At 42.2% G+C, this 57,671-nt stretch carries 53 protein-coding genes, 1 tRNA gene and 1 rRNA gene (1 of these 55 running past the window's edge); 8 read left to right on the top strand and 47 right to left on the bottom strand.

The features are described from left to right. The 11 genes from pknB to OCV88_RS00225 all read right to left on the bottom strand — a co-directional run. Positions 1–293: the start of a Stk1 family PASTA domain-containing Ser/Thr kinase gene (pknB, locus tag OCV88_RS00275; protein WP_158423655.1), read on the bottom strand. The gene continues 1,762 nt to the left of window position 1, outside the view; the window shows 293 of its 2,055 coding nt (coding positions 1–293); its start codon is at positions 291–293; its stop codon lies off the left edge, out of view. Further along, positions 287–1,033, bottom strand: coding sequence for a Stp1/IreP family PP2C-type Ser/Thr phosphatase (locus tag OCV88_RS00270; protein ID WP_158423654.1), 747 nt, complete (start codon positions 1,031–1,033; stop codon positions 287–289). The genes pknB and OCV88_RS00270 overlap by 7 nt, the downstream gene beginning before the upstream one ends. A 12-nt stretch (positions 1,034–1,045) precedes the next feature. Further along, positions 1,046–2,080: a dual-specificity RNA methyltransferase RlmN gene (rlmN, locus tag OCV88_RS00265; protein ID WP_158423653.1), complete on the bottom strand. Its 1,035-nt coding sequence runs from the start codon at positions 2,078–2,080 to the stop codon at positions 1,046–1,048. Further along, positions 2,077–3,384, bottom strand: coding sequence for a 16S rRNA (cytosine(967)-C(5))-methyltransferase RsmB (gene rsmB / locus OCV88_RS00260; protein ID WP_158423652.1), 1,308 nt, complete (start codon positions 3,382–3,384; stop codon positions 2,077–2,079). The genes rlmN and rsmB overlap by 4 nt, the downstream gene beginning before the upstream one ends. After that, complete coding sequence (locus OCV88_RS00255; RefSeq protein ID WP_158423651.1) at positions 3,377–4,093, bottom strand: zinc metallopeptidase; 717 nt, start codon at positions 4,091–4,093, stop codon at positions 3,377–3,379. Before OCV88_RS00255 ends, rsmB begins: the two co-directional genes overlap by 8 nt. Before the next feature lie 2 nt (positions 4,094–4,095). Beyond that, positions 4,096–5,046, bottom strand: a complete 951-nt coding sequence (gene fmt, locus OCV88_RS00250; RefSeq protein ID WP_158423650.1) for a methionyl-tRNA formyltransferase — start codon at positions 5,044–5,046, stop codon at positions 4,096–4,098. A 1-nt stretch (position 5,047) separates the two neighbouring features. Continuing rightward, on the bottom strand, positions 5,048–5,548 hold the full coding sequence (def, locus tag OCV88_RS00245) for a peptide deformylase (protein ID WP_158423649.1): 501 nt from the start codon (positions 5,546–5,548) through the stop codon (positions 5,048–5,050). A 14-nt stretch (positions 5,549–5,562) separates the two neighbouring features. After that, on the bottom strand, positions 5,563–7,794 hold the full coding sequence (gene priA / locus OCV88_RS00240) for a replication restart helicase PriA (protein WP_158423648.1): 2,232 nt from the start codon (positions 7,792–7,794) through the stop codon (positions 5,563–5,565). A 170-nt stretch (positions 7,795–7,964) separates the two neighbouring features. Next, positions 7,965–8,924, bottom strand: coding sequence for an ABC transporter permease (locus tag OCV88_RS00235; RefSeq protein ID WP_158423647.1), 960 nt, complete (start codon positions 8,922–8,924; stop codon positions 7,965–7,967). A gap of 24 nt (positions 8,925–8,948) precedes the next feature. Next, complete coding sequence (locus OCV88_RS00230; protein WP_158423646.1) at positions 8,949–10,439, bottom strand: sugar ABC transporter ATP-binding protein; 1,491 nt, start codon at positions 10,437–10,439, stop codon at positions 8,949–8,951. 66 nt (positions 10,440–10,505) lie between these two features. Further along, a complete protein-coding gene (locus OCV88_RS00225; RefSeq protein ID WP_158423645.1) occupies positions 10,506–11,618 on the bottom strand; it encodes a sugar ABC transporter substrate-binding protein in 1,113 nt (370 codons plus the stop codon). Positions 11,619–11,950: 332 nt separating this feature from the next. Here OCV88_RS00225 and pyrB point away from each other — a divergent pair, with 332 nt between their 5' ends. Then, positions 11,951–12,874: an aspartate carbamoyltransferase gene (pyrB, locus tag OCV88_RS00220; RefSeq protein WP_158423644.1), complete on the top strand. Its 924-nt coding sequence runs from the start codon at positions 11,951–11,953 to the stop codon at positions 12,872–12,874. Then, positions 12,868–13,299 carry an aspartate carbamoyltransferase regulatory subunit gene (locus tag OCV88_RS00215; RefSeq protein ID WP_158423643.1) on the top strand — a complete coding sequence of 144 codons (432 nt, stop codon included), beginning with the start codon at positions 12,868–12,870 and terminating at the stop codon, positions 13,297–13,299. Before pyrB ends, OCV88_RS00215 begins: the two co-directional genes overlap by 7 nt. A 137-nt stretch (positions 13,300–13,436) precedes the next feature. Here the strand turns inward: OCV88_RS00215 and OCV88_RS00210 are convergent, their stop codons facing one another. Together OCV88_RS00210 and OCV88_RS00205 are read right to left on the bottom strand one after the other, a co-directional pair. After that, positions 13,437–15,305 carry an ABC transporter ATP-binding protein gene (locus OCV88_RS00210; RefSeq protein WP_262590542.1) on the bottom strand — a complete coding sequence of 623 codons (1,869 nt, stop codon included), beginning with the start codon at positions 15,303–15,305 and terminating at the stop codon, positions 13,437–13,439. Next, positions 15,295–17,088: an ABC transporter ATP-binding protein gene (locus OCV88_RS00205; RefSeq protein ID WP_262590541.1), complete on the bottom strand. Its 1,794-nt coding sequence runs from the start codon at positions 17,086–17,088 to the stop codon at positions 15,295–15,297. The genes OCV88_RS00210 and OCV88_RS00205 overlap by 11 nt, the downstream gene beginning before the upstream one ends. A gap of 287 nt (positions 17,089–17,375) precedes the next feature. Here OCV88_RS00205 and OCV88_RS00200 point away from each other — a divergent pair, with 287 nt between their 5' ends. Next, on the top strand, positions 17,376–18,248 hold the full coding sequence (locus tag OCV88_RS00200; RefSeq protein ID WP_262590540.1) for a LysR family transcriptional regulator: 873 nt from the start codon (positions 17,376–17,378) through the stop codon (positions 18,246–18,248). An 85-nt stretch (positions 18,249–18,333) separates the two neighbouring features. Here OCV88_RS00200 and OCV88_RS00195 read toward each other — a convergent pair whose 3' ends face one another. The 16 genes from OCV88_RS00195 to OCV88_RS00120 all read right to left on the bottom strand — a co-directional run bounded on the left by OCV88_RS00195 (position 18,334) and on the right by OCV88_RS00120 (position 36,132). Continuing rightward, positions 18,334–18,642 (bottom strand): metal-sensing transcriptional repressor, encoded by a 309-nt coding sequence (locus OCV88_RS00195; RefSeq protein ID WP_158423641.1) that lies wholly within the window; start codon positions 18,640–18,642, stop codon positions 18,334–18,336. An 11-nt stretch (positions 18,643–18,653) separates the two neighbouring features. Continuing rightward, positions 18,654–19,154 (bottom strand): transcription elongation factor GreA, encoded by a 501-nt coding sequence (gene greA, locus OCV88_RS00190; RefSeq protein WP_158423640.1) that lies wholly within the window; start codon positions 19,152–19,154, stop codon positions 18,654–18,656. A gap of 185 nt (positions 19,155–19,339) precedes the next feature. Beyond that, positions 19,340–20,464, bottom strand: coding sequence for an aldo/keto reductase (locus tag OCV88_RS00185; RefSeq protein WP_158423639.1), 1,125 nt, complete (start codon positions 20,462–20,464; stop codon positions 19,340–19,342). A 136-nt stretch (positions 20,465–20,600) separates the two neighbouring features. Then, entirely contained in the window at positions 20,601–21,977 is a 1,377-nt protein-coding gene (locus tag OCV88_RS00180) for a monomethylamine:corrinoid methyltransferase (protein ID WP_158423638.1), read from the bottom strand. 148 nt (positions 21,978–22,125) lie between these two features. After that, positions 22,126–23,265, bottom strand: a complete 1,140-nt coding sequence (locus OCV88_RS00175) for a BMP family lipoprotein (protein WP_158423637.1) — start codon at positions 23,263–23,265, stop codon at positions 22,126–22,128. 69 nt (positions 23,266–23,334) lie between these two features. Next, complete coding sequence (locus tag OCV88_RS00170) at positions 23,335–24,267, bottom strand: ABC transporter permease (RefSeq protein WP_158423636.1); 933 nt, start codon at positions 24,265–24,267, stop codon at positions 23,335–23,337. Beyond that, on the bottom strand, positions 24,260–25,369 hold the full coding sequence (locus OCV88_RS00165; RefSeq protein ID WP_158423635.1) for an ABC transporter permease: 1,110 nt from the start codon (positions 25,367–25,369) through the stop codon (positions 24,260–24,262). The genes OCV88_RS00170 and OCV88_RS00165 overlap by 8 nt, the downstream gene beginning before the upstream one ends. After that, positions 25,362–26,894, bottom strand: coding sequence for an ABC transporter ATP-binding protein (locus OCV88_RS00160; protein ID WP_158423634.1), 1,533 nt, complete (start codon positions 26,892–26,894; stop codon positions 25,362–25,364). Before OCV88_RS00160 ends, OCV88_RS00165 begins: the two co-directional genes overlap by 8 nt. A 177-nt stretch (positions 26,895–27,071) precedes the next feature. Further along, positions 27,072–27,596, bottom strand: coding sequence for an adenine phosphoribosyltransferase (locus OCV88_RS00155; protein WP_158423633.1), 525 nt, complete (start codon positions 27,594–27,596; stop codon positions 27,072–27,074). A gap of 166 nt (positions 27,597–27,762) precedes the next feature. Next, entirely contained in the window at positions 27,763–28,740 is a 978-nt protein-coding gene (locus OCV88_RS00150) for a branched-chain amino acid ABC transporter permease (protein WP_158423632.1), read from the bottom strand. 14 nt (positions 28,741–28,754) lie between these two features. Beyond that, positions 28,755–29,621: a branched-chain amino acid ABC transporter permease gene (locus tag OCV88_RS00145; protein WP_158423631.1), complete on the bottom strand. Its 867-nt coding sequence runs from the start codon at positions 29,619–29,621 to the stop codon at positions 28,755–28,757. A 25-nt stretch (positions 29,622–29,646) separates the two neighbouring features. Further along, a complete protein-coding gene (locus OCV88_RS00140; protein WP_158423630.1) occupies positions 29,647–30,366 on the bottom strand; it encodes an ABC transporter ATP-binding protein in 720 nt (239 codons plus the stop codon). Further along, a complete protein-coding gene (locus OCV88_RS00135) occupies positions 30,363–31,094 on the bottom strand; it encodes an ABC transporter ATP-binding protein (RefSeq protein WP_262590538.1) in 732 nt (243 codons plus the stop codon). The genes OCV88_RS00140 and OCV88_RS00135 overlap by 4 nt, the downstream gene beginning before the upstream one ends. A gap of 189 nt (positions 31,095–31,283) precedes the next feature. Further along, positions 31,284–32,570, bottom strand: a complete 1,287-nt coding sequence (locus OCV88_RS00130; RefSeq protein WP_158423628.1) for an ABC transporter substrate-binding protein — start codon at positions 32,568–32,570, stop codon at positions 31,284–31,286. Positions 32,571–33,114: 544 nt separating this feature from the next. Then, complete coding sequence (locus tag OCV88_RS00125; protein WP_158423627.1) at positions 33,115–34,542, bottom strand: SLC13 family permease; 1,428 nt, start codon at positions 34,540–34,542, stop codon at positions 33,115–33,117. 120 nt (positions 34,543–34,662) lie between these two features. Then, positions 34,663–36,132, bottom strand: a complete 1,470-nt coding sequence (locus OCV88_RS00120) for a UbiD family decarboxylase (RefSeq protein ID WP_158423626.1) — start codon at positions 36,130–36,132, stop codon at positions 34,663–34,665. 382 nt (positions 36,133–36,514) lie between these two features. Between OCV88_RS00120 and OCV88_RS00115 the strand changes: the two genes are divergently transcribed. The 4 genes from OCV88_RS00115 to OCV88_RS00100 all read left to right on the top strand — a co-directional run bounded on the left by OCV88_RS00115 (position 36,515) and on the right by OCV88_RS00100 (position 39,386). Further along, entirely contained in the window at positions 36,515–37,381 is an 867-nt protein-coding gene (locus OCV88_RS00115) for a MerR family transcriptional regulator (RefSeq protein ID WP_158423625.1), read from the top strand. Between the two features lie 75 nt (positions 37,382–37,456). Then, the gene (locus tag OCV88_RS00110; RefSeq protein ID WP_158423624.1) at positions 37,457–38,026 is read left to right on the top strand and encodes a UbiX family flavin prenyltransferase; all 570 of its coding nucleotides are present in this window, start codon (positions 37,457–37,459) and stop codon (positions 38,024–38,026) included. Positions 38,027–38,343: 317 nt separating this feature from the next. After that, on the top strand, positions 38,344–39,201 hold the full coding sequence (locus tag OCV88_RS00105; protein WP_158423623.1) for a MerR family transcriptional regulator: 858 nt from the start codon (positions 38,344–38,346) through the stop codon (positions 39,199–39,201). A 47-nt stretch (positions 39,202–39,248) separates the two neighbouring features. Then, complete coding sequence (locus OCV88_RS00100; RefSeq protein ID WP_262590537.1) at positions 39,249–39,386, top strand: hypothetical protein; 138 nt, start codon at positions 39,249–39,251, stop codon at positions 39,384–39,386. A 145-nt stretch (positions 39,387–39,531) separates the two neighbouring features. On the opposite strand, the gene OCV88_RS00095 is transcribed toward OCV88_RS00100, so the two are convergent. From OCV88_RS00095 to OCV88_RS00055, 9 genes are all read right to left on the bottom strand, one after another. Next, positions 39,532–39,948, bottom strand: coding sequence for a hypothetical protein (locus OCV88_RS00095; RefSeq protein WP_158423622.1), 417 nt, complete (start codon positions 39,946–39,948; stop codon positions 39,532–39,534). Positions 39,949–40,074: 126 nt separating this feature from the next. Continuing rightward, positions 40,075–40,206, bottom strand: coding sequence for a hypothetical protein (locus OCV88_RS00090; RefSeq protein ID WP_262590536.1), 132 nt, complete (start codon positions 40,204–40,206; stop codon positions 40,075–40,077). Next, a complete protein-coding gene (locus tag OCV88_RS00085) occupies positions 40,203–40,898 on the bottom strand; it encodes a GntR family transcriptional regulator (RefSeq protein WP_158423621.1) in 696 nt (231 codons plus the stop codon). Before OCV88_RS00085 ends, OCV88_RS00090 begins: the two co-directional genes overlap by 4 nt. Before the next feature lie 19 nt (positions 40,899–40,917). Continuing rightward, the gene (moaA, locus tag OCV88_RS00080) at positions 40,918–41,868 is read right to left on the bottom strand and encodes a GTP 3',8-cyclase MoaA (protein ID WP_158423620.1); all 951 of its coding nucleotides are present in this window, start codon (positions 41,866–41,868) and stop codon (positions 40,918–40,920) included. 25 nt (positions 41,869–41,893) lie between these two features. Then, entirely contained in the window at positions 41,894–43,111 is a 1,218-nt protein-coding gene (locus OCV88_RS00075) for a molybdopterin molybdotransferase MoeA (protein ID WP_158423619.1), read from the bottom strand. A 14-nt stretch (positions 43,112–43,125) separates the two neighbouring features. Next, positions 43,126–43,692 carry a flavodoxin family protein gene (locus tag OCV88_RS00070; protein WP_158423618.1) on the bottom strand — a complete coding sequence of 189 codons (567 nt, stop codon included), beginning with the start codon at positions 43,690–43,692 and terminating at the stop codon, positions 43,126–43,128. A gap of 154 nt (positions 43,693–43,846) precedes the next feature. Next, the gene (locus tag OCV88_RS00065) at positions 43,847–44,668 is read right to left on the bottom strand and encodes a 4Fe-4S dicluster domain-containing protein (protein WP_158423617.1); all 822 of its coding nucleotides are present in this window, start codon (positions 44,666–44,668) and stop codon (positions 43,847–43,849) included. Positions 44,669–44,702: 34 nt separating this feature from the next. Further along, positions 44,703–47,339 (bottom strand): molybdopterin-dependent oxidoreductase, encoded by a 2,637-nt coding sequence (locus OCV88_RS00060; protein ID WP_262590535.1) that lies wholly within the window; start codon positions 47,337–47,339, stop codon positions 44,703–44,705. A 193-nt stretch (positions 47,340–47,532) separates the two neighbouring features. Continuing rightward, positions 47,533–48,450 (bottom strand): LysR family transcriptional regulator, encoded by a 918-nt coding sequence (locus OCV88_RS00055; protein ID WP_158423616.1) that lies wholly within the window; start codon positions 48,448–48,450, stop codon positions 47,533–47,535. A gap of 399 nt (positions 48,451–48,849) precedes the next feature. On the opposite strand from OCV88_RS00055, the gene OCV88_RS00050 reads away from it, so the two are divergent. Next, positions 48,850–50,394 carry a sodium:solute symporter family protein gene (locus tag OCV88_RS00050; RefSeq protein ID WP_158423615.1) on the top strand — a complete coding sequence of 515 codons (1,545 nt, stop codon included), beginning with the start codon at positions 48,850–48,852 and terminating at the stop codon, positions 50,392–50,394. 363 nt (positions 50,395–50,757) lie between these two features. Here OCV88_RS00050 and OCV88_RS00045 read toward each other — a convergent pair whose 3' ends face one another. From OCV88_RS00045 to OCV88_RS00005, 9 genes are all read right to left on the bottom strand, one after another. Beyond that, complete coding sequence (locus tag OCV88_RS00045) at positions 50,758–51,603, bottom strand: Rpn family recombination-promoting nuclease/putative transposase (RefSeq protein ID WP_262590534.1); 846 nt, start codon at positions 51,601–51,603, stop codon at positions 50,758–50,760. A 322-nt stretch (positions 51,604–51,925) separates the two neighbouring features. Beyond that, positions 51,926–52,363 carry an MOSC domain-containing protein gene (locus OCV88_RS00040; protein ID WP_158423614.1) on the bottom strand — a complete coding sequence of 146 codons (438 nt, stop codon included), beginning with the start codon at positions 52,361–52,363 and terminating at the stop codon, positions 51,926–51,928. Between the two features lie 3 nt (positions 52,364–52,366). Further along, positions 52,367–52,855: a cyclic pyranopterin monophosphate synthase MoaC gene (gene moaC / locus OCV88_RS00035; RefSeq protein WP_158423613.1), complete on the bottom strand. Its 489-nt coding sequence runs from the start codon at positions 52,853–52,855 to the stop codon at positions 52,367–52,369. Positions 52,856–52,871: 16 nt separating this feature from the next. After that, the gene (locus tag OCV88_RS00030; protein ID WP_158423612.1) at positions 52,872–53,225 is read right to left on the bottom strand and encodes a hypothetical protein; all 354 of its coding nucleotides are present in this window, start codon (positions 53,223–53,225) and stop codon (positions 52,872–52,874) included. Positions 53,226–53,243: 18 nt separating this feature from the next. Beyond that, on the bottom strand, positions 53,244–54,272 hold the full coding sequence (locus OCV88_RS00025) for a molybdopterin-binding protein (RefSeq protein ID WP_158423611.1): 1,029 nt from the start codon (positions 54,270–54,272) through the stop codon (positions 53,244–53,246). A 694-nt stretch (positions 54,273–54,966) separates the two neighbouring features. Further along, positions 54,967–55,767, bottom strand: coding sequence for a response regulator (locus OCV88_RS00020; protein WP_158423610.1), 801 nt, complete (start codon positions 55,765–55,767; stop codon positions 54,967–54,969). 5 nt (positions 55,768–55,772) lie between these two features. Beyond that, positions 55,773–57,053: a sensor histidine kinase gene (locus OCV88_RS00015; RefSeq protein ID WP_158423609.1), complete on the bottom strand. Its 1,281-nt coding sequence runs from the start codon at positions 57,051–57,053 to the stop codon at positions 55,773–55,775. A 160-nt stretch (positions 57,054–57,213) separates the two neighbouring features. Beyond that, positions 57,214–57,286: transfer RNA gene (locus tag OCV88_RS00010), tRNA-Trp, on the bottom strand. 297 nt (positions 57,287–57,583) lie between these two features. Beyond that, positions 57,584–57,671 (bottom strand): 23S ribosomal RNA (locus tag OCV88_RS00005); the annotation flags it as partial.

The raw sequence follows: 57,671 nt of genomic DNA, 5'->3' as shown, positions 1-57,671 counted from the left end.
TTCAGCGTAATTCCTTCTACATTTTCCATAACAATATAATAATTGCCGTTCTCACATCCAACATCATAAATATTTACGATGTTTGGGTGCTCTAGTCCCGCTGCAGACTGAGCTTCCGTCCGGAACTTTGTCACAAATGTACTGTCTTCACTAAATTCCTGCTTTAATACTTTAATGGCAACGAATCTTCCCAGTGTGTGATCCTTTGCCTTATATACATCAGACATTCCGCCTGCGCCAATTTTGCCGACAATCTCATATCGGTCCGCTATAAACATCCCATTCTCTAACATTCTGCCACCTCATCTGAATTCGGTTGAAATACTATTACGGTTATATTATCTTTTCCACCATTCTTATTCGCCGTATTTACAAGACTTTCCACTTTTTTATCCAGGCTTACGCCAGGTTCATTTAAAACAGAAAGCATGTCTGTATCCTCTATCATATTCGTCAATCCGTCCGTACACATCATTACCTTATCTCCGGGCTGCAGCGGCACTTCAAAAAAATCAATTTTTAACTCCTCCTCCGCCCCTATGGCCCTGGTAATGATATTTTTATCCGGATGGCTCCTGGCTTTTTCTTCATCCAGCTCTCCCATCCGAACCATTTCCTGCACCAGGGAATGATCTTTTGTGATCTGTCTGATCTCATCTCCTACGACATAAAGTCTGCTGTCACCAACATTGGCTACATATAACTGAGCCCCATTTGCAGCAGCCGCTACAATCGTCGTTCCCATTCCCGCCATTTTTTCATGCTCCTTTGCATAGAGAAGCAGCGCTTCATTGGCAGATAGAATGGCAGATCTTAAAATACTGACCGTATCCTGTTCTTTACATTCTGCTGCTGTTTTCACAATAGTTTCTACTGTAAAACGGGAAGCAAATTCACCGGCGTTGTGGCCGCCCATTCCGTCCGCCACAATAAAAAGGTTCGGTAAATTTCCAACAGGTTCTTCAGAGGTAAAGAAATAATCCTGATTCATTTCACGGGCAATCCCAATATCTGTCAGGGAATATGTCTCCATAATTCTGATCGCCTACCTTTCCGTATATCTTTTCCTTAATTGTCCACAGGCACCGTCAATATCCCGGCCCATTTCCCTTCTAATAGTAACATTTATTCCGTATTTTTCAAGTTTATTTTGAAACCGCCGGACTGCTGCCTCCTCAGGCTGGACATAGGTTCTTTCTTCTACCGGATTCACAGGAATCAAATTTACATGACAGTTTATATCCCCGATTAGTTCTGCCAGCTTTGCGGCATCCCCGGGACTGTCATTGACTCCTGCTGCCAGACTGTATTCAAAGGTAATCCTTCTTCCGGTCTGTGCAAAATAATATCTGCAGGCCGAAAGGACTTCTGACAGCCCATAGCTGTCCGCCACAGGCATCAGACGCCTTCGTGTCTCCTGGCTGGAGGCATGAAGAGACAATGCCAGGGTAATCTGCAGTTTCTCATCTGCCAGCTGAAGCATCTTAGGCACCAGTCCGCAGGTAGATACCGTAAGATTCCTCTGGCTGATGTTCAGCCCATTCTCATCTGTTAAAAGCTGTATAAACTTCACAAGATTATCATAGTTATCCAGGGGTTCTCCCATTCCCATGACAACTACATTGGAGACACGCTCTTTTGTATCTTTCTCAATCCGGTAAATCTGGTCTAACATTTCCGCCGGCGTTAAATTCCGCACAAGACCATCCAGAGTAGATGCGCAAAAACGGCAGCCCATCCTGCATCCCACCTGTGAAGAAATGCAGACAGAGTTGCCATGCTTATATCTCATAAATACACTTTCTATTCGATTTCCGTCTGATAATTCAAACAGATACTTTTTCGTTCCGTCAATCTTTGAGGTCTGGACAGTTACAATCTTTAGACAGGTAAATTCACAAACCTGCCAAAGATGCTTTCTATATGCTTCTGATATATTAGTCATCTCATCCAAAGATGCAATCTGTTTCTGATGAATCCACTGATAAATCTGTCCGGCCCTAAACTTTTTCTCTCCGGTCTGAAGAATAAATTCTTCCAGTTCCTTTTTATTCAGTGATTTGATATCTGTTTTTTTCATATGTTTTCTTTCTTAAATTTAGCGGTAAAAAACCCGTCGGTAAAACGGTCCGGAAATGTCTGTTCCATAGCAAGCAGCCGAAACTGAGGATACGTTTTTTCAAACCACCCGGCATTTTCTTCATTCTCCTGAGGATTTACCGTGCAGGTGCTGTAAAGAAGCATCCCCCCGGGCTTTACATAGTTATGTACCACAGATAAGATCTGCCGCTGCAGGGCGGCCAGTTCCTCCATTGTTTCCGGTTTCATACGGTATTTAATATCCGGCTTCCTGCCAATGACACCAAGGCCTGAACAGGGCAGATCTGCAATTACGATATCTGCTTTTTCCATAGAATCCGGATCCGGCTTTAAGGCATCCTGACATACCGCCCGCATATTGGCAAGTCTGCACCGCCGGATATTCTCTTCTATCAATTCTACTTTATAAGGCGTCAGGTCTCTAGCCTCCACCATCCCGGTGCCCATAAGCTTTTCCGCCATATGAGCGCTCTTTCCTCCCGGCGCCGCACAGACATCTATCACATAATTATTTTCAGAGACTTCCGCCTGCTCCACCGCCAGCATAGAGGCAGTATCCTGCACATAAAACTTGCCTTCCCGGAAGGATGGCAGGCTGTCTAGTGTATCATAACCAAAAAGAAACATTCCATAATCCACCCTGGGATTTTCCAAAACCGTAACCCCTTCTGCCAAAAGCTGTGCTTTTAGCTTCTCTGGTGTTGTCAGCGTCAGATTTGTCCGCACGGAAGTTACGGAAGGTGCAAGAAAGCTTTCAAAACTCTGTCTGGCATTCTCATATCCGTAATCTGTGGTCCACTTTTCTGCCAGCCACATTGGCACAGAATATTGCACTGATAAATATTCCAGCGGATTTTTATCCGGATCCGGAAAATGGAGCTGTGAAAGATTCCGGCTGATATTGCGCATAACGCCGTTTACAAATCCCTTCAAACCGCCAAACCCTTTTCTTACCGCAAGCTTTACCGCTTCATTGCAGGCTGCCCGATCAGGCACCGCATCCATATATTTCAGCTGATATACTCCCATCCGGAGAATATTGCGGATTACCGATTTCATTTTATTTACTTTTGTTTTAGAAACCTGATTGATCATATAGTCCATTTCAATCAGGCGTTCCAAGGTTCCTTCGCTGACTCTTAAAATAAATGCCCGGTCCTGCTTTGGCAGATACCGGTATTTATCAAGCACCCCACGGATTGCAATATGAGAATATTCCTGTTCCCGTGTCACCTGCAGCAAAATCTCCAGAATCAGCTCTCTTGTATTGACACGATCAGTCATCCCGTCTTCCTCCAAACAGGATCAGCAGTCTTAATAACTGCAGAATAATGGCCGCCGCGCTTGCCACATAGGTCATAGCTGCAGCTCCCAGAACTTTTTTCGTCTGCCTTAGCTCGCTGTCGCCTAAAATACCTGTTTTCTCCAGTATCCTTACTGCCCTCCCGGACGCATTAAACTCAACCGGCAGAGTTACAAGCTGAAACAGTACTGCAAAGCAGAAGAAAACAATTCCTACCTTAATCAAAACCGGGCCGCTGAAAATAATCCCGATAATAATCAGCGGCCAGGCCAGTGTAGATCCGATATTAGCTACCGGAACAATGGCTCCCCGGATGGTCAGCGGGGCATAATTGTTGTGATGCTGTATCGCATGTCCGCATTCATGAGCCGCCACCCCAACAGCCGCCACAGAGGCAGAATTATATACGCTGTCTGAAAGGCTTAAGGTTTTATTTCTAGGATCGTAATGATCATTAAGATTTCCGGATATATGCTGCACCCGTACGTCTCTGATTCCTGCGTGGGCAAGAATCCGCTCCGCCGCCTGGGCCCCGGTCATCCCGGACATACTTCTCACCTGAGAGTACTTATTAAATGTTGTCCGCACTCTAGCAGATGCAATCAGGCAGATCACCGCTCCGATAATAATTAAAATATAGGTCGGATCCCAGAAAAAACCGTATCCGTATCCCAAACCGTATCCATACATATTTACACATCCTTTTCACTTTGTAAGCCAAGCATCGCTCCCGGTTCTACCGAATAGCCCCGCAAAAATGCATCTGTGTGCATTCTTTTTTTTCCTTCCAGCTGCACTTCCAAAAGCATCAGCTGGCCGTCTCCTGTCTGCACGGCAATCATGTCTTTTTCAACTGCCGTAACCATGCCGGCAGGCTTACCGCTGTTCTCCTCTTTTACCTGTGCCCGCCAGATCTTTAACGTTTTCCCATCCAGCATAGTATATGCACTGGGCCACGGATTTAATCCCCGGATCAGACATTCAATTTTTTTTGCAGGCTGGTCCCAGTTTATAAGCCCCAGCTGTTTTTTTATCATTGACGTATGAGTAGCCGCCTCATGATCCTGAGGGGTATACCTGGCCGTCCCCTGTTCAATTTCCTTTACTGTTTTTATACAAAGCTGTGCTCCTGCATGGCTTAAACGCTCAAAAAGACTGCCGCCGGTTTCATCCTCATTTAATATAATTTCCGTTTTTAAAATCATATCTCCTGTGTCCAGACCTTCGTCCATGCGCATGGTTGTAACACCGCTTACCGTCTCTCCATTGATCACTGCCCACTGAATAGGCGCTGCTCCCCGGTATTTGGGCAGCAATGAGGCGTGCACGTTCACACAGCAGTATTTAGGCATATCCAGTATTTCTTTTGGAAGAATCTGTCCGAATGCCACTACTACAATCAGATCGGGATGAAAAGACTTTAAATATTCTACACATTCCGGTTCACGGACTCTTTTGGGCTGGTATACTAAAATGCCGTGAGCCAGGGCAGCCTCCTTTACCGGCGGCGCCTGCATGGACTTTCCTCTTCCCTTTGGCTTATCCGGCTGGGTAACTGCCAGTACAATTTCATGTCCCGCATTCAGTAAAGCTTCCAGCGTTCCAACAGAAAAATCCGGCGTTCCCATAAATATAATCCGCATATTATGCCTCCTCTTCCTCCTGTTCAGGTTCGTCTTCCACATCGTAGTTCACATCATGAACTTCGCCCTCTACTTTTTCCACATACATATGACCGTCCAGATGATCTGTTTCATGACAGATTGCCCGGGCCATCAGTTCTTCCCCTTCGATCTCGCACAGCTGCATTTCTTCATTATAGAAACGGGCTTTTACATAAAAAGGTCTTGTTACTGCCCCTGATTTTCCCGGCAGGCTCAAACATCCTTCTTCACCGGTCTGGCTGCCGGATGCTTCCATAATTTCCGGATTGATCATTACAACAGGACCTTCTCCGATATCAATGGTAACAATTCTTCTAAGCACCCCCACCTGTGGAGCCGCAAGCCCTACTCCATTGGCCTCATACATCGTTTCCAGCATATCCTCTATTAGTTCTCTGATCCGCGGGGTAATCTCTTTTACCGGTCTGCAGGGCTTTGTAAGCACCTCATCTCCCATAATCCGAATCTCTCTTGTCGCCATTTTATATTTCCTCCTTAAAAACCATTCATTGGATTAAAATCAAACTGTACAGCGCCCTTCTCAAAGGACCTGCTGTTTTTTATAAATAATTCCAGGGTATCCTTGACAGATACCAGACAAGAATAATTTTCCTGTTTTAAATAGATTACTTTTCTGTAAATATCATTTACCTTCGCCACCGCAGGATCCGCCGGACCTATGATCTGCAGAAAACGGATATTCATATCCAAAATCCGCCCCTTTAACAGTTCTGCCAAAGCCGCTGCTTCCTCTTCTTTTGGCGACGAAATATGAATAACCAGCAGGTTCCATACCGGCGGATACCGCATGAGACTCCGGAACGCAATTTCCTGCTCAAAAAACCCCTGATAATCCTGTTTCTTTGCTGCCTGTATACTGTAATGCTCCGGCTGATACGTCTGTATCACCACTTCTCCGGGTTTTGAGCCTCTTCCGGCTCTGCCGGCGGCCTGGGTCAGCAGCTGAAAAGTCCGCTCCGCCGCCCGATAATCACTGACATGCAGGGAAAGATCCGCCGCCAGCACACCTACCAGTGTCACATTGGGAAAATCGTGCCCCTTGACAATCATCTGGGTGCCAATGAGAATATCCGCCTCCCTGTTGGCAAAAGCAGATAAAATTTTTTCATGTCCGTCCTTCTGTCGTGTCGTATCCAGATCCATCCTAAGAGTAACCGCCTCCGGAAACTGCTCTTTTAAATATGCTTCTATTTTCTGAGTTCCCGCCTTAAAGGTCCCGATATATTTAGAACCGCATTCCGGGCAGGTATGTATGGCAGGCTGCTCATATCCGCAGTAGTGGCAGACCATTTTCCCATTATTATGAAGGCTCAGCGACACATCACAGTGAGGACACTTTACTACAGCTCCGCAGGAACGGCAGGACACAAATCCGGCCACACCTCTCCGGTTAATAAACAGCATAATCTGTTCCTTTACTGCCAGCCGCTGCTCTATCAGTTCCCGCAGCCTGTCACTTAAAATCGAGCGGTTCCCTTTTCTTAATTCTTCCCGTAAATCCTCTACATATACTTTTGCCATAGGACGGGACTGTATTCTACCAAGCATCTCATAAAGCTGATAACGGCCCTCTTTTGCGCTCTGGTAACTCTCCACAGAAGGCGTCGCCGACCCAAGAATCACACAGGCGCCGCTTACAGCCCCCCGCCATACAGCAGCTTCCCTGGCGTGGTATCTGGGCACGGTCTCACTTTTATAGGAGGCCTCATGCTCCTCATCAATCATAATAAACCCAAGATTTGAAAAGGGTGTGAACAATGCGGATCTAGGACCGATCATCACATCCAGCTCCCCGGCCTTTGCCCGTTCATACTGGTCATATCGTTCTCCGGCGGACATTCTGGAGTTCAGAATTGACACTCTGCTGCCAAACCGGCGGTAAAAACGCATAACAGTCTGAAAGGTTAACGCAATCTCCGGGATCAAAACAATGGCCTGCCGGCCCTCCTTTACTGCATTTGCAATAAGCTCGATGTATACTTCCGTTTTTCCGCTTCCTGTCACCCCGTGAATCAGGCTTGGCCTTGTATCTCCCTCCGCCTTTCTGGCTAGAATATCAGATACAATCCTTTTCTGAGTATCATTTAAAGACACTTCTTTTTGATTGGTCTTTACTTCCCTGATCGGATTTCTGTAAGTGCGTATAACTTCAATTTCCAATACATCCGCTTCCTCAAGAGCTCTGACCACCGCCGCCGTCACATTGAGTTTTCTTGTTATGACCTCATAGGGCAGCTGTTTGTTTTCCATCAGCTCCTTTAAAAGCCTTGCCCGGGCCGTCCGGTGTTTTTTCTGAAACTCTTCTAGCAGATCTAAAGCATCTGAAACAGACATTTTCAATTTAACAATCCGCCGTTCTTTTTTAGTTTCTATCTTTTTCACCGGAAGGACTGTTTTTAAAGCCTGGTTCATGGTTCCTCCATAATTTTGACGAATCCAGGCCGCAAATGCAATCATCTGTGCTTCGGCAGCAATGCTGCCTGAAACAACCTCCGCTATTTCTTTTATTTTAGATCTCTCAAACTCCGCCTGATCCGTGACTTCCACCACGTATCCGCACCTTAATCCGTTTCCCCGGCCAAAGGGAACACGCACCTTAACCCCTGCCTGTATCTGTTCCTGCAGCTGCTCTGGTATCTTATACTGAAAGGTCTTATCTACCTTTTCGTGTGATATATCTATAATTATATTGGCAAACTGCGCCATTTACTCACCGCCAGTCATTATTTCAGTTTATTATATGATAGAAACCTTCCGGTGTCAAAGGCCCCGTCTTCTGCTTATTCACGGCAGAAAATCAGAACCGGGAAAATTCAAACATTTCCCGGTTCTGATTTTTTTAATACTGTATATCATCTGCTCCGTACGCATACGGTTTAAACTTCTTTTCTTTTATCAATCATATCAACAGCTACTACAATTACAAGTACGGCACCGATTACGATCTTTTGGTTGGAAGATGTAACGCCCATAATATTTAGTCCTGTGCTGATGACACAGATAACGAAGGCTCCCACCAGTGTTTTTCCGATTTTTCCTTCCCCGCCGGAAAGGCTGGTTCCGCCGATAGCCGCCGCTGCAATGGCCAAAATATTGTACCCGCCGTCTGCCACATTAGGACTTCCGGTTCCCATTCTGGAGGCAAGCACCAGACCTGCAATGGAGGAGGCCAGGCCACTTAAAGTAAAGATCAGCATAGTATATAAATCTACATTTACACCTGACAGACGGGCTGTTTTCTCGTTGCTGCCGATGGCATATGTATAACGTCCCATTTTTGTATTTTTCATAATATAAAGACAAATTATGAAAAATATAATGGCAATGATAAACTGAGACGGGAGAATGCTGATAGTCTCAGAACCCCAGAAAGAAAAGGGAATTCCAGAATCACCTTTCCGGATACCGATAGATGTCTCATGAGTAATTACAAGAGCTACACCGCTGGCTGCGTACATCATGCCGGCTGTCATAATAAAAAACGGTACTTTCAGTTTTGCAATGCAGAATCCGTTAAGCAGACCGCATCCTGTACCGATGAGTACAGAAATCACAGAAGCTGGAATGACTCCCATGCCCCCCTGCATAAGCAGCGCCGCAATACATCCTACCAGCGCCGCAATAGACGCCACGGATAAATCAATACGCCCGCTGATCATAACAAACGTCATACCGCATCCGAATAATATATAAACCGCCGCCGTACGCAGAACGTTTGTCAGGTTTCCCACGGTAAAAAATCCGTCTCCTGAAATTGAGAAGAATATAACAAGGGCAATTAAAATAATATAAGTTCCATACTTGTTATAAAACATTTTTCCTTTCGATACTGTCATAGTTCCTCCTTGTAATGCCGCGCCTTAAATATTCAGCATTAACTTCAACATTTTTTCTTTTAAGTTCTCTTCCGTGTCTTCAAATTCACCCACTTTGTGTCCTTCGCGCATTACAACGATGCGGTTGCACAGGCCGATGAGCTCATCCTCCTCTGAGGATATGACAATGACTCCGATCTTATTTTTCACCAGATCCTGAATGATCTGATAAAAATCTGCCCGGGCGCCTACATCCACACCTCTGGTAGGTTCATCTAAAAGCAGGAGTTTTGGCTGGGACATAATCCACTTTCCAAGGCAGACCTTCTGCTGATTTCCACCGCTTAAATCTGTAATGCACTGATCCATACCGGTAGTCTTGATTTTCAGCCGTTGAATCTGCTCCTGCACATCTTTTGTCTCAAGCCCGTGCTGGATATGGAAATTTTTTCCCAGACGGTGCATATTTGCAATCCCCATATTCTCTTTGATGGAACGAACCCCAAGGATTCCTTCTGCTTTACGGTCCTCGCTGACATATCCGATCCCTTCATCTACTGCTTCCGCGGGACTTTTCACATGCATCTTTTGTCCTCTATATCGAAACTCGCCCTGATCCGGTTTGTAACAGCCGAAAATCGTTTTGGCGATTTCGGTTCTTCCGGCGCCGGCCAGACCGGCAAAGCCAAGTATTTCTCCCTCTCTTAGCTGAAAACTTACATCCTCATACAATCCTTTTACAGACACATTTTTAGCTTCAAAAATAACATCTCCGATGTTACGGTTTTTCTCCGGAAACTGGTTGGTATCTTCAGATCCTACAATTCCTGCAAGCAATCTCTGATTATCTACATTTTCAATCTCATCTGAAAAAACATTCTTTCCGTCCCGCAGCAATGTGATGCGGTCGCAAATCTGATATACTTCTGACATACGGTGGGTAATATATACCATACCTACACCCTTTTTCTTAAGCCTGTCAATCAGTGCAAATAAATGATCTGTCTCCTGCATGGTCAGTGACGATGTGGGCTCATCAAAAATAATAATATCCGAATTCAGATTCAAAGCCCGGGTAATTTCAATCATCTGCTGAGTAGCCACAGGCAGATCTCCGGCCCGGTCTTTCAGATTCAGGTCAATGCCAACCTCCGCCATAACCTCTCTGGCGCGCCTTTCCATAGCCTTCCAGTCATATCTTCCATGCTTTACAATCTCGTTGGCAATAAAAATATTTTCAAGAACATTTAAGTGGGGCAGGATATTTAACTCCTGAAATACCATGGCAACGCCGTCTTTCTGGGCGTCCGCCACACTTGCCTTAATAGGTGTATTTTTACCGTTATGGATAATTTTCCCGGTATCCGGCATATAAACCCCCGCCAGCACTTTCATAAGTGTAGATTTTCCCGCTCCATTAGCTCCCATCAGGGCGTGGACTTCACCTGCCCGCAGGTCAAAACAGACATCCTCAAGGGCTTTCGAACCGCCAAATGACTTACTGATATGCTCCATGCGTAAAATTTCTTTATTCATAGAACTCTGCCTTTCTTTTAAGGTGCTGTAAAAATCACCTGGTTTTTTACAGCACCTGTACTTTACTTATTTGCTTTCCTGCATTGCTTCACCTTTTTCAATGAAGTCTCTCATATAATCTGAAATTTCACTGACTGCACTTCCCATCTGCCACTGAGAAAGTTCCTCTCCATGAGTCAGATACTCATCAATATTTTCAGATGTAATAACGGTATCCGGTGTCATTGTTGTTTCCGGAACTGTTTTTCCGTTAATCAGATCAACTGCCTGAACCACTGCGTAATAGCCCTGTAAAATAGACCAGTCATATGCTGTGGCATACATTTTTCCGTCTTTGATCGACTGCAGTGCGATAACATTTCCGTCCATACCTGCAACTTTTACACCGTCTGCTCCAACAGTAAATCCGTTTTCTTCCAGGGCTGTGATTGCACCAACTGCCATCAGATCGTTACAGCAGATAACTGCATCTACATCTTTGTGGGCCTGTAAAATATCAGCCATTTTTGTAGTTGCGGTATCCTGATCATAATTTGCACTCTGCTCCGCTACCAGTTTTACGCCTTTGCTCTCGTATTCTTTGATTGCTTTTTTAATACCTTCTGTTCTCTCCTGAGAAGAGCTTGCCGCATCTACACCTCTTAATACAACAACATTTCCTTTGCCGCCCATGGATTCTAAAATCTGGCAGGTCATATCATATGCCATCTGGGTATGATCTACACCAATATAATTTGGCATATAATCTTTTACGTCATCTCCCCACTGATTTTCAATCTCGGTATCCACAGTTACAAAAGGAATTTTTGCTTCGTGGGCACGTTCCACTGCTGTGCTGACTCCCTTAGAATCATTAGCGGTCAAAATCAGGGCATCTACACCTGTGGAAATCATATTTTCACATTTCGTGATCTGTCCGTCGATATCTGACTCTGTAGCGGTATTATCAATTTTTACTTCTACTCCAAGATCTTTTCCGGCAATAGCTGCGCCATATGCGATATCCTGGAAATGGGCATTGGTTGCAGTCTTCACAACGATACCAACGGAAATATCACTCTTTGCAGCTTCATTTGTGCTGTTTTTATCGTCGCTTTCCTTCCCGCAGGCTGCCAGCCCCAAAGCCATAACTCCCACCAAAGATACTGCCAATAACTTTGTTATAAATTTTCTTTTCATTCTTTTCCTCCTTATTTTTCCACAGCAATTTTGCTAAACCCTTACATGTCTTACTGCTATTCTTTGTTGTAAGTAAACTATATCACTTTTTTTTATACCAAATAATTCCGTTCCTATATTCTTTAATTCATTTTCGAAATCAGCGTATACGAATGGCTCTAGTTTCACTATTCCATTTACAAACCACTGGTATACCACTTTTGCGGTTCCCCCCTTATAAATTCTCAAAATAAAACCTTTCCATTGACTTTTAAAATCAGAATGATTGAATTTTAATGCTGATTATTATATGATGGTAAAGACAGACAAAACAGATTCAAGGAGGAACATTCATGAGACATCTGATGACTCCACTGGACTTTTCCGTGGAAGAACTGAATAAATTACTCTGCCTGGCCAATGACATTGAGCAGCACCGTGACAAATATGCTCATGCCTGCGCCGGCAAAAAGCTTGCAACCCTGTTTTATGAGCCAAGCACCCGTACAAGACTGAGCTTTGAGGCTGCTATGTTAAATCTGGGGGGGCAGGTTCTGGGATTTTCCAGTGCCGACAGTTCATCCGCCGCTAAAGGTGAAAGTGTTTCCGATACCATCCGCGTGATTTCCTGCTATGCAGATATCTGCGCCATGCGGCACCCAAAGGAAGGTGCTCCGCTGGTTGCATCTCAGAAATCCAATATTCCTGTTATTAATGCAGGAGACGGCGGACATCAGCATCCCACCCAGACACTGACAGATCTTCTGACTATCCATCAGCTCAAAGGCCGTCTTGGCAATCTCACCATTGGACTGTGTGGAGACTTAAAATTCGGACGTACCGTGCACTCTCTAATCCGGGCGCTGGTACGCTATGAAAATGTAAAATTTATTCTCATATCTCCGGAGGAACTAAAAGTTCCAAGCTATATCCGGGAAGATGTTCTAGAAAAGAACCATATCGAATATCAGGAAGTAGAACGGCTGGAAGATGCCCTTCCGTCTCTGGACATCCTCTATATGACAAGAGTTCAAAAGGAACGTTTCTTTAATGAAGAAGACTATATCCGAATGAAAGACTTCTATATATTAAATAAGGCAAAAATGGAACTGGCGCCAGAGGATATGCTTGTGCTTCACCCCCTTCCCCGTGTCAATGAAATTGCCACAGAAGTGGATGACGATCCCCGCGCCGCATATTTTAAGCAGGCTCAGTACGGTGTCTATGTCCGTATGGCACTGATTCTTACATTACTGGAGGTGGATGTAACATGTTAAACGTTGGCGCAATCAAAGAGGGATTTGTACTAGACCACATCAAAGCCGGCATGAGTCTTTCCATTTATCATGACCTGAAGCTGGACCAGCTGGATTGCTGCGTTGCCATTATAAAAAATGCCCGCAGCAATAAAATGGGAAAAAAGGATATTATCAAAGTGGAGTGCGATATCACTTCCATGGATCTGGATATTCTTGGTTTTATTGACCACAATATTACGGTAAATATTATTAAAGATGAAAAAATTGTGGAAAAGCAGGCGCTAAAGCTTCCTGACGAAATTCATAATGTAATCCAGTGCAAAAACCCCCGCTGCATCACCTCCATTGAACAGGAGCTAGAACAGATCTTTTATCTGACTGATGCAGAAAATGAAATATACCGCTGTAAATACTGCGAAGAAAAATATTCCAGAAAAAAATAAAAAAGAATCCTGCCACGGCAGGATTCTCCGCCTGCGGCGGGTCGCTTTTGCGACATGACTCCATTCCGCCGCAGTGCGATCCACAGCGGAGCATTTTTTGATCTATTCTATCTATTTCTTTTTCAATTTATTTTTTACTATTCCAGTTCAAATGCTCCGGTATAAAGCCGGTAATATACTCCTTTCTTTTCAATCAGACTGTCATGACTGCCTCTTTCAATAATACGTCCCTGATCTAATACCATAATCACATCGGAATTTTGCACCGTTGACAGCCGGTGTGCGATTACAAATACGGTTCTGCCCCGCATCAGATTATCCATTCCCTGCTGTACTAACGCTTCCGTTCGGGTGTCAATGGAAGATGTGGCCTCATCCATAACCATAACCGGCGGATCTGCTGCCGCTGCCCTGGCAATGGACAAAAGCTGGCGCTGTCCCTGGGAAAGAGCCGCACCATTTTGTGTCAGCATAGTCTGATATCCTTCCGGCAGGCTTTCGATAAACTCATGGGCATTAGTAAGCTTTGCAGCCGCAATACACTCTTCGTCTGTGGCCTCTAACCTTCCATACCGGATATTATCCATAACCGTCCCCGTAAACAGATTGACATCCTGCAGCACAACCCCCAGAGACCTTCTAAGATCCGGTTTTTTAATCTTATTGATATTAATACCATCATATTTTATTTTTCCGTCTGCAATATCATAAAACCGGTTTAAAAGATTTGTAATTGTGGTCTTACCCGCTCCGGTAGCTCCCACAAATGCGATCTTCTGTCCCGGCTGCGCATAAATATTAATATCATGCAGCACAATTTTTTTCTCATTGTAGCCAAAATCCACATCTGAAAACTGAATATCTCCGGTCAGAGGGGTATACGTAACTGTTCCGTCCCCATGGGGATGCTTAAACGCCCATATACCCATAGGACTTTTCGCTTCCACAAGTTCATGAGCCTGGTTATATTCTGCACGGACCAGCGTTACATAGCCTTCATCCTGTTCCGGTTCCTCATCAATCAGGGCAAAGATACGCTCCGCACCTGCCAGGGCCATGGCCATCATGCTCACCTGCTGAGATATCTGCGATATAGGAACACAAAATGTTTTGGAGAGACTTAAAAATGCCACAATCAATCCCACTGTAATGCCTCCTACTCCTCCCAGGGCCAGAAGTCCTCCCACAAGAGCCAGAAGCACATACTGGAGATTCCCAAGCTGCAGGATTACAGGCATCAGCACGTTTCCGTATTTATTTGCATTTGTAGCATCCTGACACAAAACAGCATTTCTTCTGGCAAATTGTTTTTTTGCCTCCATTTCATGGCAGAACACCTTAATTACCTTCTGGCCGTTGACCATTTCCTCAATATATCCGTTCACCGCTCCAAGACTGGCCTGCTGACGGATAAAATATTTTGCACTTGCTCCGCCGACTTTTTGTGTTACCACAATCATAATAACAGTAAAACCCAGAACAATCAGCGTAAGGGGGATACTGCTCATAATCATGGAAATCAGAATTACCACAATGGTAATTGCCGAGGATATCAGCTGTGGAAGCGCCTGGGAGATAAACTGCCGTAATGTATCCGTATCATTGGTATAATGGCTCATAATATCCCCGTGGGTATGAGTATCAAAATACCGGATGGGCAGCTTTTGCATATGCTGAAACATATCGTCCCTGATATCCTTTAAAGTTCCCTGGGAAATTCTCACCATAAGCCGGTTATAAAACAGGGTGCAAATCACACCGCAGCCATAAACACAAGCCATTATACAAATTACATATAACAGTTTTCCAAATCCCGGACCGGCATCTCCCAGCATAGGCGTAATATAATCATCAATTAATACTTCTAAAAACATGGAACTGACAACAGTAGCGCAGGAGCTGATAATAATACAGAATAAAACTGCTGCAAATATCACTTTATGCCGCCCCGCAATATAGGACATCAGTCGTCTGCAGGTAGCCCATGTCTTGTTTTTATTCTTCATTCCTGTCATCTCCTCTCTGTCTGCAGTCATCCTCTCTGCATCCCGCATCACCGGAAGCCTGCTTTGTCTGAGACTCATATATTTCTCTGTAAATTTTATTATTCTCCAACAGCTCTTCATGGGTTCCGCATCCGTCAATTCTTCCTCCCGACATTACAACGATCTTATCCGCATCCTGCACAGAAGAAATTCTCTGGGCAATAATAATTTTTGTAGTATCCGGTATTTCCTCCCGAAATGCCCTGCGGATCATGGCGTCTGTCTTCGTATCAACGGCGCTGGTGGAATCATCTAAAATCAGTATCTTTGGATTCTTCAACAGTGCTCTGGCAATACAGAGTCTTTGTTTCTGGCCGCCGGAGACGTTAGTTCCTCCCTGCTCAATATAGGTGTCATATTGATCCGGAAATGTCTCAATAAAGGAATCTGCCTGTGCCAGCCGGCACGCATGAACAATCTGTTCATCAGATGCATGTTCATTCCCCCAGCGGAGATTTTCTTTAATGGTGCCCGAAAACAGCTCATTTTTCTGAAGCACCATAGCCACCTGATTTCTCAACGCATACAAATCATAATCTTTTACATTTACACCGCCTACCAAAACCGCACCTTCTGTAGCATCGTAAAGTCTTGCAATTAACTGTACCATCGAACTCTTTCCTGTTCCTGTTCCTCCGATAATTCCCAGAGTAGAGCCGGCCTGCACAGTTAAATTCAGATCATGAAGACATTCTTTTTCTTTATCATCCCCATAGCTAAATCCCACGTGATCAAAAACAATGTCTCCGCCGGCAACCTTTTGCACCGCATCTTCCTTATTGGTAATGGTACTTTTTTCATCTAGAATCTCAACAATACGCCTTGTGGATGATCTTGCCATATTAATCATAACAAGTACCATAGACAGCATCATCAGACAGGTAAGAATACTCATGGCATAAGCGATCATACTGGACAATTCCCCGGTGGTCATCTCTGTTGCATTGCTAAGCACAATCAATCTTGCTCCAAACCAGGAGAAAAATAACATACAGGCATATACTACTACCTGCATCAGCGGCATATTAAAAGCTACAATTTTTTCCGCTTTGCTGAAAATTTTATAAATTGTTTCAGATACTTTTGAAAATTTCTTTTTCTCATAATCCTCTCTTACAAAGGATTTTACTACACGGATACCGTTCAAGTTTTCCTGTACCACACCGTTGAGATCATCATACACAGTAAATACTTTCTCAAAATATGGATGAGAAAAATGTACAATCAGATACAGTCCTATCGCTAGTATAGGTATGGCCGCCAGAAAAATGAAAGACAGCCGGGCATTTACCGAAAAAGCTGCTATCAGGGAAAAGACAAGCATAAATGGCGAACGTACTGCAATTCTGATAATCATCATAAAGGCCAGCTGCACATTGGTAACATCCGTGGTCAGGCGGGTGACAATACTGGAAGTGGAAAATTTGTCAATATTGGTAAAGGAAAAGTTCTGTATATTGTCATACATATCCTGACGAAGATTTTTAGCAAATCCCGCAGATGCATTAGCTGCAAAACTGCCGGATAAAACGCCTGCCAGCAATCCCGCCAGCACCAGAATAATTAATACTGCTCCCTGCTTTTTTAACAGAGCTGCATTACCTCCGGTAATTCCCGCATCAATCATTTCTGCCATTACCAGAGGAATCAAAACCTCCATAATCACCTCTATTACAACAAACAGAGGAGTAAGAATACAGTCCCTCCGATATTCACCAATGGACCGCAGTAATTTACGAATCATATAAATCCTCCTTTCACAGCTTATTGCTGTATGTTTCTTATTTCATAAATGTTCAAATATCTATGTATTTATATCTGTTTCATTTACTTTCTGACAGTAAGGATTCTATCATGCATTTTTTTAATTGTGAATTTCAAATAAAGAAACATTATTAGATATTTTCTAATAATAGTTGAAATCAATAAAAAATCACTATAAACTAAAGAGGAATCCTGCTGCTTTAGGATTCCCCGCCAAGTACCTTTATCTAACACTATATTTATTATTAAGAAATCAGGAGAATGCTTATGAATACCCAGCAGCTGCAATGTTTTTTGTATGTGGCGGACCGCTTAAGCTTTACGAAAGCCGCCGATGATCTTTACCTTTCCGTGCCAACTGTTACCCACCACATAAAAAGTCTGGAGGAAGAGCTAAATACCAAGCTGTTTTTCCGTACCCGGCAGATCGTCCGCTTAACGGAAGCCGGCACTATCTTTTATGAGGACGCCAAGGAAATATTTAACAAAATCATGTTTACCCAGCAGCGCCTGCAGGATATTGCCAAACAGGAACTTAAATTTCTAACAATTGGCTGTTCTAGTAATTATGAACTAGAAGAGCTTACGGATGCTGTGACAGCCATACATCAGGAATTTCCCAGGCTGCGCTGTCCTTTTACGATTACTGATCCCTTTACGCTGCGGCATCTTTTTGAAAGCGGCCAGCTGCATCTAATCCTTTCTAGCTATACGGCATCGAAAGATATTAAAGACTGCAGCTTTCAAAAAATAAAAACATTTCAAAATTATGCCCTTGTACCACCGGAACATAAACTATGGGAAAAGGCCGAAATCACACTAGAGGAACTAAAAGGGCACTGCATAATTACACTGCATCCCCGGCTGATTCCTTTTTATACAGATCAAAAACTGCAGAAATATCTTCTCTTCCACGTTCAGGATCACGCAGATCTCATCTGTGAAAATGAAGCCGTCAGTATGCTGATGGCCAAATGCGGCTATGGGGTCTGCGTCCTTCCGGATATTCTGATCCCCTCAGATTTAAAAGATCTCAAAGTACTTCCCATCCGGGATGTTCAAAAGCTGGATTACGGAATCACCTTCCGGCATAACAATATGGAGCAGCAGATACAATATTTTCTGGATTACTTCAAATAAACACTGGTTATCGTATAGAAAAACCAGGCTCCATACATCAGCCGGCCAGACAGCCATTGTATGAAACCTGGTTCCTTTATTTTTTCTATTTTATGAAGGAATCAATTGCGTGATTTAATTCCTCCAGTTTCTGAAAATCATCCTTTTCCACTGCCTCTACAATGCAGTGGGAAATATGGTCCTTTAAAATCACCTTTCCGGTATTATTAAGGGCTGATTTTACTGCCGCAAGCTGCACGAGAACCTCTGCACAGTCTCTTCCCTCCTCCACCATACGCCGAACGGCTTCTAAGTGGCCCATAGCACGTGAAAGGCGGTTTAATACATTCTTGGTTTCCTGATGGGAATGGGTATGGGTATGTTCATGCCCGTTCTCATGATGATGTTCATGCATCTGTGCCTCCTTTAAAATCTCCGAAGCCCAATGGACCCGTCATCTTCTGTATTTTCAATTTTTTGAATGACCACGTAATATCCGCCGCCTCCCATATCCACAAAGACCCGCTCTCCTGCTTTATGGCCAAGGAGTGCCCTGCCAATGGGAGACTCTGTGCTGATATATCCTTTCAGAGAATTGCCTCTTACCGTTGTCACCAGCGTATAGCGCTCTGTCTCATCATCATCCTCAAAATACACTTCCACTGTATTATTAATTCCTACCTCATCACTTTTGGAAGTATCAGATACAATTTTGGCTGTTTTTATCATACGTTCCAGATAACGAATCCGGCTTTCGTTTTGATTTTTATCTTTCTTGGCGGCATGATATTCAAAATTTTCACTTAAATCTCCATGGGCTCTGGCCTCTTTTACCGCCTCTAAGGCTTCTTTCCTGACAACCAGTTTCCGATACTCAATTTCCTGCTCCATGCGCTCTATATCTTTTTTTGTTAATTCATCATACATAAAACCGACTCCTTTAAAAATTGTACTGTGTTACAGTATAACAAAAAAGGCCGGTAAAAAAAACAGAAGTTCCAAACATTTCTGTCTGAAACCCCTGTCTTTTCATTTACAATTATAAACTATCTCTATTTCATTTTTTATTCCGCATTTTTATATACACGATAGGAGACTGGCAGCTCCTCACTCTAGCATCCTTCCTCAGGCTGAAAAAAGTCTGTTACATTTTTAAGTTCTTCCCGGATTTTGATATGCTGCGGACAGGCCTTCTCACATTTACCGCATTCCCTGCAAGCTGTAGACTGTGTCTTTCCCATTCCATAGTATAATCTTCGTGACCTGGCGTCATCAAACAAACTGCAGGCATTATAAAACTGAAAGTTCTCCGGAATATTCACTCCAAAGGGACAGGGCATACAATAGCCGCACCCGGTACAGCGGGACTTCACTCTGTTTAAAAGCTCTTTTTGAACATCTCTGACAGCCGCAGCCTCTTCTTCCCCCAACGGCTTATATTCTTTAAATGTATTGAGATTATCCAACACATTTTCATAGCTGCTCATACCGCTTAAAATCACTTTTACGTTGGAATGTGACGCTGCCCACCGCAGCGCCCAGGAAGCCAGGGAAGCTTCCTTGTCCACCTGATGAAATCTTTCCGCCAGATCTTTTGGCAGATTTACCAGCATACCTCCCCGGATAGGCTCCATAACAATCAAAGGGATACCAAGCTCCTCCGTCAACCGGTATCCACGCTCACCCGCCTGAAAATCCGTATCCATATAATTCAACTGAATCTGGCAGAAATCCCAGTCTTCCGCTTTTATAATTTCTTCAAATACCTCATATCCATCATGAAATGAAAACCCAAGGTGCCGGATCTTTCCTTCCCTCTGCCACTGACGACATAAACTGACAAGCTCCAGCTTTTTAATATGCTCCCACCGCCTGGCATCTAATGCATGAAGAAGATAAAAGTCAATATAATCCGTCTGCAGCTTTGAAAGCTGCTCCTCTAGTATCTTTTGTGCCTCTTCTTTAGAGTCCAAAATCCAGTCTGGAAGCTTTGTAGCCAGCTTATAAGAAGATCTGTCATACTTTTTCAACAGCTTCCCCAAAGCATCCTCACTGGTTCTGTTATGATACAGATAGGCGGTATCAATGTAATTAACACCGCACTTTAATGCTTCATCCAGCATTTTTTCTGTTAATACCTCATCAATTTCTCCCTGTTCATCTTTGGGGAAACGCATACAGCCAAACCCCAGAAGAGAAACCTTCTCTCCTATTTTATCCATACTGCGGTATTCCATATGCTGCACTCCTCTCCTGCTTTTATATTCTTTTATTATACCCCCGGGCCTGCACAAAGTAAAATAAAAGCGGACAGAAGCTCCGTAACTTTGGAGCCTCTGCCCTGATATTATTTCTTCTTTTATTTAGTTTTTCTTAGAACTCAACGCCCATTTCTGCAAGCTCTGCTTTTACTTCTTCATACATAGCCAGCCACTTTTCTGTGGGCTCAATGGTTTCCATATTATAAGCTTCATCAAAACGGGAGCCTTTATTTTTATCTTCCATTTTGAAAATATGCTCATATTTCTCCAACAGTTTTAATACGATTTCATTGGCTTTTGCCCGTGTCATACCCTGGCGGGCTACTGCTTTTCCAACTTCTCCCATAAGTCTTACTTCCAGGCCTGTTCCATTTGGTTCATTCCCGTTGGCTGCTCCAAGACCTTCTAAATGTCCTCCGCAGACACTTACAACAATGGCATTGGCTGCTGTCTCATATAATAATTCTTTGGTAAGACTTCCGCTGGAGGGCCAGATATCGCAGACGATAATTGCCGGAGCTTTCTTTGCAAAAGTCTGGCATAAAACAGCCTGAAGCCACAGACATCCTCTGGCTGTGGTTGCCACATCCTGAATATGAATGGGGTGGCAGAGATGATAATCAGCCATACAGATCAGATTTGCAGCCAGAATAGAAGCAATCATAACCACAGTACTTCCCGGAGCGTCTCCACCCATACCGCCTACCATGGTGCAGGCCAAAGATGCATTTTTCATACCGTAATCCAGCTTGCTTGCCGCCCGGACCAGATTTCCGTTATCAATAATCAGTTCATTAAACATAGCAACCAGATGGGAATCACATGGACGCAGACGTTTCTCCCCAACGGATGCCAGATCACCGATTTCTGTTACCGCACTTTCCGCAGCTAAAAGGCCAAGTCCCGGTCTTCCCACTTCTTCTAGTGCTTTATGCAGATATTCCATCTCTCTTCTAACAGCTACTACTTCGGAAGGTGAACCGCTGGTTACTTTAAATCCGTCCACATCTACCAGGGAGCCGCAGGTCATCAGATCAATCACAGGCTCTTTGGCCACACTTTTTACAATAGGAAAAAACAGTTCTTCCGGCGTGGGGCACCCAGGATTGCCGGCCCACACAGCTGGTTCTCTTTTGTCCTCCACTTCTCTTGCAACCAGTGTATAGGCATCTTTTCCTTCTCCCATCACCAGTTCCTTTTTCATATCACGGATTCCGGCCTCAATTTCTTCTTCTGTAAAAGAAATAATTCTCTGTGTGGACATATTATAAACGCCTGTTTTTAAAATCAGCTTTTTGGCAGCTTCAAACATATCGTCAAACAGCTGATCATCTTCCGGAATAATCACCTGCTTGTCCCATTCAAATTCATATTCATCCACCAAATCCATCACATTTTCTACAATATAATCCATATCCCAGTCATCTTTACTGACTTTAGTTCCTGTATTTCCACGTTCACATAATTCAAGATACTTTTTTACATCCATTTTAATGATCCTCCGCTTCTTATGTTTTTTATCTTTTACCTGTCTATCTGCCTTCCAAAAACGGCCGGAGAAGACGAAACTCTTTTCTAAGATTTCAATCGGTTCTCCGGCCGCTCTATGTTATTAAATCTGTGGGCTTATTTCAATCTTATTTGGACCATGCACATTCTACGTTAGATACGAAGAAGTCCTGTAATAAAATTGTGTTATCATCCATTGTCTGACCGTCTGCCACCAGCTCTTTGCCTTTATCATCAGATAATGGTCCGGCATACACCTGTACTTCACCGGCATTGATTTTTTCCTGGAGTTCTTTTCCTTTTTTCTGGATATCTTCTGGAACCAGATCGCTGAACTCCGTTAATTTCGCACATTCGCCGCCTTCATAGTAAAGCGCTTTTAACTCATTTCCGTTTGCTTTATCTGTGAAAATCTCTTCAAAGATCGGCGCAAAGTTCCATGTAAAGGAGAATAGTACCGCATCCGGTGCATCTTCCTTTTTGTCAACATGATAGCCTACACAGTAAGCGCCGTTATCTTCACAGGTCTGTGCAATGGATGGGGATGTTGCTTCCATACCCATGTACTTGATACCTGCGTCAATTAAGGACTGCGCACACTGTTTTTCTTTGTCTACATCATACCAGGAATCTGCACATGCAACTTTTACAGTTGCTTTTTCATTGGCATATTTTGCCCCAAGTGCATAGGAGTTAATAGCAGTTCTTACAGAGAATTCATTCATACTTGCAGAGAAACCAAGCTGTGTATTCTCATCCTGTGACATCAGTTCGCATACATAGCCTGCTACAAACATTGCCTCATAGCTTCTAAGCTCATAAGCTACCAGACCTTCTGTTTCTGTGCCCCACTGAGCAAATGTAACTTCCGGATATTCATCTGCAATTTCTGATAAGTATCCTGCATAACCTGTAGATGCGCCGATGATTACGTTACATCCGGCATCAATCAGCTGCTCTGCCGCTGCCTGAACAGAAGCCTGATCCTCTGCAATGTTTTCCAGAGTAATCAGATTTTCTTCCGGAATCCCGCAGTTTTCCATTGCAGCTACAACACCTGCATGTGTCGCCTGGCACCAGCCGCCGTCTTCTAATACGTAAGACTCAATTTCACCAATTTTGATGTCAGACATATCTACTGCGCCCGAAGTATTTTTTCCTTCTGACGGAGCAGAGCCCTCTTTTGTGTCTTCCTTACTGCCGCATCCGGCAAGACAGGTAACTGCCAGCGCCGCAGCAAGTACGATACTTAATAACTTCTTCTTCATGTTTCATCCTCCTAAGATTTATCTATTGTAATGCCCGTTTTTGTCTGCTTGGAAGGCATAACAAACACATTAACGTTCTTCCCTGTTATATGGAATACACAGGGCGGCCGGAGCCGTGGACCTCTTCTTTCGGAAATTTCCGGTTGTAAAAATCAGTGCAACAATGGTTGCCACATAGGGCAGTGCGGAATAAAACTCCGAAGGCAGTGCGGAAAATACCATCTGAATATCTACACCGATAACACTGATTGCCCCAAACAGCAGTGCTCCAAACACCGCAAGCAGCGGATTCCAGGAAGCAAATACAACCAATGCTACTGCAATCCAGCCTTTTCCGCTGGTCATATTATCACTCCAGAAATTCGTATATGCCAAAGATACGCAGGCACCACTGACTGCTGTCATGGCACTTCCAAAGATCACATAACCATAACGAAGTGCAAAAACATTATAACCTGCAGAGTCCAGAGTAGCCGGATTCTCTCCAAGTGCTCTTAAAATCATACCCGGTCTTGTTTTATAAATATAAATCATAGAAACCGGTATAATAATATACATGGCATAAACCAAAAGATTCTGATTAAATACGCTTGGCCCGATAATAGGGATTTTACTTAATCCCGGAATGGCAATGGACTCAAACGCCAGATTGGCATTGACACCACAGACCTCTTTTCCGATAAATCCGCTAAGTCCCGTACCAAAGGTCAGCATCGCCATACCCGCAACTGTCTGATCTGCCTGCAGCGTCACCGTCACAAAGGCAAAGACCAGTCCCAGGACGGCTCCCACAGCAATTACCACAAACAGGGCAAGGGCCAGATTTTTCATATGTACTGCTACCAGATAGCCGGATACAGCTCCCATGAGCATCACACCTTCCAGCCCAAGGTTCATCACCCCGGCCTTTTCAGCAAAGATCTCACCGATGGCCGCGTAAAGTACAGATACGGCATATAAAATCGCGGTAGATATAATGGATACAATTAATGCACTACTCATGACTTACACCGCCTTCCTGCTTCTTTTCCGTCTTCTCTGGAAGCGTTTTTTCTGTCTTTTGAATGACAATTTTATAGCGGTTGAAGAACTCCCCTGCAATTACAAAAAGCATAATACTTCCCTGAATCATCATGGCGATCTGCGAAGGCACTCCGGTAATCTGTACCGCCACAGCACTGATCTGCAGCGCTCCAAATAAGAAGCCTACAATCAATACTACCAGAGGATTTAAGTATGCAAGATATGCGATTACAATTCCCGTATAGCCGGCGCCATTTGGAAGGTCTGCCTGCACACGGTGGATAATTCCCCCAACCTGAGCAAAACCTGCAAGACCTGCAATGGCTCCGCTCACCGCCAGAACAAAAATAATATTGGCTTTCACGTTCATCCCGGCATAGCGGGCAGCCGAAGGACTTCTTCGGATAACTTCCATCTGATACCCTCTGGCCGTTTTTTTATGGAAGAAATAAATCCCTACCGCCAGAATAACCGCAATAATCAAAATGGAATTAATTCCTGTGTTCCCAATATCCGGGAGGAAATAGCGCTCGTCAATTTTGGCAGTCTGAGCAACCATCTGTCCCTCCTCTTTCCAGGGACCGTACATCAGATAGTTTAAAAACAGCAGCACTACATAGTTTAACATCATGGTCAGAATGGTTTCATTCACATTCCACAGTGCTTTTGGAATGGCCGCAAGAAGAGAAATAAATGCTCCTCCGGCAAGGGCCAGTATAAACATAATGATAAGTTTTGGAACCGCAGGCATATCCGGTCCGTAAAGAGCAAACCAGACACACAAAATAGAACCCATGGCATACTGGCCGTCCGCACCGATATTATTCATATTCATTCGATAGCCAAAGGCTACTGCCAGCCCGGTAAACATCAGCGGAAGCCCGGCGACAATACTTTTCTGAAATCCTTTCACAGAAAAAATCTTTTCCAGCATTTTTCCGTACACTTCAATGGGATTAAATCCTACAATGGCAAGAAAAATCCCGCAGAACACCAGAGCCAGAAGCACAAAAACAATGGGATTCAAAATTTTTCTTGTCATAGATATGTCTGTTCGTTTCTGAAACCGGATTTTACGCATGTGCCGCCACCTCACTTCTTTCTCCGGACATCATTTTGCCAATTTCATTAAAATCTGTCTCATGCACCTTTCGGACGCCCATTAATTCACCGTTGCAAAGAACCCCTACACGATCACACATTTTAAATATTTCTTCCAGCTCTTCTGAAATCAAAATGACGGCCGTTCCATTTCTGCTCTCCTCCATAAGAATCTCGCGGATGGCATCTGCCGCTCCGATATCCAGTCCCCGGACCGGATAAACCGCTACAATCAGGGAAGGCTTTGTGTCTACTTCCCGGGCAATCAGAAGTTTCTGCTGATTGCCGCCGGACATTAAACTTACCGGCAGGTCAATCCCCCCGTTTTTGATCTCATGTTCCGCCACAAAACGGTTCGCCGCATGTTCCGCCACACTATAGTCAATCATCCCATGACGGCAGTATTTCTTTGTATCAAATTCTTTTAAGATTACATTCTCTTTGAAATTCAGTCCGGGCACCAGTCCCATATGAAGACGGTCCTCCGGAATAAAAGAAATTCCATTCTGGATCCTTCCTTTAATGGAATCCTTTGTAACATCCCGTCCTTTTAAAACAACACTTCCGGATACAGCTGGCCGCAGTCCTGCAATCACTTCAGAAAGTTCCCGCTGTCCATTTCCTGCAACACCGGCGATTCCAAAAATCTCACCTTTATGTACCTGCATAGTAATATTTTTCAAAGCGGCAAGTCCCTTATCATTTAATGCCTCAAGGGCATTTAATTCCAGGACACATTCTTTAGATACCCCGCCATCTTCTTTCGGAAGGATTTCCTCAAATTCCCTGTCTCCTACCACAGCCTTTGTGAGACGCTCTACTGTGGCATCCTCCGCAAGCATCGTATCCTCTACCATTCCGCCTTTTAAAACGGTAATCCGATTGGCATGGTTCATTACTTCGTTCATTTTATGTGAAATTACAATAACCGCTTTTCCGGCATCAGCCATTTTTCTGAGAGTCTTAAACATTTCCTCTGCTTCCTGAGGCGTCAGTACTGCAGAAGGCTCGTCCAGAATTAAAATCTCAGCCCCCCGGTACAGCAGCTTAATAATTTCCACCCTCTGCTGTTCTCCTACAGACAGCTGCCAGACTTTCGCTGCCCCGTCCACAGACAGATTGAACTTTTCTGAACATTCTAATATCACGTTCTCCATCTTTTTTTGGTTCAGCATAAATTTCCGGTCTTCCGAATACAGATATACATTCTCTGCAACAGAAAGTGTGGGAATCAGTCTGAAATGCTGATGCACCATACCAATTCCCATATTTACCGCCTGTTTCGGACTGCGGATTGAAACTTTTTTTCCTTTATAATAAACCGCTCCGCCATCCGGTCTATAAATTCCTGTCAAAACATTCATCAGAGTACTTTTTCCGGCCCCGTTTTCACCTAACAGAGCATGAATTTCTCCTGAGTATAATTGCAGGGATACATCCTTATTTGCGACAACAGAACCGAATGTTTTTGTAATGTTTTTCATTTCCAGTATTAATTCGCCCATAAAATCTCCCTTTTAACTTATAAGCGGCCCCGCCGCATACCATCCCTGCTCTGTTGTCAGGGACCTGCTTTACTCTGTTAAATTTATCATATTTTATAGTCGACTTCAATCATTCCCAGCCGTCAACCCACTTCTTACACATGATTAATTCTTATGAAATTGATAAGTCTTCCTTATTTACTTTCCTTCATATGTAATAACAGACGCTACATCATAGCCTGACAGCCGTTTGCGTCCCTTAAGTCCAGCCAGCTCCATCAGAAAAATCACTTTTACAACAACGCCCCCAAGGCTCTCAATTAATTTGATACTTGCCTCGATGGTTCCGCCGGTTGCCATCAGATCATCCACAATTACAACCTTTTGTCCCGGCTGAATAGAATCTTTGTGAATCTCTATTTCAGCGCTGCCATACTCCAGGTCATATTCCACAGAAACGGTTTCACATGGAAGCTTTCCTTTTTTACGGATTAAAACAAATCCTTTTTCCATTGCATATGCCAGCGGAGAACCAAAAATAAAACCGCGGGACTCAGCTCCTGCGATTATATCAAAATCAACACCATCTAATAAAGCTTTCATTTCATTTACTGCCAGCTGAAATCCTTCCGCATCCTGAATTACAGTTGTGATATCGCGGAAAATAACACCCTCCTCCGGGAAATCCGGAATACTTCTAACATAATCTTCTACTTTCTTCATGATGATCTCCTCTATATTATAAGGTCAGTTCCCAATACCAGAAACAGCAGAATTGATATCAGGCCACACTATTTTCTATTATAGACAAATTCCATCAAAAATTGCAAGTAAAAATATCAGGAATAACAGCCTGACATGCCGGTTATTCCTGATATTTTCCATAAGACTATGATTTTTCTTCTGTTTTCTTTATTTTAGGAATACTGCGCCTTGGAGACAACAGCTGAAATCCCGTTTTTTCATAAAGGGTTCCCATAATTCCAGAAGGTGCAATCAATATAACTGCAATAGCGATAATTCCAAGGACGATCATGGACATTCCCGGGAAGTTATACATAACCTGAACAATGATTACATAGATAATCGCTCCCACAATGGGGCCCTCCATGGTTCCAAGACCACCGATAATTACCATAAATGTCATGGCAATGGTCCAGTTGATACTAAATCCGGTATCCGGCTTAATATATCCCTGCACCATATACATGACACCGCCAATCAGCCCGGTCATAAAACAGGTAATCACATAGCAGGTAAGCTTTGTGCGGTAAATATTAATTCCCATTACCTCCGCCGCACTTGTATTGTCTCTGATTGCCATCAGCGCCAGCCCGGTTTTTGTGCGCAGCAGCCGGTATACAACTAATATCGCAATGATTCCGATAACCAGGGCCGTAAAATACAGCTGAATATTGCTCATTCCGTATACGGTCTTAATTCCCCAGTCCTTTGCATACCCTACAAATTTCCAGTTGGAGAAAAAGATCATCAAAGCTTCCGCAATAATCCATGTTCCAATAGCGAAATAGACGCCGCTCATTTTAAAGATCGCCGGTGATACTGCCAGGCCGAAGACCGCGCAGATCACTGCTCCTACAATAATTGCCAGATAAATATTTACCCCGTAATTTACCGAAAGAATCGTCAGGGAATATCCGCCGATTCCGATAAAAGCCTGCATTCCCAGAGATAAAAGCCCTGCATAACCGCCCATCAGATTCCACATCTGTCCCATTGCCATGTAAATCAGGATCAACGTAATAATAGATGTTGCATAAGATGACCCCACAAAGGGAAACACAATTAACACAGCAATCACTGCCAGTAATATCACAGGTGTTATTTTACTAGTTTTTTTCATCATTTTTTGCTCACCCCTTACTTTCTAACTGCCGATGCCGCAAACAGTCCGTTTGGTCTCACTGCCAGAATCACCAGCAGTACAATGTAAGCAATCAGCATCTGAACGCCGGAACCAAATACAAAACCGCCGATTACCTGAGCAAGCCCCAGCACAATACCGCCGGTCAAAGTACCGATCAGACTGCCCATTCCTCCGATTACTACAACACCAAAAGCAATAATCAGATACTGCGTTCCGGATGAAGGATAAAAAACAAATGTAGATCCTACCAAAGTTCCTGCAATTGCCGTAATTCCCATACAGATTACCATAGCCGCCGCATATGCCATTTTTGTATTGACCCCCATCAGCTCCGCCGCCATGGCATCATCGGAGGTGGCCCTGATTGACCGGCCGAAATTGGTTTTCTGCATAACAAGGCTTAAGGCCACAATAATTACAACAGCTATAATAAAGCTTGTAAGATAGCTGGCAGAAACAGAAAGCTTATCTGTAGTAATAATATTTTTTGAGGCAAGAGAATTTGCAATTGTCTGATTGTCTGCGCCAAATATCTTCAGCATCAGGTTGGACAGAAAAATAGACACTCCAAAGGTCACCAGCAAAGCCGGAGCCTCGCCCTTATCCATTACTTTATTAACTAAAAACTGCTGGATCAAAAAACCTAGGACACACATGACTGCCACAGATAAAATTGTGGCCACAATCAGAGGAAGTCCGGCCATTCTGGCTATCACCAGCGTCAGGTAGGTACCTAAGATCATCAGATCTCCGTGTGCCAGATTGGTCAGTTTCATAATACCGAATACCAGCGACATTCCGATACCAATCATGGAGTATAAACCGCCAAGAAGTATTCCTGTAACGATGCACTGTACCATATTGATTCACTCCTTTTCTTTCTTGTTAATGAGCATATTTATTCATGCCGAAGTATGCATCATTTACATCTTCAACATTCAGCTCTTTGGATTTCCCTTCCATAACAACTCTTCCTTCCAGTATAACGTATGCATAGTCAGAATTTTTCAGACTGCGGTTTACGTCCTGCTCCACAATCAGAAGAGTAATACCCTGAGCCGATATTTCTTTTAATTTTTCATAAATGTCGTTAATAACAACCGGCGCAAGTCCCAGTGAAATTTCATCACAGAGTAAAATCCGCGGCTGTGTCATGATACCTCTGCCGATTGCCAGCATCTGCCGCTGTCCTCCGGAAAGATACGTTGACATCTGATTCTGCTTTTCCTCCAGAACCGGAAACAGCTTGTATACACTTTTCAGACGCTCCATCCGCTCACTGCCCTTTGCCAGATAAGCTCCCATCAGCAGATTATCCTTTACCGTCATACGCTCAAAACAGTGACTTCCCTCCGGGGCCATGCTGAGACCATATTTTGATATTCTGCTGGGCTTTAAACCGGAAATATTTTTTCCGTCAAACAGTATTTCCCCTTTTACAGGCTTATTCAGTCCGCAGATTGTGTTCATAATCGTGGATTTTCCAGCACCATTAGCGCCTATCAGGGAAACGATAGATCCCTCTTCTACATTTAAAGATATATCATGCAGTGCAAGAAAATCTCCATAGCGCACATCTATATTTTTTACTTCTAACAGACTCATGCTTCGTCATCCCCTCCTCCCATATAAACACGGCTTACTTCTTTGGAATTCATAACCTCCATTGGTTTTCCGCAGACTACATCTACACCATCCGCCAGCAAAAGCACCCGGTCGGTTCCTTCCAGCATGGTACGGATAATATGCTCAATCCAGATCACGCTGACTCCCTGGGCTTTTACTGTTTTTACCAGCTGAATAATGGATTCTACTTCCGATTCCGTAAGGCCGCCCCCGACTTCATCCAGCAGTAAGATCTTTGGCTGTGTGGCAAGGGCTCTGCCGATCTCCAGCCGTTTTCTGTCCAGCAGTCCAAGCTTTCCGGCAAACAGCGAAAGCTTGTCAGAAAGCCCGATGGTCTCCGCTACTCTCAAGGCTTCTTCCTTTGCCTGTTTTTCAGACATTCTGCCGCCGAAGACACCCCCTACCATAATGTTTTCAAACACCGTCATCTTTTCAAAGGGCCGGGGAACCTGAAAGGTTCTTCCAATTCCGCCTTTACACCGGTCTGTAATCCCTTCTTTGGAAATCTCTTTTCCTTCAAAGGTTATGGTCCCCTTTGTGGGCTTTAAGATTCCTGTCAAAACATTCAGCATTACCGTTTTTCCGGCGCCGTTTGGTCCGATGACTCCCAGTACTTCTCCTTCATTTAACTGGAAGTTTACGGACTTCAGTACATGGTTGCTTCCGAAGGAAATTCCCAGGTCTTTTACCGTCAATATTGCACTCAAAATCTCTACCTCCCTGCAAACCTGTTATGGAAACAATAACCGTTACAGAGTTTTTCTCCATAACGGTTACTGTTATAAATTATCTGCACTATTCTACAATCTGATATTTCTCTCTTCTGCCATTTCTTTTTCCGGCAGAAGAATCTATATTACTTTTACATGGGATCTGCTGATCCTGTACTGCATACATTATTTTAAAAACTTAATATCCGCTGTGATGGGCACATCCGGAACCTGTGTATTGGCAATAATATTCTGTACCCATTTACCATCTTCATAGCACCACTGTCCCGTAACCAGAGGCTGGATAGATACATGATCTTCATTAAAGTTAATTGGTCCGATAACAGAATCAAGATCTGTCTCTGCCGCAGCTTTTATAATTGCCTGCGCGTCAGAAGTACCTGCTCTTGAAAGAACATCGTATAAAATCTCAATATTGGCATAGTCATAACCTGCAGTAGCCGGTGCATAATCGTCGCCGGTCAGTTCCATCCACACATCTCCGATTTCTTTACTTGTCTGTCCTGAAATGGAAGAGGTATACGGATGACTTGGTGTCCACCATACTTCAGATACCACACCGTCTCCAACACCATTGGCACCTACTGCATTCACATCTGCGGCAAACAGAGTTGCTTTTGCTACTGTGCAGACCTTTGGCATATATCCGCTGGATTTCATCTGTGAATAGAAGGTTGCAAAGTCAGGAGTTACCATAACACCGCATACAATGTCACACTGCTCTGATTTCAGTTTATTAATAATAGATGTATAGTCTGTTGCTCCTGCCGTGTAAGAACCCGGATCTATAAGGGTATATCCGTTTTCTTTTGCAAATTCTTTCATTGCTCCGGATAACTCCTGGCCCTCTACATCATTTGCATATAAAAGACCAATTTTTTTATTGCTGTTTTCTACTTTATCCCAGGCATCTTTAAAGCAGTTTAATTCATTTTCCGTATTAAATCCAGCATGGAAACAATATGTATAAGGACCTTCATTTGCCCAGGCATCATCCGGTGTATCTACAGAAAGACAGGGCACGCCGGCTCTCTCGCAGGCAGCCGCAACCGGGATTGTAGTATCGTTGGTATGTGAAGTGATCATTACATCAATATTTTCACTTTCAATCAGTTTTGACGCCGCCTCAGATGCTTTTGTAGCATCCGATTCTGAATCGGCATAAACAATTTTAATTTTTTTGTCTTTATCATCTATTTTTATGCCGCCCTTATCATTGATCTGAGCCACGGCATAATCACGCATCTCCTGATCACCATGTCCAAAAGCCGCCAGAGAACCCGTTAAGGGTACCACACACCCTACAACGATTTCATCCCCGTTAGTGGAAGCACCTTTTCCCTCTCCTGCCGTCTGTCTGCCTCCTGCCGGCTCACCACTGCAGGCTGCCAGAGAAACGGTCATCATGCCGGCGCACAATACTGCTGCTATTCGCGCTATTCTCTTTTTCATAAAAAACCTCCATTTTCATCGTAGTAATTTACAGTTTTACCATACAATTACACCAATATTTTACAAATTCATTTTACCCTCCGCCCTAATTTTTGTCAATTTATTTGTTGATATTCATCTATTTTTTAGTTATTTTGTACACTTTTGTCTTCTGGCACAAAATCTAAGTGTTGTCCCTCCTTTCCCCATGCTACATATATATGTTTCAATACAAAAATAATTCTTATGGAATACCTCCGGTGCTTCTGCTGTTTTTCGTTCTTTTTCCTCCACAATCAGCAAAAATACAGATAAAATCTTCCTGGATATATTAAAGACAATCTTCCCTGCAGTCTTTCACCTCAAACCACAATTTTGTTAAATATGCACAAGCGCCAAATCTGAATGTGCATTGCTCCCCGAAAAAGCAGCTTCTCAATTGCTGCAGAAATTCCCCAAAATAAAAAAACCTCCCATGAGTTTGTGTGCTCACAGGAGGGTTTTTCATTCATTATTAAATTTTTACAATACTGCTAAATTCCTGCCATAACTTTACAGCCGGCTCTTATCCCATAATTCTTGAGAAGATCGGGAAGAAAATAACAAGAATAACAAATGTCAATGGCAGCCAGATCAGGTTCCATTTCAGAGTATTTTTCATGGTTACATGACCAGGGCCAAAGAACAGCGGTGACGGTACGGCTGCTGACGGTGTCAGAGAAGCCATAGAAGCTGCCAGCGCGATAATAATTGTAAATACTGCCATATTTGTATTGCCGTTAGCTAATACAACAACACCAATGTTGAAGAACAGTACCATTGTAACTGTATTTGACAGGAAGTTTGTCATGATGATTGCAAAAATCATCAGAATTACAACAATAGCAAATGGTGACATACCTTCAACGAAGGAGAAGATATTTCCTAACCATACAGAAATACCTGTGTTCTCTGCTGATAACGGTGTAGCAAATACGGATACAGTACCAGCAAAGATAACAGCCGGAAGAGGAACCTGTCTTAAAGCGCCAGGAACATCCAGAACCGGTTTTCCGCCCATACGAACAATTGCAAGTACGCAGATTGCAAGTAACGCCGGGATAACAACACCGATGCCGTTTAAGTATGCAAAGAACGGAGCTACATCTTTCAGGATAGAAGGAGCTAATACAAAAATGATAACAAGGATAAACATAAATGCCGCAAATTTTCCTCTTGCATCCAGTGGAGGATCATTTTTTCTTACTTCTTCTACATTAAAGTTCTTGAATGCAGATGTATCCGGTCTCCAGATTAAAACAACCAGCATAATTGCAAGGTATGTAAGAACTGCAAACGGTACACCAACTGCCAGCCACTGACCATAGGAAATAGAAATTCCCAGCTGTGATTCAGCAAGACCCATGATAATGTTTGGCAGAGCATGAGCGATTGGGGAAGCGATGGAAAGAATTACGTTACCCCACATAACGCCTGTAAAGATACATGTATAGAAAGGATCACCTTTCTTAACACCGATCTGCTCACACAGAGCGCCTGCGATACCAATATAGATAACTGCCAGAGACAGGTTATCCATGAATAAACCGATGATTACATTAGATGCGAAGAACATTGCCATAAATGCATATGGTCTTCCCTGAACAAATTTTCTAGTAACAAACCAGATTGCAATTTTGTTGATAACACCAGTTTCCTTTAAGCATACATTTAATACCATGTAAGCAATAACTGTGATAACTACGAAATGACCCATGGATCCGGCCCATACTTCATTTGCAGTCATAGCCTGGGTCATAACAAGAAGTCCCAGTGCTAAAAAGCAGGTCCAGTGTGTGTTAGTTGTCAGCCATAAATATAATACAGGAATCAGAATTGCTACAACACGTACACCAATTTCTGTTAATCCATTTGTTGGTGGAAGTGCGAACCAGATTACGATACCGATTATAAGGGCTATAAGATAATGTATATATTCTTTTTTTGAAGCCATTTTTCAATCTCCTTCTTCTTATTTTTGCCTGTTCCTGACTCCTCCCAAAGAATCAGGAATTTACAGCGGATTCCTTTTTGGGAACCAGACGGACAACCCCGTCTTAAACTTCCATATATTTTAGAACATATCCGGAAGCCATTTCTTCGGATCCACTTCTAAGAATTTAGATCTTACAAAGTGATCTTTCAGATTGTATGGTACGGTACAGTCAAAAATTGTTTTGCATGAAATACCTTTATCTTTGATGTTTACATCATATTCTGTGGTTTCTGACGGATCCAGAGGATGACATCTAACACCAGGAATAAAGATCGTATCAACATTTCCCTGATAACGTGTATTCATTGCCCATAAAACATCATTGCTGTCGAAAGGATCTACATCCTCATCCACAAGAATTACATGTTTTAATTCCGGGAATGCAGAGAATGCAAGAAGTGCAGCCTGACGCTGGCGTCCTTCATCACTTGGCATTGATTTTTTAAACTGAAGAACAGCCATGTATTTTCCACCGCCTGCAGAGTGTGCATATACATTCAAAAGACGGCCAGGCATAGCTCTTTCTACCATACTTAAGATACTTGCTTCTGTAGGAAGACCAGCCATATGTACATGTTCTTCACTTGGTCCGATTGTTGTCTGTAAAATCGGGTTCTTTCTGTGAGTAACCGCTTTGACTTTGATAATCGGTACTTTTGGAGCCGGTCCTGTATATCCCGGGAACTCAGGCATAGCTTTGCCTGTTCCTGAGGAACGGTCTTCCGGTACTCTGTCGTGAGGCATTAATTCACCTTCAATTACAAACTCAGCGTTGGCAATTGCTTTTTCACCGATGGTCAGACAGGAGCATAATTCTACCGGTTTCTGACGGATAGCGCCTGCTGCTGCCAGCTCGTTATATCCAATTGGAGTTGTAGGCGGTTCAAAGCCTGCTGCCAGCTCAATGGCCGGATCCACACCAATGCTGATGGAAATCGGAAGCGGCTGATTTAAAGCTTCTGCTTTCTCATAGAATGCACCGATATGTCTTGCACCCGGTGTAATCCACATAGACAGCTCATCTTCGCTCTGTAAGCACAGTCTGTGGATAGTAACATCGGAAATACCTGTTTCAGGATCGCTTGCATAGCACATACCCATTGTAATATACGGACCTGCGTCCTCCGGTGTATTTGTGGGCGCCGGTACGATTTTGCGAATATCAAAACCTTCGTCTGTTGCATAATGAACAACTTCCTGGCAAGGAGCGTTTTCATTGGAAACTTCAATTGGCTCGATTGGATTTGCAACAGCATCTTTCAGGTAAAAGCCAAGCTTCTCAGGTGTAGTGCCCAGTAACGCAGCTACTCTTGTACGGCTTGCTAAAACACCGATAATAACCTTTGCATCCGGATGTCCTTTTACATTGTTGAACATCATAGCCGGACCAATCTGTGTTGGACGTTTTACAGTTCCACCTGCTCCAACATAACGATAAATACCGGAGATCTCTGCTTTTGGATCTGCTTCTACGTCTGTCTCAACGTACTGTCCCGGAATCGTCTTTAACAATTCCACTGCGGAACGTAAATCATTCACAGTATTCATAAAAATTCCTCCTTTTAAAAGAAAATTCGAAAAACACATTTCCTCTACTCTTTTTTCATTTGTGTATTAAATGTTCTTTTCCAAAACTAATACCACGTGTATACCATCCGTGTCTTTCGTATATCCTTACTTACAAACCTATTATATTCCAGTATACCCGATATACAGAAAGCATAAATTTATAAAATTATTTCACAAATTTTTGGGTACATTTTTGTGCATTTAATACTTTTTTTAGATTTTTTATAAATATTATATTTTTACGGCTTTTCCATTTTCCAATTGACTATATAGCCGCTACACATCATAATATAAGAATAGTAATACATAATATAATTATTATAAGGAAACATTCCTAAATAAAACAGCACGAGGTAACGGTATGAATCAAACAAATAACTGGCTGACTATCAGTGAGCTGGCTCATATCTGCGGCATCAGCAGACAGACACTGATTTATTATGATAAACACAATATATTTAAACCCGGTTACATTGACGACAAAGGGTATCGCTACTATTCTCTCTATCAGCTGCCGTTTCTCAGAGAGATCTGTTCTTTAAAAGGAGACAATGTTTCCTTAAAAGAAATTATTGATAACCTGCACAACAGGAATTTAAACACTACCATTGAACTGCTGCTTTCCAACAGGCAAAATATGGAAAAGGAACTGGGCGAACTTCAGCAAAGACTCAATGTTTTAAATGCCCGCCTGGATTATTATGAGGTAGTAAAAGAAGTTAAAAAACGGCCGGCTCTGCCATATATTACCCAGTGCCCTGAGCGGAAAATCATGTTCCTGCCCTGGGATACTACCAATATGAACCGGCGTGAAATGCATCTGACCCACATGAAACTCCGCCGCGAATGTATCAGTCACAATATTCCTCTAGCCTGGGGATGGGGTGCACTGTTTCCTAAAGAATCAGTAATTAACAGAGACTATTTAAACGGCGCCGGAGGATATATCAATATTCCAACAGAATATATTGAAAAAGCCAATCAGTCAGATGCAAAAATTATGACTGCTCCCGCCGGCTTTTACGCCTGTATCGCAAAATACGGTATGCCTTATGAAATGGAGCATATGGAGATCCTGCGAAACTGGATTGAACAAAACCACTATACCATTATCGGAGATGCCCTGGATGAGTGTATGCTGGACACAACCTTCTATACAGAAGAAAACGAACGGGACTTTTGTCAGATCGCTATCCCTGTTATGCTCCCGGGAGCCTATACCGAATAATCTCCACTCCGTAGATTCGGCCCTTGACATATAGCCGGAATACTCATTTACACTATTCCACAGGAGGTTTTAGGTATGAAACGATTAATTATAGGCATCAGCGGCGCCAGCGGCGTCCCTATTACAATTGCTCTTTTAAAAGCATTAAAAAATCTGGATGACTGGACCAGCTGTCTTGTAATTTCAAAAGGCGGCGAAAAAACCATTGAGATGGAAACTGACTATACTGTACAGGACGTGATTGACCTGGCAGATGAGGTCCACGATATTAAAAATATCGGTGCTTCTATTGCAAGCGGCACTTATAAAACCGAAGGGATGGTAATCGTTCCCTGCAGTATGAAGACCGTGGCTGGAATCGCAAACGGATATTCAGATAACCTGCTGCTTCGGGCAGCTGATGTAGTATTAAAGGAACGGCGCAAACTAGTTCTTGTTGCCAGAGAAACTCCATTTAATACCATTCATTTAAAGAATATGCTGTCATTATCACAAATGGGCGCCATCATCATGCCCCCTGTACAGACTTATTACAATATGCCGGAAACCGTACAGGATATGATTGACCACATCACAGGCAAGATTCTGGACGTCTTTGATATTGACTATCAGAACTTCCGACGCTGGAACCCGGAATCTGAATAAAACACACCGGAAGGCAGAAAAAATATCTCTGTCTTCTTTTTTTATTTTTAACTCCGCCTCATAACCTGGTATCTTTTCTGACATAAAGTATTTTTTCCATTTCCTAGGGAATCATTAGGACATCTATGCATATTTAACATGAGTTCAGCCCTAACTCGCATTGCAGGAAAATGTCGAAAAAGTTTATTATATTATTAATACATTTTATTATTAATTTTTCATATAAATATATTGGATGGGATATGCTCTTTTTTCGGCAGCGCCGGTAAGTATAGAGCTGACCTTTATCCGGAAGGAAATGTACAGGGGTGACAAGCATGTGTGTAAACTATTCTTCAATTAATCGAAAATTGTCTATTTCTGAAATGGCACAGATCCATGACATCAGCCGGCAGACATTAATCTATTATGATAAAATAGATCTGTTTAAACCCGAAATTACCGATGAGAAAAACGGTTACCGTTATTACAGCACTCTCCAGATTCCGCTGCTGCGTGAAATCTGTTTTTTGAGGGCCATTGGCATGTCTCTAGAAGATATCCGCAAAAACAACGAATACAACAGCACCGAGACTACCATGGAATTGCTGAAATCCCAATATGATAAAATTGATAAGGAAATTGAACGCCTGGAAATCCAGAAAAGACAAATTAAAAAACGTGTCCAGATCTATGAAAATGCTGTTTCCTATGCGGATGCAGCCTATAAACCCACCATTGAATATTTTCCGGAACGCCGGGTTTTATATCATGAATGGAGGGAAGACAGCCATACACGGTATGAACTTCATTACGCACTGATGAAAATATGGAACGAATCGGAGGCCCATGGTATTCTCCCATCCAGAAGATGGGGTGCTTTATTTTTCAAAGATCAGGTAGAAAAGGGAACACCGTTAAAACACGCCGGCGGCTGTTGTCTGATTAACTATGATATCCCAGATCTTCCCGGACTTCATATTCTCCCGGAAGGCGAATATGTCTGTATGCCCAAGTTTGGTATGCCTTATGAGACATTTCATATTAACAAGCTTGTGGACTGGATCCGTGAAAACGACTATGAAATTGCCGGGGATATTTATGATGAATGTCTGATTGATTCCATCTTTTATGACGATGACAATGAACTGGATTTCTGCGAAATTCAGATTCCAATCCGCAAAAAGAACGCTTAACGCTGTATATTTAACCAAAGAAAGGACTTTATGATATGGCCTATTACATGAAAAAAGATAATAAACAAAAGGAACCGCAAAAACAACAGGATCCAAAACAGAAAAAATTCTTTTACCAGCTCATTGGAGCAGGTATTGTCGTTGTTATATTTGCCATTATCGGTATTGTTTCCGGACTGAAATAATGAATAAAAGAAAAGAAACGGTATGCTCCTTTGGGGAACAAATACCGTTTCTGAAAAAGATTGGCATAATTATCATACCACATCCTAATATATTTCACCATATAAATACAAGAACTTTATGCTTTTATTCAAAGACACTTCTCTTTTAATAACCGCACGTATCAATCTCTTTCTTTAAAAGTGCCACCGTACTCTCTACAGGATAGCCAAATAAAAGTCCTGTCACCGCCAGCTCCTCCTGTCCCAGACAGTCGTGAAGCTGAATCTCACACTCTTCCTCATTTCCAAAATAAGATAACTCTTTTTGAAAATACTTCTTCATTTTTTCCGCATCCAATTCTATCCCGCACGCCCCATATACCGAAAGAATCTGATCCAGATCAAAATAATCTGACAAGCTGCCCTTACGGCTTACATAAAGCATATACTGGTACTCTCTTGTATGATACGGATAACAATAGTATTCATCACCCACAGTTCCAATCATCTGCATATATTCTTCTGCAGTTTTCGGATATACTGTTGCCGCCAGTTTTTTATTTTTCTGGACTGCATAATTCATATAGTCCACCACAGGGATAGGACCATAATTATTGCTGCAGCAAATCAGATTATACCAGCTTAAATACGGGCTCTGAAACTTTTCCGCCTCTAATGAATAAAAAAAGCGCTTGCAAGGAATGAAATCCTATCCCTCAAACTGATAATACAGGGTAACTGTGCAGTGATCTCCTTCCTGCTCTCTGTAAAGAGAAAAAATCAGTTTTTCTCCCAGATTATAATCCTGTGAAAACATCAGCTGTCCTGCCACTTCACTCATAAATTGTACCTTCCTGTTACCAGTTTATTAATATAGTACTGTTTGATATACTGAGAATGTGCTTTAATAGCCTCCACACACTTTTCTGTATCTCTGTCCTGAATCGCCTGATAGATCTGCTCATGCTGTTTTGTTGATTCAGATCCATGATCCTCATCCTGCAGAGATGTAATATCAAATCTTCGTTTCTGATTCACTAAAAGTTCAAAAATCATATCCAGCCGCTTATTGGAAACATAATGAATCATAAATTCATGGAACTTCACATCCCATTCCATCCGTTTAATAAGATCTCCCTGGTTCATTGCTTTGCGAAGCTGCTCCATAATCTGTCCAAGAGTAGCATCCGCAATCATATCATAATTCTTAAGAGATACCTGGATGGCATAAATCTGAAGCACTTCCAAAAGATCATACACTTCAAGTATATCTTCCAGAGTATATACAGGAACAATAATTCCCTTACCGGGTTCATCTGTCAGCAATCCTTCTTTTGCCAGCTGCCGCAGCGCATAACGGACAGGAGAACGGCTTACATTATAAGCCTCTGATAATTTTCTCTCAACCAGCACAGTCCCCGGAGTAAATTCGTTTTTTAAAATTGCTTCCTTTACCCGTTCATAAACCATCATCTCTTTTGTGCCCATTCCAGAGCTAATATATTCTGCCTTTTTCAACTTTTCTTCCTGCATCAGAATCTGCCTCCCGTTCCTATCCACCAATCTGATTCATATAACGCTCTGTTTCACTTACGTAACCATATGTAAGATTTACATGCTCTGCCGGCTTATTGGTAATAGCACCAATCAAAGCCTTTTTCAGTTCTTCTCCATGGAGTCCCTTTACAAGTACTTCCTCTTTCGAATGAAGACACGGCTTAATCTTACCGTCGCAGGTAAGACGAATCCGGTTACAGGACAGACAGAAGTGCTGATTCACCGCACTGATAATTCCAATCCGTCCGCACCCATCCGGATACTGATACATTCTTGCCACACCGGAATTTTCTGCCTCCACAAGCTCCGGAATCTCCCGCAGTACTATATCGCCTTTGACAAATGCATGTTTTGGAAACGCTGCACAGGCTCCAATAGGCATTAATTCTATAAAGCGTACTTCCACATTGTCTGTCCGGGTCAATTCTCCAAAGTCACGAATTTCACAGTCATTAAATCCACCGATAAGCACGGTATTAATTTTTATAGGAGTCAGACCGGCCTTTGCCGCCAGACGTATTCCTTCCGCCACGTCCTGAAAATTACCTTTTCTGGTTATTTTGGTATATTTCTCGGTCTGCAGGGTATCCAGGCTGATATTCAGTCTGGATACTCCCGCCTCCTTCAGAGGATATGCAAGATCTTTCAACAGCATTCCATTGGTTGTTACCGCCAGTTCCTTTACTCCTGGAAGAGATGAGATCCGTCTGCAGATGTCGATTACATCAGGTCGAATCAATGGCTCTCCCCCTGTAATTCTGACTTTACTGATACCAAGCTTTACCGCCTCAGCTGTAATTTCCACAATTTCATCTGCGCTCATAAGACTGCTGTCTTTGGCCAGACACCCCTCATCCTCCGGCATACAGTATAAACAGCGGAGATTACATTCATCTGTAATTGAAATTCTCAAATATGTAATTTCTCTTCCATAATTATCTTTCATGTTTCTACACCTGATCCTGTCTGTACTAAATCAAATATGCCTCCAGCCAGCTGCCCTTATCTACCGGTCCGCTGCCTGAGGGAATTACTGCAAAAACTTCCGCATCCTGCATGGCGCTTACCATTCCATTTCCCTGTTTTTGATTCAGCTTCATAATGGCTGTACCCTGGGAAAGATCCAGGCTTCCTTTTAAAATCCGCGTATTTTTACTTGCTTTTTTGAAATCCTCATTCAAACGCACACGTATTTTCTTTGGTAAGTAATTTTTAAGTCCGGAAATTTTTCGTATCACAGGCAGAACTACCAGATAAAAAGTAGTCATGGCCGCAGACGGATTGCCGGAAAGTCCAAACACCGGCACTCCATTTAATATTCCCAGACAGCAGGAAGACCCCGGTTTCATAAAAATTTTGTCTACCAGTATTTCAGCTCCCGCCCTCTTCATGGCAGCTTCCGTAAAGTCGTATGTACCAACAGAAACACCGCCGGTCATAATAACCGCATCATACATGCATACCGCATCGGATATCATATTCGCGATTTCAACTTCATCATCTCTAGAAGTTCCAAGATAAATAGAGCTGAAATCTTCTTTTTTCAAAGCTCCACTGAGCATAAAACGGTTTGTATTGTAAATTTTCCCAGGTCTTAATTCCTCTTCAGAACCAATCACCTCATTCCCCTGTGATATAATCCCGATTAATGGCAGCTTATATACTTCTATCGCACAATTTCCCTGGGACGCCAGTTTTCCATGAACGGCCGAATCTATCAACGTACCTTCACACGCCACCAGATCTCCGGCATTGATATCCTCGCCTTTCAAAATTATGTTGTCCATCTTTTGATATGGATGAAACAGTTTTACATAATCCGTTCCAAACTCTGTCTCCTCATATTTTGCAACAGCTGTAGCACCTGCAGGAATGGGAGCTCCTGTCAGAATTTTTACCGCCGTGCCCGGCTTTAGTTCCCGGCCGGAATAAGCTCCCGCCGGAATTTCCTCCACTACAGTCAGATTTACCGGCTGTTCTTTGGTAGCATTTAATGTATCAGAGTCAATAAATGCATAACCATCCAAAGGTGATTTATCAAACAGCGGAACATCATATTTCACTGTCACATCTTTTGCAAGTATTCTTCCATATGCTTTTTCTAAAGAAATTGTCTCACTGCCAAGTCCTGAACACCGTTCCAGCATTTTTTCCCTGGCAGTTTGAAAGTCATATCCAAGCGTTTTCATATAGACCTCTATCACTAATTATTAATGTTGGCCAGCATTCTGCCTACATCATATGCATTCTGTTTCAGTTCCCGGTTGTTTTCTGCGGTCTCAGGGTTATTACCATTTACACATACGATACGGTCTTCGTCCACAAATCCAAATCCCGGGAACATTCCCTGGGCAAGATAGTCAAAATACATATCGAAGGTATGCGGATCTTCCAACTCCTGTGTATATACAGTAACAATCTTTTTCTGTCCAAACCGCGGACGTCCGTTCTCGCCCATAAGCGGGAAGAGTCTGTCGTAAAGGTTTTTAACAGGACCGGTAATCTGCATAAAATAAACAGGAGAACCGATAACCACAGCATCCGCCTCTTTTACTTTCTGCAGTGCTTTGCGAAGCTCATCATTTACCATACAGTCATCCTTCAAGCGGCATCCGAAACAGCCCTGACAGGCCATAAATTTCATTTTGAATAAAGTATAGACTTCTACCTCTGCATTGTGCTCTTTTGCCCCGCGTTCAATCATCTTTAAAATTGTTGATGTATTTCCGTCCATTCTTGGGCTTCCGTTAAAAATTACAATTTTGCTCATGATTCTTCTCCTTATTTTGCGTTTGTTAATGTATTCTAAGTATACCACAGGGATTTTATTTCACTTATCCAGATATAGCGTTTACTATTTCACTATATGAATTATGCCCATGCCTGTGACAGCATGGGCATAAAGCTCAACGATATTTTCTTAATTAAAATTCAATAAAATCAAGGTTTAAAGATTTTCCTGCAATTTCAACATCAATATCTTTGTGTTTTCCAGCAGCATCGATCTGGATTACGTATTTTCCGTCATCCAGTCCATCGAATTTGAAATCTCCAAAGAAGTTCGTTTTCTGAATTTCAACAACTTCTCCGTCTTTTGTTAATGTAACAGAAGCGTCCTCATAGCAGTCTCCGTCTACTAATACACCAGCTGCAACGAAGTTCTTTGTAAATCTGTGAAGGTTTTTGTAGAATACATGTGGGTTTGTTCCCAGTTCTGGTTTGTATACTTCAAGTCCTTCTGTTTTGATCATAACTTCCATTTCTTCTGGTTCAAGATGGAAAGCTTTCAGAGCTTTTGTAGGACAGGAGTGAGCACATCTTGGAATTCCTGGGATCCAGTCCGGATCATCCAGAAGGTGTGCACACATTGTACATTTCTGTGCAATGCCTGCTTCTTCGTTGTAGTAAACTGCTCCGTATGGGCACATTCCTACTACATCTTCTTTTCCTTTTGCAGCTTCAAGATCGATCATTACGATACCGTCTTCTCTTCTTGTTGCATATCCAGCGTCAACTACCGGACATTTCTCGCAATGCTGGCAAGGCATTGGCAGATATGTATAATCATTACGTGAGTATCTGCCGCGCTCTCTTCTTTCAATATTCATCCAACGATGTCCATGGCGTGGCTGAGCAGCTGTATAGCCTGGCCATTCATTGTCTACATGTTCGTCTTTACAAGACATAAAGCAGTTATTACAATCATGGCACCATCTGACATCAATAACCATATACCACTGTTTCATCTTAATTCTCCTTTCGGGCTGTATTTGCAAAATCTTAGTAGATTTCGTAAATACCGCCATCCCATTTTTCTACTTCAACCTGAGCACTGTTTGGTGCCATACCACATGCATATTTAGACATGTAACGATCTGGTGTCAGAATATTTACGCAGCCGCCGCGGTCTGCGGAGCATCCCGGTTTTCCAAGGGGAGCATATTCAGCACAAGATTCATATGAATGTACGGTACCTGGCTGTACACGTTCACCAACCTGAGCACAGAGAATTACGGAACCTCTGTCGTTGTATGCACGTACTAAATCGCCATCTTTGATGCCACGAGCTTCAGCATCTACAGAGTTCATACGGATAATCCAGTAATACCATCCGTCTACTAATACACGGTGGTCTTTGATATCGTTCATGAAACTGTCTTTTGCATCACCCATTGTATGCATAGAGAATCTTGGATGAGGTGATAACATACCCAGAGGGTATTTCTTAGCAACTTCTGCGTGCCAGCTTTCCCAAGCAGGAACGTATTTATGCATTGCCGGACGATATTCATCCACAAATCCCTGTTCTTCGAAACGTTTTAAGGATGTAGAAATGAACTCTACTTTTCCTGTTGTAGTCTGTAATCCCTTCAGCGCTACAGACTGGTTTGGAGCAGGACCCCAGTCAGGAGTATCGCGTACACGATCTTCTGCGAACCAGCGGAGTGCAGGTGTTTTCTTTCTGTTTGGATTATCAGGTACTACTAAATAACCTTTCTTGAAGAAGTCTTCCCAATCCATAAGTTTTGGACAATCTGTAGCATTGTAGTACTGTTTTACCCAGTCTAATTCATCTTTGCCTTCTGTAAAGATATCATAGATACCAAGTTTTTTAGCCATTAATGCATAGATTTCGTAATCGGACATGGACTCTCCAAGAGGTTCGATACATTTAGCCTGTAAAGAAATTACACGGTTGTTTGCCATCTGGAAGTTATCCGGAATATAACCGGAGCAGTTAGCAAACTCAGAAATATCCCAACGCTCATAGTTTGTACAAGCAGGAAGAATAATATCTGCAAACGGAACTTCACCTTCAAACCAGATAGACTGGCTTACTACAAATTCAAGGCTTTCAGATGTGTACATCTTAGCATATCTGTTTGTAGCTGTCATTGTACCGATGTGTGGTCCGCCGTATTTCCAGTACATTTTAATTTTTCCATATCCTGGAGCCGGATACTGATATGGATGCAGCTGATTTTCAATTGCATTACCACAGAATCCTTTACCATACCACTCGAATTTTCCGTTCATGATACATTCTGGAATTTTCAGACGTGGAATATGCTGTCCAGCTTCAATATTTACTTTAACCGGAGCCGGGAAGGTTGTCTTACCATCGAACATTCTCCAAGCGAATTTGAATCCTGCTGCAGAGTTTGCACAGTCACCGGAAATACCGCCTTCTGCGTATCCTGGGAAGTAGAATTCATAGTCAGTTGGAACACCCTGTGTTGTGGACCAGATATTGGAACCTGGTTTACCAAGACCCTGCATTGTAGCAAGAGCGATCATACCACGTGTCCATTCGATACCATGGGTAGCACGGCAGGCACCACCCCAGCCGCCCATACCACCGGCAGCAAGATATGTGTTTTTCTTAGCCCATTCACGAGCGAGAGCACGGATATCACATGCTGGGATACCTGATTCTTTTTCAGCCCATTCGCATGTTTTTGGAATTCCGTCTTCGCCTTTACCTAATACATAGTCAGCCCATTCTTCAAATCCGTAAGCATGAGTAGCTACATATTCTTTATCATAGGTTCCTTCTGTTAACCATGTGTAAGCGATAGCAAAAGAAAGTGCATGGTCTGTACCAACTTTTGGTGAGAACCATTTCATTCCCCACATATTTGCTGAATGGTTGAAGAAAGGATCGATAAATACCATTTTAACACCCAGTTCGTCTAACCAGCGACGTCTGATGTGTGATTCGTAAGCAGCGTAAATACCACTATTAACTTCTGGATCAGATGACCAGAATACGATCATTTCTGCATATTTCAGACCATCTTCTAACAGATCGTACTGCTCTGGACAGCCAAGTCTCCAGGAGAAGCCCCACATATGCATACCGCCCCAGTGCCAGCCTTCCCATGAATCCGGGTTATGGTCAGCATAAGTGAATCCCATAAGGTTCATGAAACGGAAGTATGTAGAATGACGGTAACCTACATTACCCCATAAATGGTGAGAAGATGGAGTAGACATAATACCGCCCGGTCCTACTTCTCTTTTAATTCTGTTAATTTCACTTGCAACGATATCTGTTGCTTCATCCCAGCTGATTCTTTCGTATCCGGAAATACCACGGTTCTGGATATTTCTTTCACCGTTTGGATCAAAGTCCACACGTTTCATCGGATAAAGAATTCTTCTGTCAGAATAAATCATAGATTTCTGACCAGCTGTAAACGGTGCGATTGTAGTATATCTTGGAGCCTTAAAAACTCTGCCCCTTGCTTCAATTTTCCAGCCTTCCGGATCTGTTGAATCGAAGTCCATCGGTGTAATACGGACAATTTTTCCGTCCTTTACGTATACGAATACTGGACCTCCGGTACTGGAGTTAGTCAAACGAATTTCGCCTTGCATGAATATACCTCCTTGATTTTTTGTTAATCGTTTCATATCTGCTTCCCTGCTTTTTAAGCCACGCAAGAGTAGAGGAATAAGCGCCTGCTTTTTGCACTTCACAGATATCTCTTCAGAAGAACTTCTTCTTGAGTTTAACTATAACGTGTATTGTGATTATACAGTCAAGTTCTTTTTGATATTTTCCATATATATTTTTTTCCAGTTCTTATAAATTGGAACCTTACTTTTAAATATCCTTTTTATCATGAAGATTGGAATACTTCCGAGCATAGGCATAAAAATCTTTCAACGCCTGATTATGATTCTTCTCTTTTCTTGTAAGCTGCATGGGAAGATATTTTTGAGGAACATCTTCATTAATCGGAATAAAACGAAGATTCATATTGGAGATAACCTCCGTCTCCTCAAATACAAGAGAAATCCCCTCTCCCATTTCAATAGAAAATAAATATTCTTCAAAATCATCGAACTCCGCAGCTACCCTTGGCTCAAATCCGTAATACTTACATATATTATATAGAAAGTCGTCTTCTTTTTTTACATCCGTTGGATTATATCTAAGGAAATCACTGTCACGAAAATCAGAAAGCGTAACTTCCTTCTTATAGAAAAGAGGATGGCGTTTGTGAACAACAATTCCAACTCTGGAATAATACAGTGTCTGTCTCTCAACACCCTGGAGACGCTTTACATCATGATCCGCAATTAAAATTGCATCATAGTAGTCATTTTTTAATCCCTCCAGCAATTTCTTCTGGGTACAGCGCTCCTTTATAATCTGTATCTCCGGGCGCAGTTCCCGAAACCCGGAAAGAACCTGGGACAAATAACTGTTGCATTTAATATGCGGCTGACATCCTATGGTGATACATCCATTAAACTTCTTCACGGAATTTTTGGCTCTTGAACAGACCAGCTCCCACTCAGAAGTCATCTCTGAAAGAGTCTCCGCCATCATCTGCCCCTGCAAGGTCAGCTTTACCCCTTTTGTATTTCTGTCAAAAAGAGCAAGACCAAGCTCCTCCTCAAAAGAAGCGATCTGCCTGCTGATATTTGACTGCGATATAAATAAGTTCTTGGCTGCCTTTGTAAAATTCAGACATCTGGCAACCTCCAAAAAACATTTCACCTGTAAATCTGTCATAAATCTCCTCCGCTGGTTTCCCTATGCTATATACTTTATATAATAAGGAATATCCTGCGGTTTGTCCAGTTTAACCAGATATTGTCACAAAAAAATAACGGATTACAGATGTTTTTTATTTCATTCTGCCAATTCCAAGTTGTATGATATGGTTTCTCTGTTGTTAATTTATATAATATCATCATGTACCATCATTAGTAATTCATAAACCAAATTATTTTATTCATGTTCTGCATACCCATATTTTTGTACAATATTTAAACATTTTTTACAGTTTTTTTATTTTTTTTCAATAATTTTTAGATTTTATTGACAGTATAGCCGCTATATAGAATATACTCAAATGCGAGTAGAGGACTTAGTTTTTACTAATTTATTTCACTAAGGGAGGTTTTTAATATGGCTCTAGTTATTGCTGTAGCATACTTCGCGATTCTGATTATCATCGCCAGCCTGTATGCTAAGAAAAAAGTCAAATCTGCATCCGATTTTGCAAATGCAGGCGGCGGAATGGGATGGATTATGGTTACTTTCTCATTCGTACTGGCACCTTTGGGATCCGGTCATACAATGTCTCTGTGGCAGAAAGCCGCAGGCGGCGGTTTTACAGACTGGTCAGCATTTACAGGTATCGGCGCCGGCGCTATGTGGTGGGCAATTGGTGCAGGTGCAGTATTCCTTCCAATCGCTATGTTATGGATTGGACCGTTATACAAAAAGATGGGGGTTGAAACAGTACCTCAGGCACTGGAAAAAATCTTTGGTAAAAAAATGGCATGGTTCCATGCAGGATTCCAGACAATGACATGGACTGGTATCGGAGCTTCCGAAACAGTTGCAACGGGTACAGCTATTTACACATTGTGTAACGCAAGTGGTATCCCGCTTACAATTTATCAGTCAATTATTCTTGGCTTCGTTTTAATTTTATGCTATGTATTTTTCGGCGGTATGCTTCAGATGGCATGGCTCAACTGTATCAATGCGGTAGTTATGATTGTTGCTTCTTATGCTGCTATTGCTATCATCGCATTTAACTATCTGGCTCAGTTAGGCGGATGGCAGGGCGTTATGGAAGTTTATAAAGCTGCCGGTTACAGCAATATCCTGACACAGACAGGTACTCTTGGAATGCCTCCTGTATGGTTAGGTGTTATCATCCCGGTTATCGTATTACATACAACAGCCGGCGCTGTATCTCAGACCATGATGCTTCCGTTCTTTGCCGCAAAAGACCAGAGCTCCTGCCGTAAAGGTGTGTTCATGGGTATGTCCTTTAACATTATGTCCAGTTTACCATGGATCTTCCTTGGAATTGCAGCAATGTCTATTCCTGCTCTGGCATCCAAAGTAAATGCCAACGGCTTAACAGCTGTTCCTATGATCGCTCAGGAAGGTCTGCCTGTCCCGGCTATCGGTCTTTTGATGGTGGCTCTTTTGGCAGCTACTCTGTCAACCGGCGGCGGTGTTGTTCTTGCTAACTCCAACGTCCTGGCTCAGGATATCGTAATTGGATGCTGCAAACCTACCATGGATGAGAAACAGAAACTGCGCACAAATAAAATCTGCGTTATCGTTGCAGCAGCACTGTTATTACCAGGCGCTTTAATTATGGCAAACGAATTCGTATTCAACCTGTTCTTATGGGTGTTCTCCTTTGGTATGCCTGTGTTCATTGTGTTCATCATAGGATACAATTTCAAAATCAGCAAGGCGGCAGCCTGGGCGACGATTATTATATCCTATGTCATCAACTGTATCTGGACTTTCCTGCCAATGGAACAGCTGCTCCACTTAAAAGCAGGCAGTATCTGGGGAATGAACTTATATGCAACAATGGTATCTTCTCTGGTACTTGGTATTGTTCTTCATTTGATCCTTCCTGGTAAAACTGCATGGAAGAAAACAAAAGAAGGTCAGACTTCAATCAGTATGGCAAAATAAAGGAGGTAAATCATATGCTTTGGGTTGTTCAAGATATTCTTACTCAGTACGTAATCGGCTTTATCCTTTGTGGAATTATCTTTCTTATCTGGAAAATTACACATAAAGGTGAAAAATTATAAGGAGGAATTGTTTTATGGCAATAACAATTGTTTCAGTTTATCTTCTTTGCGTAGCTATCGTACTTATCGCAATGTGCTTTATCGGTGCAAAAAAATCCGGTGCAGATAAAGAAGATTAATTCATACAATTTAAAACAAACAGGGCAATTGTTTCTGATTTGAATATTAGCCCTATACAAAACTTCAGGGAGCATATCATCTGTACAGATGATATGCTCCCCATTTTTACTAACAGGTAATATTACGCCATCTTTTTTATAAACCTTTGAATTGTTTCAATATCCTCTTCCAACTCATCTGCAATCAACTGGATACTCTTTCCTTTTTCCAGTTTCTTTTGAATTAACTCTGATATTTTCTCATCTTTCCCTGCTGCAAAACCTTCTGCTCTGCCTTCTTTTCTAGCCTCATTCTGCTCCATGACTCTCTCTTCCCATGCCTGCATATATCTCACACTCACTTCCGCATTCTCTTTGAGACTGTCAATCCGTCTTTTCAGCTTTTTTACACGGGCACTTCTACAGCTCTCTTCTGTCTTTTCATTGGTATGCTCTATGTAATGCAGAAGCTCTATAAGCTCCTCGCTTACCCCTTCCGGGTCTGTCCCACGGCTGTTTAAAAAGATCCGGGTAACCCCGTCTTCCAGATTCAGTCCCGGCACTTCTTCACACTTCATCTGAAAAGTATACTGATACTTCCCCGCCCCAAACAGGTCAAAAGGTGTAATCATAATTACATACAGCTGATTTAATTTTCTAAAATCAATTTCTCCCGGTTCTAACAGTTTACTGTCAATCATTCCCTGATAATATCTGCTTCGTCTCGGCAGATTTCCGGTATTTTCCTTTTGGGCCTCCGTATTATATACAACACCCTCCTCATCCTGGCTCCAGACATCCAGCTTTACAAACCGCTTCAGCGGAGTAGTCCGTATTTCCTTCTCAGACTGCGGGCAGTCCTTTAAATGAACATCTCTTCCAAGAATAATTTCCAGTAAAATCTGCAGATTTCCCGGGCTTTCCATAGCCTCTGCGAATAAAAAGCGATCAAACAGTGTCAATTGTCCCAATGGTTTACTAGGTTTCAAACAACTTCTCCTTTCATTATAAAGAGATACCTTACAACTGTAAAGAAAATCTCTTTCCCAGATTATAAATTTGTAACTTTGTACGGATATTTTGAAAAAACTTTCAAGAAATGTATTAAGAATAGTAGAAAAACAGTCCCTTAAGCCGTGAACCAGCCTAAAAGAACATAATAAGTATACCTCTCTTTATTTAAAGAAATATTTTGCAGGGTGATATATAACTTAGAAATAGGGGCACAAAAACTTCAGGGGGGCACGGCATTGATATCAACGCCGTGCTCCCCTGAAGTTTGACAATTTCTTTTCAAAAATCATCCACTACTTATAATTTAATAACAGAATCTCCGGGTTTCACCACTCCGCCTTTTACTACTTTACAAAAGCGTCCTTCATATGGAAGCAGTGTCACTCCAAAGGTTCTTGTAACCACACTTGGATGATCAGGTTTTCCTATCTGTGTAACCTCCAAAACCGCACTGCTGCCAAGCAAAAACCGATCTCCCTCCTGAAGATTTAAGTCATCCATATGTTCAATACAAATATTTTCTGCAAAATCTCCAGGCCCCATGGAAAGTCCATGTTCCTGGTTTGATTTTAATACGCTCTCCCAGTTTAGGCAGGTTACCTGGCGTCCCCAGTCACCACAGTGGCCATCCCCTTCAATTCCTGTATTTTCAATAATATTTGCCTGCTCAATTTCTTTCTTTAACTGTCCTCTCTCCTGAGCGATACAGATCGAATGTACCGTACAATTACTCATATTCTAATATTCCCTTTCTCTAACATAATGACCAGATTTTCCACCATCTTTTTCCAAAAGAAAAATGTCAACAATCTGCATTCCCCGATCTACAGCTTTACACATGTCATAAATGGTAAGCAAAGCTACAGACACAGCATGAAGCGCTTCCATCTCAATTCCCGTCTTTCCGGTAGTTTTTACTGATGCAACCGCCTCAATCTCGGAAACCTCCGGATATAACTCAAAGTGAATATCCACACCAGTTAAAAGCAGCGGATGACACATGGGAATCAACTCCCAGGTTTTTTTTGCAGCCATTACCCCTGCCACCTGAGCAACAGATAAAACATCTCCTTTTTTGATTTTTCCTCCTGTAATCAATTCAAAAGTGTTCTTCTGCATGCGAATCCGCCCGGAGGCCACTCCAATCCGCTGTGTATCAGCTTTTTCTGACACATCAACCATTTTGGCACGGCCCTGGTCATTTATATGTGTTAACTTCAAATCCATAATTTCCTCCGTACATTTAATACAGTACATCCCAATCATTTGGGAAATGTTCTTTTCCAATCAGCATGTCATCTGAAATCTTTTTCCGGGCATCCGGAATATAGTATCCCATACGGTTTAAATCTTTTTCAATGTACTGAATGAGTTTATGATTTCCCGGCTTTGCCTGATATTCCTGAGGGGGAAGTACACCATGTTTATCTGTATCCCCGTAAAAGGCAATATTCTCTGTTTCAGGATCATGCCAGATCCGGTAATATCCCAATACTTTCTGACCGTATTTTACCTCAAACCTCATAATCTTAAATACACTGTATTTCTCAATCTCTTCCCAGTGAACTTTCACTGGTTTTAAATTTGTGTCCTCCATACTTATATAGCCTCCTTTTTATTTTCCAAATCCGCAGTTAGGATAAGTACATACTTCGCAATTCAGACAAAGACCGCCCTCTCCCAAAATAGAAATATCTTCTTTTTCCAATTTATCATCAGCCATAACCCTTGGCAGAACCAGATCAAAAATGGTTCTTTTTGCATACATAACACAGCCCGGAAGTCCTAAAATAGGAATCTCTTTTCCATCCTTTTGATAATACGCAATCATCAGCATCGCTCCTGGAAGCACCGGCGCGCCATAACTTACTACACGTGCTCCGGTATCCGCAATAGCCCCCGGTGTACAGTCATCCGGATCCACACTCATACCTCCGGTACAGACTACCATATCTGCTCCATTGGCAATGTGATCCATAATCGCAGCTGTAATGTTCTTTTTTGTGTCATCAACATACGTCTGCCCTAACACTTCTGTAGGAAACTCTGCAAGTTTTCCTTTAATTACCGGTCCAAATGTATCTTTAATTCTTCCTTTGAAAACCTCACTTCCGGTAGTTACAATTCCAACTTTTTTATGTTTAAATGGAAGAAGCTGAAATACCGGTTCACTGCCGCCGGTCTGTCTTGCTTTTTCCATTTTTTCTTTTTCAATGACAAGTGGAATAATCCTGGTTCCAGCAATTTTATCTCCTTTTTTTATGGGAACATTTCCATGTCTGGAGGCAATCATCATCTGTCCAAAACTGTTTACCGCTAAAATCCGCTTTTTATTTACTTTCAGAAGTCCGTCGATCTCTGCAACCAGTTCGATTTTTCCCTCTTTCACATCAGTGCCGTGCATGTGCTCTCCTCTGCAGATTTCATAGAGTATTTGAGCAGCTTCATTCTCATGAAGCATATTCTCATCATTTTCCCACACATAAAGATGCTCTTTTCCTACAGAAAGGAGTACAGGAATGTCCTCTTTTGTTACAACATGTCCTTTGCGGAATACCGCATCTTTTGTTACTCCTTTAATAATCTGGGTAATATCCTGACACAATACATGTCCAACTGCATCTTCTGTTTTGATCAGTTTCATCGCAAAAACCTCCACCTTATCTATTGTTTACAAAATCAGAAAAGTTATCTGATCTGCTATTTTGATCTAATCTAAATTATATCTGACAACCTCAATTTCAGTAATTCTTAACCGGTATATACATATGCAGATTCAAAATAACACTCCACTTAAAAAGGACATGGCAAACCACCCTTTGATTTCCCATGTCCTTTTCGGATAAAAACACTATATTAAACACTCTTCACACAGGTATTATTATATACAGGTCAATGATTCTTAGTAATTCAAAAAACAAACATTTTTATTCCTTTTGTCAATTACAGAATACCATATTTCAAATAAATATTCCATGGTATACCGTATTTTCTCTTCTAAAATTTGTCTCTGCATTTCCCATTCTTAAATCTCTTACCTATGTATGTCCTTTTGTACGGCAGCCATCTGCTTTTCACGCTATCATATATATCAAAAAGGATGCCCGTTCTGCTCATTTCCGAACATAAAGCACCCTCCTGAACTATATTAAAATTTTTCATAACCCTTTTTAATCATTTTATAATTTTATTTTCATCTGCTGCTGGTAGCAACACTAAATTCTTTTTTATCAGTTTTCTGCTATTAACATCAAACTTTAATAAATTATAACAAAGCAAGCGTATCAAAAGCGTATCAAATTTTATAAACAAAAAGAATAAGCCCCTCTTTCAGTCTCCTACTGATAAAAGTTCTTATTCTCATGGAAATAAATCTGCGCATTTCGAAACTCAGCCCAGCTGTACTGAGGCATATAATCGTTTCGATACTGATTAACCGCAATCGGGTCCCCCTTTAAAAACTGATAATAATCACATTCTATTTTATCCGGCACGATAGCCAGAGAGTTGAAACTGCGGAGCAGTATTTCTTCTGCATGTACAGTCTTTAATGAATTTTTTAAATCCCGTACAATATTTCGAAAATAACTTTTTCCTGATACTGTATCTTCAGCATTTTCAAATAATACCGCATATGCCTCTGCGGTTGTAACACTTGTCCCTTTACGATCTATCAGAAATGCCAGCAATTCTTTTGCTTTTGCTCTGGAAAATTTAACAGGCTGTCCATCTACAAAGATTTCAAAGCCTCCAAAGGTCTGTGCCCGAATATGAACTTTTTTCTGTTCCCCATAAATAAAAGTCAGTTCACGCATCACATCTTCCTGTGAAAATGGTTTCAGCAAATAACCTGTAGCATGTATCTGAAAAGCCTGCACAGCGTATTTTTCATGTCCTGTAACAAATATAATATGAATATCCGGTTGAATCTCTTTTAATCTCGCTGCCAGTTCAAGTCCCGTCATACTGCCCATTTCAATATCCAGAAAAGCTGCGTCTATCTGTTTCTTTCTAGCTATATCCAGAGCATCTCCAGGCTTTAAGCATGTACAGATTTCAGCCCCGGGTATGACGCTTTGAAGTGTTTCAGCCATTTCTTCCAGCATAAAAATTTCATCATCAACAGCTAAAAAATGCATAACTCTCACTCCTTTGGTATCCGCATTGTAATACTTGTCCCCATGTCATCACTGTCAATTTTCAAACTTCCATGCACCATAGTCTGTAATCGGCTGCGGACATTTTCAATTCCAATATGGGCATGTTCCCCCAGATTTGGAAATTCTTTTGAGCGCTCAAATCCAATCCCATTATCCTCTACTATTACCAGATAATCTTGTTTGGTCTCCCTTGTACGGATAGTGACTACGCCGCCTGCTTCTTTTCTGAGTACTCCATGACGTACTGAATTTTCTACTAGGGGCTGCAGGGATAAGGGTGGAAGATAAAAATCAGATACCTGTATATCATAAATGACTTTCAAACGATTTTGAAAACGCTGCTGTTCCAGATACAAATAATTCTTAACATGATTCAGCTCCTTTTCAAAAGAAATAGGATTTCTTTTTTTCAGACTGTCCATATTTCCCCGTAAAAATAAAGAAAATTCCTGTATAGCAGTCTGAGCTTTTTTGGCATCATGTTTACAGAGGTGAGAAATAGTCGCCAGGGAGTTATATAGAAAATGGGGCTGAATCTGACTTAACATGATATCAATCCGCATCTGTGCCAGCTCATCTTCCTTTTTGCGCAGTGTTAATTCATATTCAAATTGAATATTAACTAAAATAAGCAGAAGAGCAAGAGATACCCCAATATTTACCACAGCAATTCCCCGCAAAAACATTTGCGCTGCTCCGCCTCCAAGGGGAACAAAAATATATAATAAAAAAAATGCAATTTCACGCAGTGTCAGATTCTCCCGGTATACAATTACAAAAGCAGTAAAAAGAATGTAACAGAATAAAGGAACTATCTGAGAAATCAGAAAAAGATTTCCCCGCTGATACCCATGAACCGATATATAAAAAATTGCACCTGTAAATGGACTGATGATGGCAAAAAATATCTGTACACTGCAGACAAGTCTTACAGCCGCCAGATATCTCTTTACCGCTCTGCCCGTAATTTTCAGATATTCCGCCAAATACCTGGCAAAAAAATATAATACAAAAGCAGATGCCGCATAATAGACCACGGAAAAAACAGACAGTATAACTTGCAGAGACCTAGTAGATACATCCTGTATTAACCAGTCCGATAAATCGCCGGTAATCATAAAAATATTAGAAATACTAACACCCAGAAAATATCTGTTTAGTTGTTGACAGTAGCGCTGACTGCTGAGTACATATACAATTGGAATTATTGATAAAATGATTCCAAATATATCCAGAGCAATATTTGCTGATATCATCTGATCCATGAAAATGTTCCTCTTTTATTTTCGCGACAGTGCGCATCGTCACCCCAAAGTGTGCGTTTATGCTATAAGTGAGTTCAAAACATTTTCCTATAGTATAAACAAACAAAAACCCCGATTTACTCGGGGTTCTCATAGACAGCAGCACCGCCGTCTTTTATAACAGGGACAGAAGGACTCGAACCCTCGACATTTGGTTTTGGAGACCAACGTTCTACCAACTGAACTATATCCCTATATATTTTATTTCATATACCTTCAAAACTTCATACAGATTTCCGTGAAAGCATTCCAGACATGTTTAAGGAAGTTCGATTCACTAAAACCATTTTCCTTTTTCGAAACCGGGTCACCTCGAAAGCTTTGCTTTCTCGGTGCCATTTGCTCTGCAAATGCCTTTCCCATTCTTTTCTAAGGAAGTTCGATTCACTAACCTCAGGCTTCGTCTTCCGACTCGCCTTCGCTAAGTTCCTTCGAACGACCATCCCACTAAGCTCAGCCTGCGCCTTTCAGCTTGGCTTCCCTAAGTGCTCTTGGTCAAGCCCTCGGACGATTAGTATCAGTCAGCTCCATACATTACTGCACTTCCACCTCTGACCTATCTACCTCATACTCTCTAAG

It is taken from the genome of Brotonthovivens ammoniilytica, assembly GCF_025566885.1.
GTDB lineage: Bacteria > Bacillota > Clostridia > Lachnospirales > Lachnospiraceae > Brotonthovivens > Brotonthovivens ammoniilytica.
The sequence above is the reverse complement of the archived record's forward strand: the minus strand, read 5'-3'. Positions and strand labels throughout refer to the sequence as shown.

Bases quoted from the DNA above. Each gene is read 5' to 3' on its own strand.
- OCV88_RS00270 (WP_158423654.1), bottom strand. From the start codon at position 1,033: ATGGAGACATATTCCCTGACAGATATTGGGATTGCCCGTGAAATGAAT.
- rlmN (WP_158423653.1), bottom strand. From the start codon at position 2,080: ATGAAAAAAACAGATATCAAATCACTGAATAAAAAGGAACTGGAAGAA.
- rsmB (WP_158423652.1), bottom strand. From the start codon at position 3,384: ATGACTGATCGTGTCAATACAAGAGAGCTGATTCTGGAGATTTTGCTG.
- OCV88_RS00255 (WP_158423651.1), bottom strand. From the start codon at position 4,093: ATGTATGGATACGGTTTGGGATACGGATACGGTTTTTTCTGGGATCCG.
- fmt (WP_158423650.1), bottom strand. From the start codon at position 5,046: ATGCGGATTATATTTATGGGAACGCCGGATTTTTCTGTTGGAACGCTG.
- def (WP_158423649.1), bottom strand. From the start codon at position 5,548: ATGGCGACAAGAGAGATTCGGATTATGGGAGATGAGGTGCTTACAAAG.
- priA (WP_158423648.1), bottom strand. From the start codon at position 7,794: ATGGCGCAGTTTGCCAATATAATTATAGATATATCACACGAAAAGGTA.
- OCV88_RS00235 (WP_158423647.1), bottom strand. From the start codon at position 8,924: ATGACAGTATCGAAAGGAAAAATGTTTTATAACAAGTATGGAACTTAT.
- OCV88_RS00230 (WP_158423646.1), bottom strand. From the start codon at position 10,439: ATGAATAAAGAAATTTTACGCATGGAGCATATCAGTAAGTCATTTGGC.
- OCV88_RS00225 (WP_158423645.1), bottom strand. From the start codon at position 11,618: ATGAAAAGAAAATTTATAACAAAGTTATTGGCAGTATCTTTGGTGGGA.
- pyrB (WP_158423644.1), top strand. From the start codon at position 11,951: ATGAGACATCTGATGACTCCACTGGACTTTTCCGTGGAAGAACTGAAT.
- OCV88_RS00215 (WP_158423643.1), top strand. From the start codon at position 12,868: ATGTTAAACGTTGGCGCAATCAAAGAGGGATTTGTACTAGACCACATC.
- OCV88_RS00210 (WP_262590542.1), bottom strand. From the start codon at position 15,305: ATGAAGAATAAAAACAAGACATGGGCTACCTGCAGACGACTGATGTCC.
- OCV88_RS00205 (WP_262590541.1), bottom strand. From the start codon at position 17,088: ATGATTCGTAAATTACTGCGGTCCATTGGTGAATATCGGAGGGACTGT.
- OCV88_RS00200 (WP_262590540.1), top strand. From the start codon at position 17,376: ATGAATACCCAGCAGCTGCAATGTTTTTTGTATGTGGCGGACCGCTTA.
- OCV88_RS00195 (WP_158423641.1), bottom strand. From the start codon at position 18,642: ATGCATGAACATCATCATGAGAACGGGCATGAACATACCCATACCCAT.
- greA (WP_158423640.1), bottom strand. From the start codon at position 19,154: ATGTATGATGAATTAACAAAAAAAGATATAGAGCGCATGGAGCAGGAA.
- OCV88_RS00185 (WP_158423639.1), bottom strand. From the start codon at position 20,464: ATGGAATACCGCAGTATGGATAAAATAGGAGAGAAGGTTTCTCTTCTG.
- OCV88_RS00180 (WP_158423638.1), bottom strand. From the start codon at position 21,977: ATGGATGTAAAAAAGTATCTTGAATTATGTGAACGTGGAAATACAGGA.
- OCV88_RS00175 (WP_158423637.1), bottom strand. From the start codon at position 23,265: ATGAAGAAGAAGTTATTAAGTATCGTACTTGCTGCGGCGCTGGCAGTT.
- OCV88_RS00170 (WP_158423636.1), bottom strand. From the start codon at position 24,267: ATGAGTAGTGCATTAATTGTATCCATTATATCTACCGCGATTTTATAT.
- OCV88_RS00165 (WP_158423635.1), bottom strand. From the start codon at position 25,369: ATGCGTAAAATCCGGTTTCAGAAACGAACAGACATATCTATGACAAGA.
- OCV88_RS00160 (WP_158423634.1), bottom strand. From the start codon at position 26,894: ATGGGCGAATTAATACTGGAAATGAAAAACATTACAAAAACATTCGGT.
- OCV88_RS00155 (WP_158423633.1), bottom strand. From the start codon at position 27,596: ATGAAGAAAGTAGAAGATTATGTTAGAAGTATTCCGGATTTCCCGGAG.
- OCV88_RS00150 (WP_158423632.1), bottom strand. From the start codon at position 28,740: ATGATGAAAAAAACTAGTAAAATAACACCTGTGATATTACTGGCAGTG.
- OCV88_RS00145 (WP_158423631.1), bottom strand. From the start codon at position 29,621: ATGGTACAGTGCATCGTTACAGGAATACTTCTTGGCGGTTTATACTCC.
- OCV88_RS00140 (WP_158423630.1), bottom strand. From the start codon at position 30,366: ATGAGTCTGTTAGAAGTAAAAAATATAGATGTGCGCTATGGAGATTTT.
- OCV88_RS00130 (WP_158423628.1), bottom strand. From the start codon at position 32,570: ATGAAAAAGAGAATAGCGCGAATAGCAGCAGTATTGTGCGCCGGCATG.
- OCV88_RS00125 (WP_158423627.1), bottom strand. From the start codon at position 34,542: ATGGCTTCAAAAAAAGAATATATACATTATCTTATAGCCCTTATAATC.
- OCV88_RS00120 (WP_158423626.1), bottom strand. From the start codon at position 36,132: ATGAATACTGTGAATGATTTACGTTCCGCAGTGGAATTGTTAAAGACG.
- OCV88_RS00115 (WP_158423625.1), top strand. From the start codon at position 36,515: ATGAATCAAACAAATAACTGGCTGACTATCAGTGAGCTGGCTCATATC.
- OCV88_RS00110 (WP_158423624.1), top strand. From the start codon at position 37,457: ATGAAACGATTAATTATAGGCATCAGCGGCGCCAGCGGCGTCCCTATT.
- OCV88_RS00105 (WP_158423623.1), top strand. From the start codon at position 38,344: ATGTGTGTAAACTATTCTTCAATTAATCGAAAATTGTCTATTTCTGAA.
- OCV88_RS00100 (WP_262590537.1), top strand. From the start codon at position 39,249: ATGAAAAAAGATAATAAACAAAAGGAACCGCAAAAACAACAGGATCCA.
- OCV88_RS00095 (WP_158423622.1), bottom strand. From the start codon at position 39,948: ATGAATTATGCAGTCCAGAAAAATAAAAAACTGGCGGCAACAGTATAT.
- OCV88_RS00090 (WP_262590536.1), bottom strand. From the start codon at position 40,206: ATGAGTGAAGTGGCAGGACAGCTGATGTTTTCACAGGATTATAATCTG.
- OCV88_RS00085 (WP_158423621.1), bottom strand. From the start codon at position 40,898: ATGCAGGAAGAAAAGTTGAAAAAGGCAGAATATATTAGCTCTGGAATG.
- moaA (WP_158423620.1), bottom strand. From the start codon at position 41,868: ATGAAAGATAATTATGGAAGAGAAATTACATATTTGAGAATTTCAATT.
- OCV88_RS00075 (WP_158423619.1), bottom strand. From the start codon at position 43,111: ATGAAAACGCTTGGATATGACTTTCAAACTGCCAGGGAAAAAATGCTG.
- OCV88_RS00070 (WP_158423618.1), bottom strand. From the start codon at position 43,692: ATGAGCAAAATTGTAATTTTTAACGGAAGCCCAAGAATGGACGGAAAT.
- OCV88_RS00065 (WP_158423617.1), bottom strand. From the start codon at position 44,668: ATGAAACAGTGGTATATGGTTATTGATGTCAGATGGTGCCATGATTGT.
- OCV88_RS00060 (WP_262590535.1), bottom strand. From the start codon at position 47,339: ATGAAACGATTAACAAAAAATCAAGGAGGTATATTCATGCAAGGCGAA.
- OCV88_RS00055 (WP_158423616.1), bottom strand. From the start codon at position 48,450: ATGACAGATTTACAGGTGAAATGTTTTTTGGAGGTTGCCAGATGTCTG.
- OCV88_RS00050 (WP_158423615.1), top strand. From the start codon at position 48,850: ATGGCTCTAGTTATTGCTGTAGCATACTTCGCGATTCTGATTATCATC.
- OCV88_RS00040 (WP_158423614.1), bottom strand. From the start codon at position 52,363: ATGAGTAATTGTACGGTACATTCGATCTGTATCGCTCAGGAGAGAGGA.
- moaC (WP_158423613.1), bottom strand. From the start codon at position 52,855: ATGGATTTGAAGTTAACACATATAAATGACCAGGGCCGTGCCAAAATG.
- OCV88_RS00030 (WP_158423612.1), bottom strand. From the start codon at position 53,225: ATGGAGGACACAAATTTAAAACCAGTGAAAGTTCACTGGGAAGAGATT.
- OCV88_RS00025 (WP_158423611.1), bottom strand. From the start codon at position 54,272: ATGAAACTGATCAAAACAGAAGATGCAGTTGGACATGTATTGTGTCAG.
- OCV88_RS00020 (WP_158423610.1), bottom strand. From the start codon at position 55,767: ATGCATTTTTTAGCTGTTGATGATGAAATTTTTATGCTGGAAGAAATG.
- OCV88_RS00015 (WP_158423609.1), bottom strand. From the start codon at position 57,053: ATGGATCAGATGATATCAGCAAATATTGCTCTGGATATATTTGGAATC.